This is a genomic window from Mesorhizobium oxytropidicola (assembly GCF_056174625.1).
Map to the genome: position 1 here is coordinate 1520992 of NZ_CM149692.1, position 54610 is coordinate 1575601.

Sequence of the window (54610 nt, forward strand, 5' to 3'; positions counted from 1 at the left end):
ATCGCCCGACTGGAACAGAGCCACCTGGGCGTTGCGGGTGCGCGGGGAGAGCGCGCCAAGCACGACGGCGGCGCCACCCTGCTGCCGACGGATCAGCTCGGCGATGGCGTAGACCTCGTCGGCAGAGAAGGCGACGATCGCGGTGCGGCGTGGCAGGCGGGTCAGCTTCTTCGAACCGGCATAGGCCAGATGCGACAGCCGCGGCCGGGTCACGACCGAGACGCCCTTCAGCAGGCGCTGCAGGATGCCGTGCATGGTGGCGGCACCCAGCAGCAGCGTTTCCTGGCGGCCGCGCAGATGCAGGATGCGGTCAGTGAAGATGTGGCCGCGCTCGAGGTCGCCGGCGAGTTGCACCTCGTCGATGGCGACGAAGGCAGCGTCGGTCTCGCGCGGCATGGCCTCGACGGTGCAGACTGAATATTTCGCGCCCGGCGGCTGGATCTTCTCCTCGCCGGTGATCAGCGCCACCTTGTGGGCGCCGACCTTTTCGCAGACGCGGGTGTAGACTTCCCGCGCCAGCAGCCTGAGCGGCAGGCCGATTACACCGGTTTCGTGCGCCACCATGCGCTCGATGGCGAGATGGGTCTTGCCGGTGTTGGTCGGCCCAAGCACGGCGGTCACGTCGCGGCCCGACAGGATCAGCGGCTCGGTGTGTTTGGGCTGGATGTTCATCGGCTCGGAAATATGGGCTTTCTGGCCTCTGGTTGTCGGGAGCGTGCCTCAACTGGCGCGTATGACAGGCGACACATAGGGATTTCGGGCGCGAAGCGAAAGCGGAATGTTCCGGTGGCGGCTCGAAGGCCTCTATGTCCAGCGCTAAATTGGCTGCTGCTTAACTGATGGAACGAGTCTGGAACGAATCAGCGACGAATCGGTGACTCGCCAAGATTCAGCTTTTGTTCACGGCTACATATGGGTTTTGTGACCATGAGTCTCACCACATGCTGAATCGTTGAACTGGCCCGTTTTATGCTAAGCGATCTCTGCCCTTAACCTTTGCCGGGAAACGAGGGCAGCGACCCGGTGTCCACCGCTCAAGATTATGAAATTGTTAATCTTTCTGAACTGGGCGTTAAGCGATTGCAGCGGATTCCGGGCCATTAACGTTAACTTCCGCTCAAAGCCGGAACGAATCGGCGACAAAGCAGCGCCATCGGTATTTTCCCGTTTTGTTCCCTCAATACCTTGTGTTGTGAACAGCTTATCCACCGACAATCCCCAGGCTTGCTCACAGGGTTCGCACAGGCGGCGCTGCCGCCATTAACCTTTGCGTGCCGGATTGGGGCATTGCGCCGCAGCGGCGTCGTTTTGGCTCCAGGGCATCAATTGAAAACGGACCGGTTTCCCGGCCCGTTTGTTACAAGATATGCGCCGCCGTTAGACGTCTCAGGCGAAGTATTGGCCACCATTGGCCGTGATGGTCGAGCCGGTGATGAAGCCGGCGTCTTCGGAAGCGAGGAAGACGACGCAGCGCGCGATCTCTTCCGGCTCGCCGAGGCGGCCGACCGGAATCTGCGGCAGGATGCGCTCGTTGAGCACCTTCTCGTCGATCGCCTTGACCATTTCGGTGGCGATGTAGCCGGGGCAGATGACGTTGACGGTGATGCCCGCGCGGGCACCTTCCTGCGCCAGCGCCTTCGAGAAGCCGATGTCGCCGGCCTTGGCGGCGGAATAATTGACCTGGCCGGCCTGGCCCTTCTGGCCGTTGATCGAGGAGATGGTGACGACGCGGCCGAACTTGCGCTCGCGCATGCCGTTCCACAGCGGATGCGTCATGTTGAAAACGCCGGACAGATTGGTGTCGATGACCTCTTTCCACTGGTCGCGCGTGATCTTGTGGAACATGGCATCGCGGGTGATGCCGGCATTGTTGACCAGCACCGAAACCGGGCCGAGATCGGCCTCGACCTGTTTGATGCCGGCGGCGCAAGCGTCATAGTCGGCGACCGACCATTTGTAGACCGGAATGCCGGTTTCGGCCTTGAACTTCGCCGCCGCCTCGTCGTTGCCGGCATAGTTCGCGGCAACCGAATAGCCGGCGTTCTTCAAAGCGATCGAGATCGCTGCGCCGATGCCGCGCGATCCGCCCGTGACGATTGCAACCTTGGTCATATGTCCTCCCTTTTTTGTCACTGAAGCGAACAGAGAGTAGCGAATAGCGAATAGGGATTTGATATCCCATTGCGCCGACGCTGTTCTTCCCTATTCGCCACTCCCTATTGGCTATTCGCTCAGAGCGCTTCCACGCAGAGCGCAACGCCCATGCCGCCGCCGATGCACAGGGTGGCGAGGCCCTTCTTGGCGCCGCGGCGGCGCATCTCGTAAACCAGCGTGTTGAAGACGCGGGCGCCCGAGGCGCCGATCGGGTGGCCGATGGCGATGGCGCCGCCATTGACGTTGACGATCGAAGGATCCCAGCCCATGCCCTTGTTGACGGCGCAGGCCTGCGCGGCGAAAGCCTCGTTGGCCTCGACCAGGTCGAGATCGCCAACCGACCAGCCGGCCTTTTCCAAAGCCTTGCGCGAGGCGGGAATGGGTCCGGTGCCCATGATCGCCGGATCGACGCCGGCGGTTGCCCAGGACGCGATGCGCGCCAGCGGGGTGATGCCGCGCCTTTTAGCTTCCGCTTCGCTCATCAGCAGTGCGCCGGCCGCACCGTCATTGATGCCGGAAGCGTTGGCGGCGGTCACGGTGCCGTCCTTGTCGAAGGCCGGCTTGAGCTTGGTCATGGCATCCAGCGTCGCGCCATGGCGGATGTATTCGTCCTGGTCGACAATGGTGTCGCCCTTCCTGCCCTTGATGGTGAAGGCGACGATCTCGTCCTTGAACTTGCCGGCCTTCTGCGCGGCCTCGGCCTTGTTCTGCGAGGCCAGCGCGAACTGGTCCTGATCGTCGCGGGTGATCTGGAACTGGCGGGCGACGTTCTCGGCTGTGTTGCCCATGTGGTAGCCATTGAAGGCGTCCCACAGGCCGTCCTTGATCATGGTGTCGATCATCTTGTAGTCGCCCATCTTGACGCCAGCGCGCAAATGTTCGGCGTGCGGCGACAGCGACATCGATTCCTGGCCGCCGGCGATAATCACCTTGGCGTCGCCGGTGGCGATCTGCTGCATGCCGAGTGCGATGGCGCGCAGGCCCGAGCCGCAAACCTGGTTGAGGCCCCAGGCGGTGGTTTCCTTGGGCAGGCCGGCAAGGATCGAGGCCTGGCGGGCGGGGTTCTGGCCTTGAGCGGCGGTCAGCACCTGGCCGAGGATGACCTCGTCGACCTCGGCGGCCTCGACACCGGCGCGCGACAAAAGTTCCTTGATGACGACGGCGCCGAGCTCGTGCGCTGGCGTGGCGGCAAAGGCGCCGTTGAAGGAGCCGACGGCGGTGCGCGCGGCGCTGGCAATGACGATGGCATCGGGCATTTTCTTCTCCAGACTTCAAGGTGTTGTTCTATCGTTGAGGACTTTTCTTGCCCTTTCCCAACCCCAAGTCAAACCGGAAATCGGCATGGCGCCCATGCGCGCCAAGCAGGTCACGCGCCGCAATGCCGGCGGGCTGGCCGCTGCTGCGCAGCATATTTTGCCTGCTATGCAGCATTATATGATCCCGCACTGCACAAACTGCTTGGAATTATGAGGCTTTTGCGCATATCCTCAAAAAGGGCGCAATCGTTACCGGCTGCTTACTCAGGCGTGCCGGTGTCCGGGGAGGATGCAGATGGCCGCAAAAGACGATCCGATCATTATCAAGAAATACGCCAATCGCCGCCTCTATAATACGGGGACGAGCACCTATGTGACGCTCGAGGATCTGGCCGAGATGGTCAAGAAAGGCGAGGAGTTCACCGTCCAGGACGCCAAGACCGGTGACGACATCACGCATCCGGTGCTGACCCAGATCATTTTCGAATTGGAGAACAAGGATGGGCAGAACATGCTGCCGATCCCGTTCCTGCGCCAGCTGATCGCCTTCTATGGCGACCAGATGCAGATGATCGTGCCGAGCTTCCTCGAACAGTCGATGATCGCTTTCTCCAAGGAGCAGGAGCGCTTTCGCGAGCAGATGAAGGGCGCCATCGGCAAGTCGCCGCTGGACGTCATGAAGATTGCGACGCCGATCAAGGCGCTGGAAGAGCAGACGCGCCGCAACATGGAAATGTTCCAGAACGCGATGCGGCTGTTCACGCCGTTCCCGCCAGTTGGCTCCGCGCCAGCCGCGGCTGCGACCGAGCCAGCCAAGAAGGAAGCGCCGGAAAAATCCGACGATCTTCAGGAGCTGAAGAGCCAGATCGCGGCCATGCAGCGCAAACTCGACACGATGTCGTAGGGGCGGCCAGAGCATATACTGACCACCTCGACTTGTTGATGCCTTGCCTTCATGGGTCGATCGGCATCTGCCACAATTCCCAGATATCATCGGCCCGCCCGTCAAGCGAGCGATAGAAAGCCTTGGCCGGCATGTTGGAGTGCAGCACCGTCCACTTGATGGCGGATGCACCAATGCCGACGGCATGGTCGCGGAGCCGTTCCACAAGGGCATGGCCGACCGACATGCCGCGCGCCGTCTCGGCCACGTAGAGTTCCTTCAGCCACACAACCGGCTTCAGGTCGTAGGTCCACGGGATGAGGTAGTGGACGGCGATGCCGACGACCACGCCCTCCAACTCCGCCACGAACACGCCGAACCGGGGCGATGGCCCCAACCCGTGTGTGACGAGGTCTGCCTCGGTGAGGTGGAACTTGTCATCATAGCCCTCGAAGACGGCCAGCGCCCGCATAAGCGCGAGCACCGCGGCGACATCGTGCTGCTCGAACTGCCGAACTGTAATTGCGGCCATCTGCATGCTTTCCCGTGTCTTCAATGTCGACCATATCGCGTAAACGCTTCCGCGCCAGCCAACGATCATGCGTGCAAAACGCCAGGCTCCGTGCCCGAAGCGAAAGGAAGCTCTTCGTCCTGCCAGCCAGTAATGCCACCGATCATGATCTTGACCGGCAGGCCGAGGCTGGCCAGCTTGAAGGCCGCCCGGTCCGCACCATTGCAATGCGGCCCGGCGCAATAGACCACGAACAGCGTGCCTGCCGGCCATTGCGCCATTCGCCCGGCCGAGATATCGCGGTGCGGCAGGTGCAGCGCGCCGGGGACATGGCGGCGTTCATAGGCTTGCGGCGAACCGACCACATGCAGAAGCACAAAGTCCGGCTCTCCGCCGCGCAGTGCTGCTGCAACGTCGGAACAGTCGGTCTCGACGGAAAGCCGGCGCAGGAAATGGTCTCGGGCGATTTCCGGCGCTGCCGCCGGAATGTCTGTCACGTAGCTCATCATGGGTCTCCATCACTGATGGAGCTGGTCTCCATCACTTTTGATGGAGTTGAGGTAGCGCACCGAGCCAGGCAATTGCAGCTGGCAGCTTTGCCATATATCGTCAAGATCATGCCAAATGTGCCTCTTGCCAATCGGCCCCTTGCCAATCCGCCCCTTACCAATCCACTGGTCGTTGCCATTGCCTATGACGGGCTGTGCACGTTCGAGTTCGGCGTGGCGGCGGAGATGTTCGCCTTGCCCAGGCCGGAGATGGGCGCGGATTGGTACCGTTTTGCCGTCGCCGGCATAGACGCCGGTGAAATGCGCGCGATGGGCGGCGTGCGTATCGTCGCCGATGGTGGGCCTGATCTGATCGGCGAGGCCGGCACGGTGATCGTGCCGGGATGGCGCGGTGTGGATTGTCCGGTGCCGCCCTTGCTGATCGAGGCGCTTCGCAAGGCCAATGAGCGGGGCGCGCGCATCCTGTCCATCTGCTCGGGCGTGTTCGTGCTTGCCGCGGCCGGCCTGCTGTCAGGCAAGAAGGCAACCACGCATTGGCGCTACAGCGAAAGACTGAGGGAGATGTATCCCGACATCACCGTGGTTCCTGACGTCTTGTACATCGATGAGGGAAATGTGCTGACATCGGCCGGCAGCGCGGCCGGCATCGATCTGTGCCTGCACTTGGTCCGGCGCGATTTCGGCACCAAGGCGGCCAACATGGTGGCGCGCCGCCTGGTCGTGCCGCCGCATCGGGATGGCGGCCAGGCGCAGTATGTCGAGAGTTCCGTTCCCGAGCCGCACGAACGCAGCCGGCTTGGACCGTTGATCGACAGAATGCGTGCTGACATTTCCTCGGACTATCCCGTCGCTACCCTGGCCAATCTGGCCGGGATGAGCGAGCGGACATTCCTGCGCCGGTTCGCGGCCGCTACCGGCGTCACGCCGGCGCGCTGGCTGCTTTCGGAACGGCTTTCGCGGGCACGCACGCTGCTGGAAGACACGAGCCTGCCGATTGAGCGGATTGCCGAGACCGCCGGGTTTGGCGCGGCAGGCACGTTGCGGCATCACTTCCGTCGGCAATTCGCCACGACGCCCGCCGCGTACCGGGCGCGGTTCGGGACCAATGCTCCGCCTGACGACATCACGCGCAGTCAGGGCAGCAATCCCTCATAGCGGCCGCGCGGCCGGATGATGCTGCCGCTGACGATCTGTTCGACCATATGCGCGGCCCAGCCGACGCTGCGTCCCAGCGCGAACAAATGGAACGGCGCATCGCGCGGCAGACCGAGGCCGCGCGTCAGCACGGCCAGGGCAAAATCGATGTTCGGCCGGGCGCCGGTCGCGGCAATGGCGGCGGTCTCCAGCGACCGCAAGGTCTCGTCCGGGTTGCCGATGGCCGCCAGAAGCGCCGTGGCTCGAGGATCGCCTTCGGGATAGAGCTGGTGACCGAAGCCCGGCAAAGGCCGGTCATGGCCGAGCCAGCGCCGGATCGTAGCATCGGCGCCGTGCTGCGCTGCATCCTCCGCGAGTTGCATCACCGCTTCGCCGGCGCCGCCGTGGCGCGGGCCGGAGAGTGTCGCCAGGCCGGCCAGCAGGCAAGCGGCGGGCGAGGCTCCAGTCGAGGCCGCGACGCGGACGGCGAAGGTCGATGCGTTGAGTTCGTGATCGGCGAGCAGCACGAGGGCGCGCCGGATCGCCTCCGCGCCGTCCTCATCGACCGACCAGCCCTGCGCCAATCGCCGATGGACGGGATCAGGCCCGGCCGAGGCACCAAGAGCGCCGGCCAGCACACCGATTGCGCGCGCGGCGTCGGCGCATAGCGAGGCGGCGCTGCGACCAAGCGAAGGCCGGCCCTGGCCGGCCAGCAAGGCAAGTTGCGCAAAGGCCGGGGCGCGGCCGAACTGGTGAGGCCGATCTGGCGACGCCGCTTCGAAACGGACCGGTTCAGGCAGGCCCCAAATCACGGCGGCGGTTTCTTCCAGCGTGGCATGGCCGGACAGCGCAGCGGCGTCCCGGCCGCGATAGATGAGTTGGCCGTGCCAAACGGTCGAGACCACCGTAACGATCGACGGCTCGCCCCAGGCGATGGCGCTTTCGGCGATGGCCGAAGGGCTGCGTCCGCGCGCCCTGCGCGTTGCCAGTGTGGCGATATCGTCGGCGCGATATTCGCTGCGGCGCGGATCGGCCCGGTCCGGCCGCATGCCGATGCGGCCGCGGCTGACATAGGCATAGAGCGTCTGCGGCCGCACCTTGAGCCTCTCCAGCGCCTCTTCCCGCGACAGCCATTCCGACATTTTCGGCTCTGATATTGATTCTATTGATCAAGATTGATGCTTGCCTTGCCCAGCCTTATCTCCGATCCGGAAAAGCTTCAAGGAGACAAGGCTATGGCGAATGGGCTCGATGATGTGGTGGCGGCGGAAACCGTGCTGTCCGACGTGGATGGTCTGGGCGGACGTCTGACGATCCGCGGTCATTCGTTGCCGGAACTGGCCGGCCGATGGAGTTATCCGCAAGTCGTCCGCCTGTTGCTCGACGGCTTCTTCGAGGATCTGCCTGGCGATGCCGAACTGGCGGCGCAACTGGGTGAGGCGCGTGTCGAGGTGTTCGAGCGGACCCTGCCTTCGCTGTCGCTGCTGGCGCCACTCGAAATCTACAGCGCCATGCGCGCCGGCATGGCCTTGCTGCCGGACGGCGAAACACTGGCCGACGCGCTGCGGCTGATCGCGGCGCCCGCCGTGCTGACGCCCGCCTTGCTGCGCCTGCAACGCGGCGAGCAGCCGATCGCGCCGGACGGCAAGGCCGGCCATGCCGCCGACATGCTGCGGATGCTCAGGGGTTCCGTCCCGTCATCGGCCTTGGCAAAGGCGCTCGACACCTATCTGGTGACCGTCTGCGATCACGGCCTCAACGCCTCGACCTTCGCCACCCGTGTTGTCGCCTCGACTTTGGCCGGGCTGGCCTCGTCGGTGCTGGCAGGCCTCGGTGCGCTCAAGGGGCCGCTGCATGGCGGCGCGCCCGGCCCGGTGATCGAGATGCTGGATGCCATCCAGGCGCATGGCGATGCGGCTGGCTGGCTGCGCGACGAGATCGCGCAAGGCAGGCGGATCATGGGGTTCGGCCATCGCATCTACCGTGTGCGCGATCCGCGCGCCGATGTGCTGAAAGCAGTCGTACGGCATCTCGGTAGTGAGGGCGAAACCGGCCGTCGGCTGGCCTTCGCCGAAAAGGTCGAGCAGACGGCGCTCGAGGTGCTGCGGATCGCCAAGCCACAGCGCGCGCTGCAGACCAATGTCGAGTTCTACACCGCGCTGGTGCTGGAAGCAGCGGGTTTTCCGCCGCGAGCTTTCAGCAATGTCTTCGCCGCCGGGCGCGTTTCCGGCTGGATCGCCCATGCGCGCGAGCAGCAGACGACCGGGCGGCTGATCCGCCCGCAATCGCGCTATGTCGGCCCGGTGCCGAACCTCGTCGCCTAGACACCAAGTCTGTTTTTCGAAAGACGAGAGCCTCTCCGCCTTGAAGCGGAGAGGCTTTCTGCATGACCGAAATTTCATGTGATCACGCGACCGTGTTCGTGTTCTTGCCTTGGTCCGTCCTTATATGCTGCACTGCAACATAGGCCGCCAACAGCTGCTTCCTTCGGTGACGTTGGGGCAGGTTGGCGCATCAGGATGACAGGAACGCCATGACGAAAAACGGCAAGGCGGAGGAAAAGAAGAAGATCAACATAGCACTTCAGGGCGGCGGCTCGCATGGCGCCTTTTCCTGGGGCGTGCTCGACCGGTTGCTGGAGGACGGCAGGCTTGAGATATCGGCGGTGTCCGGCACCAGCGCTGGCGCTATGAACGCCGTGGCACTGGCCGACGGATATGTGCGTGGCGGGGTCGAAGGCGCGCGCAAGAAGCTGGACGATTTCTGGCACGCCGTCGCGGCGAAAGGCCGGTTCAGCCCGGTGCAACGCATGCCGTGGGACGTTGCCTGGGGCAATTGGTCGATCGAGAACACGCCGGGCTATGTCTTCTTCGACACCATGTCGCGGGTGTTCTCGCCCTATGTCGCCAACCCGCTCGGCTTCAATCCGCTGCGCGACGTGGTGGCGCAGGAGATCGACTTCAGGAATGTGCGCGCCTGCAAGTCGATGGAGTTGTTTATCTCGGCCACCAATGTCGAGACCGGACAGTTGCGGGTGTTTTCCGATGGCGAGATCGACCTCGACACGGTGATGGCCTCGGCCTGCCTGCCGCAGCTGTTCCGCGCCGTCGAGATCAAGGGCGTGCCCTATTGGGATGGCGGCTATGGCGGCAATCCGGCACTGTTCCCGTTCTTCAAGACGGCGGCGACGGAAGATGTGCTTTTGGTGCAGATCAATCCGGTGGTGCGCGAAGGTACGCCAAAGAGCGCCAACGAGATCCAGAACCGCATCGACGAGATCACCTTCAACGCCGGGCTGTTGAACGAATTCCGCTCGATCGCCTTCGTCAAGGAACTGATCGCCGCCGGCCGTCTGCCACATGGCGAATACCGCGACATCCGCATGCACCGCATCGATGCCGACGAGGCGTTCAAGGACCTGTCGGCGTCATCGAAGGTCAATGCCGAATGGGCCTTCCTGAGCTATCTCAGAGATCTCGGCCGCACCGCCGCCAGCGATTGGCTGGAAGAAAACTACGACGCCGTCGGCAATCGGCCGACGCTCGATCTCTCCGGCGAACTCGACGACGGCTACAAGCCGCTACGCGGTCCCGCACCCGGCCGCCGGGTCAAGGAGTTTCTTGCTGCGCGCAAGAATCCGGAGGCGGAGCGCCGCCGGGCCTGAGCCGCCGGGTGCCGAAGGAGCGATAGCCGATCTGCGTCAGGCGCTGCCCGGCTATCCCCGGATCGATCAAGACCATCAGCGAGGTTTTTCGGAAATCGGAGTAGCAACCGGGGCGATCCTGCAAGGCGACAACCTTCGCGTGTGGAAGATGCTTCATCATGCTGACGCCTGCTGCCACCTACATGCCGACGATATCGCGCGCCGTCGCACGGTATTGTTGGAAAATGACGACCGGACTGAGCGACACCAGCTTTGCGAACAACACGGAAAATAGTCTGGGTTCCAGCACGCGCGCTGTGCTCTTGCCATGTCACGAACCAGGGGCCACGCCGATCCCAGGCATTCCAGTACCGCAGGTGCCGGCGCTCTCGACGCCCGGCTCTACATCAACGAACCGGCCTCAGGCAATCCCGTATTTACCTTGGTATTTCGCGAGCAATTCCAATAGCTTGGCCAAGCTCCCCGACGCCGGCGATTGATGTCTTGGCTGACCGAAAATGATCTGGCCTGGCGGTCAAAATCAGCATCCGGATCAGAAGTCTCGCGCATGATCGCGCCAGCATCTCCGGAAGTGCCACGCTGTCTATCAGCAATGACAGGCCGGCCGTTCGGGACTGATCATGATGGGGGAGATCGTGAGCCGGCTGTGAACCCGCACTGCTGGTATTTTAGCAAGTCGAGAACAGTTTCGCGGCGGCCACACCTTGCCCGGCTACGCAATGCTGCTGCAACTTTCGGACTATATTGCAGTGCAACTTTGATGTAGAAGCACGCTCGCCTATCACGGCAAATTGAACACGGTCAGGCGCGCACCCATATCGGCGACGCGCCCGCGTCATGAAGGCGCGGTGCTGGCCGAACCCGCAGTGGAAAAATGACGATGCCTAAAATCAGGTTTCACAAGCTTGCAGCCATTGTTGTGCTCATTGGTTTCGCGGCGTGGATGGGGACAGGCGAATTCTCGTCGGTCGGCAGCGTAGCGGCCAACAAGGCCAAGGCCGCCGAAGTCGAGCAGGGCAAGGCGCCGGATGCGAGCAAGCCGAAGGCGGCGGAAGCCGAGCCGAAGGCGCCGCTGCGCACCGTTGCCGTGGTGACGCCGCCGCGCAAGACCTATGCGCGCGCCATCCGCATTTCAGGCCTGACCGAGGCCGACAAGCGCGCGGTGCTCGCAACCCGCGTCGCCGGCGTCATCGACAAGCTGCCGGTCAAGCAAGGCGATCACGTCAAGACCGGCGACCTGGTGCTGATGCTGGCCGCCGAGGAAAAGATCTCGATGGTCGACAATGCCAAGCAGCTTGTCGCGCAGCGGCAGGCCGAGCTGGACGCGTCGCTGCGGCTGATGAAGACCGGCAATTTGCCCAAGCTGCAGCTCGACACCGCCCGCTCCAATCTGACCCTGGCGCAATCGCAGCTGGATACCGCGCAGGCCGAGCTTGACCGCAACGAGGTGAAAGCGCCGTTCGACGGCGTCATCGACCGGGTGCCAGTGGAACTCGGCAGCTCCGTCATGCAGGGCGGCGAGGTGGCAACCATCCTCAAGCTCGATCCGGTGATCGCGCGCGGTGAAATCAGCGAGCGCGACCTCGGCTATCTCAAGATCGGTGACAAGGCCAGCGTTCGGCTGGTCAGCGGCCAGACCGTCGAGGGCACGGTGCGCTATATCAGCCGCGACGCGTCGTCGGCGACCCGCACCTTCCGTATCGAGGTTGCCATCCCCAATGGCGATGGCTCGGTGCCGGCCGGCATGACGGCGGAGATCCAGCTCAGCGCATTGCCGACCGATGCGGTCCTGCTGCCCCGTTCGGTGGTGACGCTCGGCGACAAAGGCGATCTGGGCATCCGCGCCGTCAGCAAGGACAACAGAGTGGCGTTCTTCCCGATCGACCTCGTCGACGACACGCCGACCGGTCTCGTGCTTGGCGGCATCCCGGCCGATGCGCGCATCATCGTCGCCGGCCAGGAGCTGGTGAAGGAAGGCGATGAGGTCAAGCCGGTCGAGGCCGACCAGGCGACCATCAACAAGCTGATCGGCGAAGCCACCGCCGGCACGCAGTAGCGCAGGGGACGCCGGCGCCGGGCATTGGCCCGGCGACGTCAGTCCGTTCGCCACTCTCGAAAGCAACAGCAGGCATACGTCATGGATATCGTCAGACTCGCAATCAACAATGCCCGCCTGACCATCTCGGTCCTGGTCTTCCTGCTGATTGCAGGCTGGGTCGCCTATCAGTCGACGCCGAAGGAAGCGGAACCCGACGTTCCGATTCCGATGATGTATGTCAGCCTGATCTATCAGGGCATTTCGCCGGAGGATTCCGAGCGCCTTCTGCTGCGACCGATGGAAAGCAAGCTGAAGAGCCTGAAGGGCCTCAAGGAAATGCGTTCGGCGGCCTTCCAGGGCGGCGGTTACGTGCTGGTCGAGTTCCAGCCACAGACCAATCTGGCGACGGCGCTGCAGGATACGCGTTCCAAGGTGCAGGATGGCAAGGCCGACCTGCCGCAGGCGGCCGAGGAGCCTGTCGTCACCGAGGTCAACATTTCCGAATTCCCGGTGCTCGTCGTCACACTGTCGGGCGAATTGCCCGAACGCGTGCTGGCCGCCGCCGCGCGCGAACTGCGTGACCGCATCGAGGAGGTACCCGGCGTTCTCGAAGGCTCGCTGCAGGGCTCCCGCGACGATCTCGTCGAAGTTGTCATCGATCCGATGAAGCTATCGTCCTACGGTTTGCAGCTCGACCAGCTGATCGGCGCCGTTGGTGCTTCCAACAGCCTGGTCGCCGCCGGCAACATCGAGGGATCGGAGGGTAAATACGCCGTCAAGGTACCGTCGCTGATCGAGACTCCGGAGGATGTGGCGGCGCTGCCGGTGGTTGCCGGCCCCAACGCCGTGGTGCAGGCCAAGGACATCGCGACGATCCGCTCGACCTTCGCCGACGCCACGACGATCACGCGCCTGAACGGCAAGCCGGCCATCGCCATCGAAGTCAAGAAGCGCATCGGTGCCAATCTGATCGACACGCTGACGAAGGTCAGGGAGGTGTCCGATACCTTCGTCAAGACGATGCCCGAGGGCATGCACGTCACCTACACGCAGGACAAGTCGGTCTTCGTCAACCAGTTGCTGGGGGACCTGCAGAACCATGTGATGATCGCCGTCATCCTGGTGTTCATCGTCATCCTCTATGCGCTGTCGGGTCGGGCCTCGTTGCTCATTGGCCTCGCTATTCCGTCGTCCTTCCTGATCGGCATTCTGTTGCTGGCGATGATGGGCTACACGATCAACATGATCGTGCTGTTCAGCCTCATCCTGGCGGTCGGCATGCTGGTTGACGACGCCATCATCGTCACCGAATTCGCCGAGCGGCGGATGAGCGAAGGCATGCCGAAGCAGGAAGCCTTCGCGCTTGCCGCCAAGCGCATGGCCGGCCCGGTCATCGCGGCGACGATGACGCGTATTGCCGCCTTCTCGCCGCTGCTGTTCTGGCCCGGGATCATCGGCGATTTCATGAAGTACATGCCGATCACGCTGATCGTCACCCTGTCGGCCTCGATGCTCTATGCGCTGGTCTTTGCGCCGACGCTTGGCGCGATCTTCGCCAAGGCGCCGGAGCATCACGAGAATGGCAATCGCGACGGTTGGTACATGGCTGTTGTCAAGCAAGCGGTGCGCTTCCCCATCACCGTGATGGTGCTCACCGTCATGTTGCTGGCCGGCATCTTCGTTGGCTATTCGAAGTATGGCGCCGGCGTCGAGTTCTTCCCGAGCGTCGAACCCGACTACGGCCTGCTCTATGTGCATGCCCGCGGCAACCTTTCGCTGGCCGAGATGGACACGGCGACCAAGATTGCCGAAAACCGGCTGCTTGGCTGGCCGGGCCTGAAGTCGGTCTATACCCGCGTCGGCAAGTCCGACGGCGGCGGCCAGGATGTGCCCGAAGACGTCGTCGGCGTCATCCAGTACGAATTCATCGACTGGCGCGAGCGCAAATCGGCGAACGATATCCTGAACGATCTGCGCGGCGTCATGGCCGGCATTCCCGGCGTCGACGTCGAGGTGCGCGTGCCGGAAGCCGGCCCGCCGACCGGCAAGCCGATCCAGATCAGGCTTTCGGCCATCGACCCCAAGGGATTGGACGAGAAGGCGCGAGCCGTGGCGGCACGCATCGCCAAGGTGCCTGGTGTCATCGACATTTCCGACGGCTTGCCGCCGCCCGGCGTCGACTGGGCACTCGAGGTCGATCGCGCCAAGGCTGCCCAATACGGCATCAGCCCGACCTCGGTCGGAACGGTGGTGCAGCTCGTCACCAACGGTCTGAAGCTGAGCGAATACCGGCCTGCCGGCGCCGACAAGGCGGTCGACATCCGGCTGCGTCTGCCGGAGGACCGGCGGACGCTGTCGACGCTCGACGAGCTTAGGGTGCAGACCTCGCAAGGATCGGTGCCAATCTCGAACTTCGTCGTCCGTAAGGCGAAACCGAGCGTCGGCATCCTCAACCGCATCGACGGCGCCCGCACCGTGGTGGTGCAGGCCAACGTTACCTCCGGCGCGCAGGTCGCCGCCGTGCAGCAGGAGGTCACCCAGGCCGTCACCGACATGAATCTCGGCAGCGGCATCCGCTGGAAGCTGGCCGGCTCGAACGAGGACAGCGCGGAAGCCAGCGCCTTCCTCAGCAAGGCCTTCGGTGCCGCGATCTTCCTGATCTTCCTGGTGCTTTTGGCGCAGTTTAACAAGTTCACCAGCGTCTGGCTGGTGCTGTCCTGCGTGGTCATGGCGACGATCGGCGTGTTCCTCGGGCTGCTGATAACAGGCGAGACGTTCGGCATCGTCATGTCCGGCATCGGCGTGATCGCGCTGGCCGGCGTGGTGGTGAACAACAACATTGTGCTGATCGACACCTATGACCGGTTGCGTGAAGAAGGCTGGGACAAGATGGACGCCGTGCTGCAGACCTGCCGCGAGCGTGCGCGACCGGTGGTGCTGACGGCGGTGTCGGCCATCCTCGGCGTGCTGCCGATCGCCTTCGGTCTCGGGCTGGAAATCTTCCATCACGAGACGACGATCAACGCGCCGTCGACGCAATGGTGGATTTCGCTGTCTTCGGCCATCGTCTTCGGCCTGTCCTTCGCCACGGTGCTGACGCTGGTGGTGACACCGTCGATGCTGATGGTGTTCACCCGCGCCAAGGTCAAACCCGGTGCGCGGCGCGGCTTGTTCAGCCGGCTGTTCCGGCGTGGCAAGGGCGAGATCTCGTCGGACGCACCGGCGGTGGATGCAGGTGCGGAACCGGCGATCGCCTTCCCGAAGGCGGCCGAATAGACAGACCCCGATCTGAACGGCAAAGGCCGTCCGGAACAACCGGGCGGCCTATTGCATTGTCCCTGCACGAGCAATGCGAAGCATTGTCTCGGCAAAACGCGGGGAATGTCTCATGCCGATCAGCACTCTCGTCATCGTCGTCCTGATCCTTGTCCTCATCGGCGCGGTGCCGGCCTGGCCGCATTCGCGCTCCTGGGGATATGGACCTTCGGGCATTGTCGGCGTGGTGCTGGTTGGGATCGTGGTGTTGCTTTTGATGGGGCGGCTCTGAGCCGCCTTCTCGGTGCGTGGCGGGCATGGCCCGCCGGCTTGACTCAGGCGGCTTTCTTACCCTTCGCAATGGCGATGCCGATGTCCTCCAGGGCTTGGGCGACCGCACGATCGAGCGGCGTATGCCGGATTTCGCCGATGATTTCCTCCAGCCGCGTCGAGGCCAGCTGGTGCGGCTCGAAGCGTAGATAGGACATCGACACGATTTCGCGCCACATCGCCACGAACGGGCTGCCGGCGCGCAGCACCCACCAGGGCATCGAGGTCATCTTCAGTGGCCGGCCGAGCGCCTTTTCGGCGGCGGCCTTGATCTGCAGGTCGGTGACCGCATGGCCGGGAAAATTCAGCGCCTCATAGGAGCCAAGCTTGTCGAGATTCTTGGCGAGTGCAACGAAGCCCACGGCGAAGTCCGGCAGATAGGCCCATTCATGCACGAGATCGGCCGGACCGGGTGCGGTGTAGACGCCCTTGCTCATCTTGGCGGCGACGACCAGGTCGAACCAGGAGCCGCTGCCGGTGCCGCCGAAGAAGTCCCCGGCGCGCAGCAGAATGGTGCGGACGCGGCCAGCATCGGCCTCGCGGCGGAACAGCTCCTCCATGGCGCAGCGGATGCGGCCCTTTTCCGTCGTCGGGTGGAACGGCGTGTCTTCGGTGATCACCGCCGGCATCGGCGAGCCGTAATTGTAGACGGTGCCGGGAAAGAGATGCAGCGTGTTGTTGGCATGGCAGGCGGCCATGACATTCTCAGCCATCGGCAGGCACTTGCCCCAGTCGGTATAGATTGGGTTGAGGCCGTTGAAGATGATATCGACACCTTCCGTGGCGCGGATCAGCGATTGACGGTCCAGCGCATCGCCGGCAACCGCGGTGGCGCCCTTGAGTTCGGCCGGCACCTTACCCGTACGGGTGACGGCGCGGACATCGAAGCCGGCATCGATAAAGGCCTGGCCGACCACACGGCCGAGCCGGCCATTGGCGCCGAGAATTGCGATCTTGGTCATTGAGTCCTCCTGCTTGGTGCTGGCTGTTGTGTCGTTGTTTGCAGGTCCGAATATGACCACATCACTTACGAATAGAAATTGACTATGCCTGGAGTTTTGATATTCAAAAATGAATGGATGATGTCGACTGGAACCTGATCAAGAGCTTCGTCACGGTCGCGGAAACCGGCAGCCTGTCGGCCGCCGCGCGCAAGCTGTCGGCCAGCCAGCCGACGCTTGGCCGTCACATCTCGGAGTTGGAACAGGCGCTCGGTGTCACCCTGTTCCGGCGTGGGCGGAGCGGCTATGCGCTGACGGAAGCCGGTGCCACGCTGTTCGAACGCGGCAAGGCGGTCAGCGAGCAGGCGAGTGCTTTTTCACGGCTGGCGCTGGGCTCGGTCGAGGCCATCGAAGGCACGGTGCGCATCGCCGCCAGCGAAGTGGTGGCTGCCTATGTGTTGCCCGATATGATGGCGCGGCTCGGCCTCGAGGAACCCGGCATCGAGGTCGAGATCGTTGCCTCGAACCAGGTCGAGAACCTGTTGCGGCGGGACGCCGACATCGCCATCCGCATGGTCAAGCCGGCGCAGAACGAACTGGTGGCGCGCAAGGTCTGCGACATCCCGCTCTGCGCCTGCGCGGCAATTTCCTATCTTGATCGGCGCGGCCGCCCGCTCGGGCCGGCCGACCTCGCCGATCACCCGCTGATCGGCTTCGATCGCAGCGACGAGATGATCCGGGGCTTTACGCAATTCGGCCTCCCGGTCACCCGAAGCAGTTTCCGCTTCAGGGCCGACAACCAGATCGTCTTGTGGGAGGCGGTGCGGACGGGAAACGGCATTGGCCTTGGCCAGGAGCCGTTGGCCGACCGCGATCCGCTGGTAGAGAAGGTGCTGCCCGGCCTGCCGCTGCCAAGCCTGCCAGTGTGGCTAGCCATGCATCGCGACGTGCGCAGCAGCGTGCGCCTCCGCCGCGTGGCGGATTTTCTCCACGAGGAGCTGAAGCGCTATTCGGCGGGTACGGGGGCGAATTCGGCGCGGTGAGCGAGGCCTGCCATCAGCAAGACGACGATCAGCAGCACCGACATGGCGATGAAGATCGGCCCGAAGCTGGAATGCTGGGCGACGAAACCGATCGCCGACGGCGCCACCAGAATGCCGGAATAGCCCATGGTGGTGACGACGCTCATGCCGGTGCCGGACGACATGCCTTCCTGGTTGCCGCCGGCCGAAAAGATGATCGGCACCATGTTGGCGATGCCGAAGCCGCACAGCGCAAAGGCCGCGATGGCGATCCATGGCGAAGGTGACAGGCCGGCGACCAGCATGCCTGCGGCGGCGACAATGGCTGAGCCACGCAGCGTTGTCACCGCGCCGAAGCGGTTGCGCACGCCATCGCCGAAGAAGCGCATGATGGCCATGACGCCGGAGAAGGCGGCATAGGCAAGGCCGGCAACGGCAAGGTCGGCGCCAAGTTCCTGCCGCAGATATAGGGCTGCCCAATCGAGCACCGCGCCCTCGGAGATCATCGTCAGCAGCGCCATCAAGCCGACGAGGTAGACCAGCGGGTTCGCCGGCAGCGTGAACTTATGATGCTCGACCGCCTGCGGCCTGTCCTCTGCGACGAGATAGCCGACCGCCAGCGCGATGACCGCGAAGGCGAGCACGGTCACCACCGCGGCATGGGCGAGGTGACCGTAGTGCTGGATGGCAAAGCCGCCGAGCGCGCCGCCGGCGAAACCGCCAAGGCTCCAGAAGCCGTGCGAGGACGACATGATGGCGCGGGACAATTTTCGCTCGACCACCACGGCATTGGCGTTCATGGCGACATCCATACCGCCGATCGAGCCGCCGAAGATGAACATGGCGATGGCCGCCAGCGGCACGTTGGGCGCCAGCGCCACGACAAGCAGGCCGAGGCTGCCGCAGAGGCCGAACCAGCGCAGCACCGTGCGCGAGCCATGTTTCGAAATCAGGTGGCCGCACCAGGTCATGGCCGTGACCGCGCCGGCGCCGAACAAGAGGATCAGCAGGCCGAGCGTGAATTTCGAGATGTCGAGCCGGGTCAGGAACACCGGGATCTGCGGCGCCCAGCTGCCGGTCAGGAAGCCATTGGCGAGGAAAATGGCCGCCACGGCCCATCGCCCGCGAATGGCAGTCTGCATGGCGCTTGACGCGTTCATAAGGCGAATCCGGTCCGAAAATGGCTTTGCGCGGCAAATTAGATCGATTCAATTTGTAGTCAAGAACCGCGCTCGAGGAAGTGCTTGGACCAAACGGAGGCAAGCGATCGGGGGCGTGTCGACGGAGGACCTAATGATCCTTCGGCCACCTCGCCTCGAACTCGGCCTTCTTGGCATCCGACGCTTCCGTCTGGTTGAGCGCCTGCCACTCGGCATAAGGCATGCCGTAGACGATCTCGCGCGACTGGTCCTTGGAGAGATCGACGCCGTCGGCATTGGCCGCTTCGCGATACCAGTTCGACAGGCAGTTGCGGCAGAAGCCAGCGAGGTTCATCAGGTCGATATTCTGCACGTCGTTTCGTTCCCTGAGATGCTCGACCAGCCGGCGAAAGGCGGCCGCCTCGAAATCGCGCTTCTGCTCGTCGCTGAGTTCAGTCATCGAAACCTCCTTGCCCAGAGACTATTTGGAAATTCTACTCTGGCGGCCATCTGATGGCGTTTTCTGCGCTTCCGGTGCTCACGGACCAATGTCCGCTGCGCTCCGGTTCTCGAAACCACCATCATATGACTCGCCAGAGCGAATTTCGAAACAGTCTCTAGAGCGGCCCGGTGCGCGAGCCGAACATCTTCACGACATGTATATCGGGACGGCGGTCGATGGCGTCAACGATCGGCGCCAGACGCTCGGCCCAGGCGATCGCGCCCTTCTGGTCCGCTATCAGGTCTTGGCGGATCTCGATCAGCGCGTGGGCATAGCCGTTGACGATGGCATGCCTGAACATGGTGTCGCCGCGCAGTGCGCCGTCATAGGGCTCGTTATCGCCGACGACGAGGGTTTTGTCGGCGGCGAGCATATCGATCAGCGGCCGCGCCACCCGGTCGTCCCGATCCCAGAGGATGCCGACATGCCACGGGCGCTGTTTGCCCTGCATGGCCGGCGTGAAGGAATGCACCGAGAAGATGAAGGGCGCCTTGGCGGAAGCCTGCGCGACCGAGGCGATCATGGCGCCGACGGCGTCGTGGTAGGGACGGTAGAAGCGGTCGAGCCGCCTTTCGCGCTCTTCCGGCGCGATGGGATAGTTTCCCGGCACGACGGTGCCGTCATAGAGCTGGCGGATGAGCGTCGGATCGTCCTCGCCGCGATTGGGATCGATCAAGAGCCGCGAGAAATTGGCGATGACCGCCGGCACGTCGAGCAAGGCGGCGAGTTCACGCGTCACCGCTTCAACGCCGATATCGTAGGCGATGTGGCGCTCGAATTCCGCCGCGGGCAGGCCGAGGCTGCCATAGTCCTCGGGCAGGTCGCGGCGGGCATGATCGGCCAGAAGCACGATGCCCCGCTTGCGGTCGCCCTCGACAATGTCGAAAGGCGCGAAAACTGTGGATCGGGTCATTGGCGGGAAATGGTCTGTTCGCTGGCTTCCGGGGAGGGTGCTATCGTCATTCCACGAAGACGACGTGTGCGCAATGCCGTTGTTTGGCCAAGGTTTCCCGGGAAATCTGGCGAGGGGCGGCGGATCGTGCGCCGGGAGCCTTCCTAAATCGATTGGAATTGGTCAAAACGGCGCGTTGACATGCGCCCGGACTTTTCCGAAAAGGGGCGCAGAGAGATGCTGATGTGGTTCTTGAGGGGTATTGGGATGGGTTCCGCCGGCAGGCAGCGCATGCGCTCTGCCTTTGCCATGCCGTTCCTGATCCTGACCGTTGGCCTGTCGGCGACGGTCATGGCCTCGCCGGCGCGGGCCGATTTCCGCGTCTGCAACGCCACGCAGAACCTGGTCGGCGTCGGTATCGGCTATCGCGCCAAGGCCGGCTGGATCACCGAAGGCTGGTGGCACATTGAAGGATCGAGCTGCAAGACGTTGATTGAAGGGCCGCTGTCATCAAGGTTTTATTATCTTTATGCAGAAGACGCTGAGCGCGGTGGACGCTGGGACGGCCCGATCAACATGTGCGTGGCTGAAAAAGAGTTCAAGATCGCCGGCGTAAACGACTGCGTCGCCCGGGGCTTCCAGCGCGCCGGATTTCAGGAATATGACACGGGCGAACAGGCGAGCTGGATGGTCCAGCTGACCGATGAGCCCGCAACGGGAGGCGCACCAGCCACCCCGGGAACCAACAGTCAATGAGACGCAGCCGCAAGGTCAAGATCCTAGCCACAATCGGTCCGGCCTCCTCCTCCGAGGAGATGCTGAAGAAATTGTTCGAAGCGGGCGCCGATGTGTTCCGCATCAATATGAGCCATACCGACCATGAGTTGATGCGCACGCTGGTCGGCCGCATCCGCGCCGTCGAGGAAAAGGTCGGCCGGCCGATCGGCATTCTCGCCGACCTGCAAGGCCCCAAGCTGCGCGTCGGCAAGTTCGCCAACGGCAAGGAAGTGCTGACGCCAGGCCAGACCTTCACGCTCGACGACAATCCCGAGCCCGGCACATCGACCAGGGTCTATCTGCCGCACCCCGAAATCCTGAGCTCGGTCGAGGCTGGTCACCGTCTTTTGATCGATGACGGCAAGCTCGAGCTGAAGGCCGTGAAGAGCGACGGCAAGTCGATCGTCTGCACGGTCGTCGCCGGCACCACGATTTCCGACAAGAAGGGCGTCAGCCTGCCCGATACCGACCTGCCCGTCGGTGCGCTGACCGAGAAGGACCGCAAGGACCTCGACGCGGTGCTCGCCACGGGCGTCGACTGGGTCGCGCTGTCCTTCGTGCAACGCCCCGAAGATCTGGCCGAAGCGCGCAAGATCGCGCGCGGCCGGGCGCTGATCATGGCCAAGATCGAAAAGCCACAGGCCGTTGCCCGACTGGCCGAGATCATCGAACTGTCCGATGCGCTGATGGTCGCCCGCGGCGATCTCGGCGTCGAGATGCCGCTCGAAGCGGTGCCCGGCATCCAGAAGCAGATCACGCGCGCCGCGCGCCGTGCAGGCAAGCCGGTGGTGGTCGCCACGCAGATGCTGGAATCGATGATCACCGCGCCGGTGCCGACCCGCGCCGAAGTGTCCGATGTCTCGATCGCCGTTTTCGAGGGCGCCGATGCGATCATGCTGTCGGCGGAATCGGCGGCGGGCGCCTATCCGGTCGAAGCCGTGGCGATGATGGACCGGATCGCCACCAAGGTCGAAACCGACCCGACCTATGCCGGCATCATCAACGCCCAGCGCTCCGAGCCGGAAGCGACGGGCGCGGACGCCATTTCACTGGCCGCCCGCGAAATCGCCGAGACGCTGAAGCTGTCGGCGATCATCACCTACACGGCGTCCGGCACCACCGGGCTGCGCGCCGCGCGCGAACGGCCGCAGGTGCCGATCATCGCGCTGTCGCCGATCCTCAACACCGCGCGGCGGCTGTCGCTCTTGTGGGGCACGCATTGCGTCGTCTCGCCCGATGCCACCGATCTCGACGACATGGTCAACCGCGCCTGCCGTATTGCCCTTGAGGAAGAATTCGGCAAGCCGGGCGATCGCGTCATCATCACGGCCGGTGTGCCGCTGAGGACGCCCGGCTCGACCAACATGCTGCGCATCGCCTATGTCGGGTCGGACGCGCAGGGCAACCGTTAGAGCGGTTCATCCTTCACGGAAACATCGGCCGAGCGCTTTTCAGGGGTGCGGCCCGAATGGCTTCAAGCCGTCGCGATCCTGAGCGCTCTTGCCGCAGCTTCAGCGTGGTCTATGCGCTGAAGAAACCGGCGCGCACGAAGAACGGCGTCATACAGATACTGATCCGGCCCCAGCATCTTTCGCTGATTTAATTCGGCCGTGTCGAGCAAGTCGAAATCGACCTTCTCGATCGTGCAGTGCCAACCGGCACTGTGGGAGGTCCAGCCCCTTCGATGATGATCCAGGAGGCGCTCGCGGCCGGAGTAACCGTGGTAGTCGAAAGCGATGACGCCGTTCGTCACATAGATATGGTTTCCCGCAAAGCTCTCGGCCGGAATGATCCATTCTGCATGAAATCCCTCAAGAGGGCGATGCTTGAGGAAAACACCTGCAAGAATGTGGCATGCGCCGTAACCGAAGAAGATGCGATCCGGCAGCGCCCATCGTCTCTCCGGGTCTTTCTTTATGCCATGCTTGAGGACATACATGTCAGGTCGGCGCGAGCTCGGCCTGCGGTTCCTTGATGTCGGCGCACTTGCCCACACCATAGGCATCGCCAGCAATCCGCGCTTCCACCGTTCTGGCCATCGCCTCCAGATCGACATCCTTGCCGGCGACCTTCGCGATGGCGCCAGCAACGAGGTCGGGGGCGATCCAGTCCGGCTTGTGGCCGAGATTGTGCACCCAGACGAGCTCCGCGCCTCGAATATCGCGCACCAGGCCGACAGAATGGATATGTGCGTAGACGACCTTGTCGCGGTCGCCGGAGATGACCACGGTCGGCGCGGTGATCTCTTTGTAGTGCGGTGCGGCGCCAAGCGCGTAGCTGTAGAGCCCGGCAACGTCGGTGGCGTTGGCGCGAAAGGCTGCAGGCCGTAACACCAGGGGGATCGCGGCCGTGCCGAGATAATTATCCGGCACCTTGTTGGGCGAGAACACGCAGGTCGTGGCATCGGCCATCTGTAACGTGCCAGCAGGATAGGTCAGCGTTTCGGAAAACAGCCGGCCGATCACCGGAACGGTGGTCAGATCGTAGTACCAGGATGTCGCGCCGCCCGGCCAGGGATGGGTTGCCGGCGCCAGGAAGACGAGACCGAGCGTCTTGTCGGCATGCTCGCGGCCGAAAGCCGTCGTCACCACGCCGCCGAAGGAATGGCCAACGATGATCGCCTTCTTGATGCCGAGGCGGTCCATCAGGGCAGCGAGGGTGTTGGCCTGCGCCGACGGATCCTCATTGTTGCCAGGCCCACGCCCCGACCAGCCAAAGCCCGGCCGGTCGAAGAACAGCATTTCGGCGCGGCCTTCGAGCAACGGCGTCAGCGGCAGCATCTGATCCCTGAGATTGGCGCTGGCGCCGTGGATGAAGACGATCGGTGGCAGCTCCGCATTGGCGGGAGCCGGAATGTGGACATAGTGGATACGGGCGCCGCCGATGTCGGCGAATCCACCAATGGGCGGATTGCGGCGCTCGATCAGCCACGAGCCGACGCGGGTGACGCCGACCAGGACAAAGACGAGTGCGAGGAGAAAGGCGACGGCGGCGGAGATCAGGTTCATGCGGGGAGATACGGGGTGGGATGGGATTAGTTCTGGAGTAGGGCAGTAGGGCAGTAGGGCAGTAGGGCAGTAGGGCAGTAGGGCAGTAGGGCAGTAGGGCAGTAGGGCAGTAGGGCAGTAGGGCAGTAGGGCAGTAGGGCAGTAGGGCAGTAGGGTGAGTGTTCCGCGGTACCCCTACTGCCTTACTGCCCTATTCCCTTACTCCCTTCAGGGTATCAAATGCCTTCGCCGGCAAGCTCTTCGGAAAGTGTCGCGACCTGGTCCTGGGCGCTGCGCATCATCGGATAGATGGCCAGCACCTTCTGCCAGGCTTCGAGCGCCGACTGCTTGTGGCCGGTCAGCGCCATGATCTGCGCCAGACCCGAAAGCGCGCCGAAATGGCGCGGCTCGAGTTGCAGCGTGCGGTCGATGTCGGCCATCGACTTGCCGTAGTTCTTCATCATGAAATGCACCGTGGCGCGGCGGTTCCAGCCTTCGGCATAGGTCGGCTGCAGGGTCACCACCTGGTCGAGGAAATCGAGCGCGACGTCGAATTTCTGGTTGTCCATCGCTTTTTGCGACCACAGCATCATCAGATCGATCGAGGCGCTGCCGGACTGGAACCACTCGCTCCAGATGTTGCCGGCGATGCGTTCGGCGGCCTTTTCGTTGCGCTCGCGCTTGAGGTCGGAGAACAGCTTGTCGAGTCGGGCCTGTTTGGTCATCGGCGCGGCGGGCGCCTCCGGGGCAGCCGGCGCTGCGGGCTGATCGTCCGCGGCCAGACCGGCACGCTTATGGCGCCGGAAACAGGGAGAGTTATCAAAAATGCAAAAAGAATCCGCATCGCCCGATCCTAGTCCCGGGCGGCGGAACAGCAAAGTGATTTTAGCGTGAGAAGGTCGGCAGGCCGACACACATCAAGGGGCGGAGGCGAAAAGCCTCCGGCCGAAAGCTCAGCCCTGGCGCGCCTTGTAGCGGGGGGCGGTCTTGTTGATGATGTAAACGCGGCCCTTGCGGCGAACCAGCTGGTTGTCGCGGTGACGCGCCTTCAGCGCCTTGAGCGAATTCTTGATCTTCATGGTCTTGCCTGTCGGTGTGGACCCGGTCCCGGGTCGAAATTTTAAGGCGCGCCAGAAGACGCGCCTTTTCAACGGTGGGTGGCTCATAAACGAGGAGCCTTGTCCGTGTCAACCGCAAGCGTGCTCGACACCCCCATATCATCAAATATCCGCCAAGTCCGCGGCGCGGCATTGCACGGTTCCCGGCGGGCTGGGATGATGAGCCGTGTTTCAAGTGATTTGGGGACGATCATGCGCCGAATATTCCTGTCCGCCTGCCTGGTCGTCCTGGCGGCGACCGCTGCTGCCCGCGCTCAGGAATGCGACCGCTCCGACGACAGCCAGCAGATGATGAACATCTGTGCCGGCGAGGACTACCAGGCCGCCGACGCCAAGCTCAATGCGGCCTATCAGAACCTGATCAGCTCCGACGATGCCGATGCCAAGAGATTGCTGCAGGCGGCACAACGCGCCTGGATCGCCTTCCGCGACGCCGAATGCGCACACACCACCGCCGCCAGCGCCGGCGGCTCCATCCACGCGATGGAGGTTTCAGCATGTCTGACCAGGCTGACCAATGAGCGCATCAAGCAGCTTGCCGCCTCGGCCAATTGCGAGGAAGGCGATGCGAGTTGCGCCAGCTCCGACGAGAGCGACGAGGTGCAATAGGCGCGTTCGGGGTTAAGTACGGCGGCTGATGCGGGTGAAATGGCCCATCTTGCGGCCGGGCCGGGCCTCCGCCTTGCCATAGAGATGCAGCATCAGGTCGGGCTCGGAGAGCAGGGCCGGCACGCGCAGCACGTCGTCGCCGATCAGGTTCTCCATCACGCAATCGGAATGGCGGCCAGGGCTGCCCAGCGGCAGGCCGGCAACGGCGCGGATGTGCTGCTCGAACTGCGAAACGATGCAGGCGGCCTCGGTCCAATGGCCGGAATTGTGGACGCGCGGCGCGATCTCGTTGGCAAGCAGCGAGCCGTCGGAAAGCACGAAGAACTCGACACCGATGACGCCGACATAGTCGAGCGCCGACAGGATTCTTGATGCCGCTGCTCGCGCCGCGTTCGCCGTTTCAGGCTTGATGGCGGCCGGCAAGGTCGAGGTGTGGAGAATGCCGTTGCGGTGGACATTCTCGGCCGGATCGTAGGCGGCGACCGCGCCATCCAGCCCCCGCGCCGCAATCACCGAAATCTCGCGCTCGAACGGCACGAAGCTTTCCAGGATCAGCGGGACATTGCCCATCGCCTCGCAGGTGCCGGCAAAACCGCCCGTTTCCATGTTGCGGAAGACGCGCTGGCCCTTACCGTCATAGCCCATGCGCCGCGTCTTCAATATGCCGCTGCCGCTGAATGCTTTCAGCGCCGACGTCAGTTCCTCGTCAGTGTCGACAGGACGAAACTCGGCGGTGGCGATGCCGATGCCGTTGAGGAATGTCTTTTCGCTCACCCGGTCCTGCGCCACGTCAAGCGCGCGCGCCGGCGGGTAGACCGCAACCGTGGCGGCAAGCGCTTCTGCCGCCACGACCGGCACGTTCTCGAACTCGTAGGTGACGACGGCACTTGCCGCCGCCAGTTCGGCAAGGGCGGCCGGGTCGTCATAGGCGGCTGTTATCTGGCGGTTGGCGACCTGGGCGGCCGGGCAATCCGGGTGCGGCTCCAGGACGATGGTGCGATAGCCGAGGCGGGCGGCGGCCATTGCCAGCATGCGGCCAAGCTGGCCGCCGCCAATAATGCCGATGGTCGATCCGGTGGGCAGGCTCACGGCGTATCCGTCGGCTCAGTGGCGACCTTGGCGGTCTGCGAGGCGCGCCAGGCATCGAGGCGCTGGGCAAGCTTGTCGTCATAGAGCGCCAGCACGGCGGCGGCCAGCAAGGCGGCATTGGCCGCACCGGCCTTGCCGATGGCCAGTGTCCCGACCGGAATGCCGGCCGGCATCTGGACGATCGAGAGCAGCGAATCCTGTCCCGACAGCGCCTTCGATTCCACCGGCACGCCGAACACTGGCAGCGGCGTCATCGCCGCCGTCATGCCGGGCAGGTGGGCAGCGCCGCCAGCGCCGGCGATGATCACCTTGTAGCCGGCGGCCTTGGCGCCCTTGGCGAACTCATAGAGCCGGTCAGGTGTACGATGCGCGGAGATGATCAGCCGTTTGTGCGGAACGCCCAGCGCCTCCAGCGTTTCGGCCGCCTGGCGCATCGTTGCCCAGTCGGACTGGCTGCCCATGATGATGGCGACGTCGGCGCGTTGGTCGTTCAAGCTTCTGCTCCCCGGCGACAAAGGCGCGCCTTAGCGGAATTCGCGCGAGGCCGCAAGGACAGGCAGGCCTGCTTGCCGTCCGGGAAGGCGGAAGCCGGCCCGCTAGAGGCTTTGGCGCTCGGCCTCGGGCGTCGAGACCAGCAGGGCCGAAGCGGCGTTGGCGGCGGTGACGGCCGCTAGCATGCCCTCCCCACGGGCAAGTGCCGCGGCCAGCGCCCCCACGAATTCATCGCCCGCGCCATGGGTGCTGACAAGCCTGACCGGGATGGCCGGCAGCGCGAAGGCCTCGCCGGTCCGCTCGCAGCAGGCGACACCCTCACCGCCTGCCGTGACGATCGCCACGGGGCAGAGATCGACCAGAAGCCGCACCGCTTGCACGGCGCCGTCGAGCGTCTCCACTACCGACACGCCGGCCAAAAATTCTGCCTCGATGGCGTTGACGACGAGGATGTCGACCAGCGCGATCAACTCGTCGGAAAGCTTGCGCGCCGGGGCGGCGTTGAGGACGACGCGGCCGCCTTGTGCCTTCGCCGCACGCGCGGCGACAGATCTGGCTGCTTCGGGCACTTCGTTCTGCAACAGGAGCACCGCCGTTTGAGCGATCATTTCGGAAGCAGCCGCGACATCCTTTTCGCCGAGAGTCAGATTGCTGCCCGAGACGATCACCGCGCCATAGTCGCCGCCTTCATCGAAGATCGCCACGCTCATGCCGGAGCCGGCGCCGGCGGCCACCCGCACGAAGCGGCGGTCGACGCCGCCGCGATCGAGATTGGCCAGCAGCGCACGGCCGAAATCGTCGTCACCGACGGCGCCGATCATCGCGGATCTCGCGCCGGCCCGCGCCGCTGAAACCGCCTGGTTGCCACCCTTGCCGCCGCATTTCGGGTGCCAGGCATGGCCGGTCACCGTCTCGCCCTTGCGCGGGCGGTCGGGGGCGTCGACCATGATGTCGTAATGCAGGCTGCCGAAGACAGTGACCAGCGGGGTTGTCGACGGCGTCATGAGCCCCGGTCTTTTCGTTTCGAGGTGACCGCCGACATGGTGCGGCCAAGATTGCGCTCCGCCGCCTGGTAGTCGCGCTGCGCCACCGCCACGAACAGTGCGTCGAGGATGTTGAGCTGGGCAATGCGCGCCGCTGCGTTCTCGCCCATCAACGGCGAGCCCTGCGCGGTCGAGCACAGCACGATGTCGGCGATCTGGGCCAGCGGCGAGTTGTCGTAATTGGTGATGGCCAGCGTGCGCGCGCCATTCTTGCGAGCGAGCTGGATGGCATCGATGACGGCCGACGTATTGCCCGAATGCGAGAAGCCGACGGCGATGTCATCCGCGCCGAGCAGCGAGGCCGACATCAGCATCATGTGCGAATCGTCGTAGACCGATGCGCGGATGCCGATGCGCAGGAATTTGTGCGAGACGTCGCGGGCGATCTGCGCCGAACCACCTACGCCGTAAAAATCACGGTTCTTCGCCCGGAAGAGCAGCTCGGCGGCGCGGTCGAAATCCTCGATATCGAGGATGGCGAGCGTCTCCTCCAGCGCCTGGATCGAGGTGCGGAACACCTTCTGCACGATCTCGGCCGAACTGTCGTCGGACGACAGTTCCTGATGCATCTCGGCGGTAGGCAAGCGGCTGTATTCATAGACGGCCGAGCGGAAGTCGCGATAGCCGGAGAAGCCGAGCTTCTTGGCGATCTTGACCACCATCGCCTCGGACACGCCGGACTCTTCGGCGATCTGCTTCAACGGGATCGTCTCGTCGAAGCCGCGCCGTCCGAAGACGGTTTCCACCACCTTGGCTTCCAGTGGGGTGAGGTGCGGCATCATCATGCGGATGCGCGGTCCTACCGCTTTCAGGTCCAGCCCGCTCAAGGTCATCCACGCCCCCTCGTCACACGATCGATAAGCATCGCGGCGAGGATTATAAGACCAGTTGCCAAGAGCTGATAGAAGGACTGCACGTTCATCAGCGTCAAACCGTTGCGCATGGCACCGAGGATGACGGCGCCGAGGATGGTGCCGACGATGCTGCCCTTGCCGCCCATCAGCGACGCGCCGCCGATGGCCGCCGCCGCGATCGCGTCGAGCTCCCAGAGATTGCCGAGGATGGGTTCGGCCGCACCCAGCCGGCCGATCAGGATCTGCGCGGCAAGGGCGGCCAGCAGGCCGGAGATCATGTAGGCGGCGATCTTGGTGCGGGCAATCGGCACGCCGGCTATATAGGCCGCCTCTTCATTGCCGCCGACGGCCAGCAGATACTCGCCGAAGGGTGTCTTCTTCAGAACGATCCAGGCGATAACGGCGACGCAGGCGACGATGATCACCGCCAGCGGCAGGCTGAACAGCGAGCCGTTGAAGATGGCGCGGAAGCTTGCCGGCAGGCCGAGCACCGGATTGCCGCCGGTATAGATCAGCGCCAGTGCCCTGTAGGTGCTCAGCGTTCCCAATGTCACGATGAAGGGTTGCAACCCGACATAGGCGACCAGCACACCATTCACCAGGCCACACAGAAGGCCGATGGCGAAGCCGACGGCGATGGCCAGTGGAAACGGCACGCCGGCAACCAGCATCGAGGCTGAGATAACCGCCGAGAGCGCTGCGGTCGGCCCGACCGACAGGTCGATGCCGCCGGAGATGATGACCAGCGTCATGCCCAGCGCCAGGCAGGCATTGATGCTCGACTGCTGCAGGATGTTGATCAGGTTGCGCTCGGCAAAGAAGCCGGGCACCAGCGCGCCGAAGACGGCGAGGATCACCAGGAGGCCGATCAGCGTGCCGGCGTCGCGCATGGAAAAACGCTGCAGGATGGCGGCGCCCGGCCGTGCCGGCGCGGCTTGCGAGAGGTCAGACATGGGCAATCCTGTTCTTCTTTTTCAAGCGCCTGTTCCTTGCGTGCCTTGCCGGCCGGCCGCGCCTTGCGACTGGGGTATGGCGTGCGCTGCAATCGCCTGTTCGCTGAGGCTTGCCCGGTCGAGTTCGGCGGCGATCGCGCCCTCGCGCATAACCAGCACGCGGTCGGCGAGCCGGATCACCTCGGGAAGTTCGGAAGAGACGACGATGACGCAATGGCCTTCGGCGGCGAGTTCTTCGATCAGATGGTAGATTTCAGCCTTGGCGCCGACATCGATGCCGCGCGTCGGCTCGTCGAACAGCAGGATCCGCGTTCCCGCCGCCAGCCAGCGGCCGATGATCGCCTTCTGCTGGTTGCCGCCACTGAACAGGCGGATGGGACGGTCGAGCAGGAAGGGCCTGAGATTGACCCGCTTCATCTTCTCGGCAGCCACGCGCCTCAGCCTGGCGTGGTCGATGACGCCGTGCCTGGCGAAGACGCCCATCGAGGCGAGCGCCATGTTGGAGGTGATCGGACGCAGCGGCACGATGCCTTCGCGCTTGCGTTCCTCCGGCACCAGGCCGATGCCGGCGGCAATCGCATCGCGCGGGCTGGATAGCCGGATCGCCTTGCCGTCGATCTCGACGGTGCCTGACGAGGCACGGTCGGCGCCGGCGAGCAGTCGCAGCAGCTCGGTGCGGCCCGAGCCGACCAGGCCGGCAATGCCCAGCACCTCGCCGCGATAAAGGTCGAAGGAGATATCGCGAACCTTCGCCGACGACAGCCCGCGCACGCCGAGCCTGACATCCCTGGTGGCGTGGGAGCGGTGTTCTTCCTGAGCAAGCTCGCGGCCGACCATCATCGAAACCACGGCCTGTTCCGAGACCTCCGCCACATCGACGGAATCGATGACGGCGCCGTCGCGCATGATGGTGGCGCGGCGGCAGATGCCGAACACCTCGTCCAGCTTGTGCGAGACATAGACCACCGCGACACCGTCACGCGACAGCCCCGCAATGACTTCGGCCAGCCGCTCGAACTCGCTCGGGGTCAGGCTGGATGTCGGCTCGTCCATGGCGACGATCCGGGCACGGTCGAGCAGCGCGCGGGCGATCTCGACGATCTGCCGCTGCGCCACCTTCAGGCTGCCGAGTGGAGCCGCCGGATCGATCGTGGCGTCGAGCGCGGCAAGGGCCGATGCGGCTTGGCGCTCCTGCTCGCGTCTGGCGACGAAGAGGCCGCCGCGCGTCAGCGGATGGCCGAGGAACATGTTCTGGGCGACGCTGAGGCGCGGCACCTGCTGCAGTTCCTGGTGGATCATGGCGACACCGGCGGCGCGCGCCGCGACCGGGTTGTTGAGCGTCACCGGCACGCCGTCGATCAGCACGCGTCCGGCGCTCGGCCGGTAGACGCCCGACAGGATGCGCAGCAACGTCGACTTGCCGGCGCCGTTCTCGCCGAGCAGGCCATGGATTTGGCCGGCGCCGACGGAGAAGGACACGTCGCTCAGTGCCCGCACGCCCGGAAAGTCCTTTGAAATGCCCTCGAATTGCAACCGGGGTGACATGGGACCCTGTTCCGCGGGCAAGGGTGCCAGCCGGGAGCGAAATGTCCTGGCCAGCACCTGCCGCCCCGCCTCTGTCCTAGGGATAGGGTCGATGCCCTACTGGCCGGCGGCCGCGTCCTTGAGCAGCGCCTTTCGTGCATCGGGGCCGGAATAGCGGTCGGCATTGTCCTTGGTGATCAGCGCCTGTGGCGTGGCGACGACGCGCGGCAGCTTCTGCCCGGCCACCAGTCGCAGCGCCGCTTCGAGCGCCACCTCGCCGGTCAGCACCGGGAACGAGTCGACCGTGCCGGTCAGTTCGCCGGCGCGGATGGAGGCGTAGGCGTCGGAAATGCCATCGGTGCCGAACACGGCGACCTTGTCCTGCAGGCCGGCAGCCTTGACCGCCTCGACGATGCCCAGCGCCATGCCGTCATTGTTGGCGTAGAAGCCGATCAGGTCGGGGTGCTGCTGCAGGATGTTGGTGGCCGCGTCATAGGACGTCTGGCGGTCCCAGTTGCCGGGCACGCTGGCGACGACCTGGAATTTGCCACCCTCGGAGATGGTGGACTTGAAGCCGTCGGTGCGCTGGACGGCGGCATAGACGCCGGCCTGGCCCTCGACGATGGCGACCTTGCCGCCATTCGGCCGGTTCTTGATGAACCATTTGGCGACGCGCACGCCATTGTCGCGCTGGACATTGCCGACATAGTGCTCGGCCTGCGGGATGACGGCGTCGTTGACGTTGACGACCGGCACGTTGGCGGCCTTGGCCTGTTCCATGATCGGCTGCAGGTTCGAATCGGTCTGCGGCGAGACGAGCAGGACGTTGTAGCCCTGCGTCACCAGGCCCTCGGCGATGGTGAGCTGGCCGAGCTGGTCGCCCTCGTTCTGTGCCGCCTGGTAGACGACGGGCACGCTGACCTTGTCGCCGAAGGCCTTGTAGCCTTCGCCCAGCGAACGCCAATATTCATTGGTCAGCGTCTTGGATACGGCGCCCGCCTTGGTGCCTGCGGGCAGCTTGGGGAAAGCGCCGAACTTGGCTTCGAGCTGCGACCAGTCGATGCGATCCTTCTCGGTGTCGGAGTTGAGCGGCGCAAGATCGGCGCTATAGGCCGGCGCGATGGCGAGCGCCATCAGCGTGGCGGTGGCGGCGGCAAGCAGAAACTTCATGGTCTTCCTCCCTGGTTTGAAAACGGCGGTGTGGTTGAGCGGCTTCGGCGGTCAGGCCCCGAGCATGATCTCCTGGACGATGGCCTGCGTGGCGACTGCGTCCTGGCGGTCGATGGCGGATGACAGACGGTTGTCTCTGTCGAGCCGCTCGACGACACCGAGCATGCGCTTGACGGTGGCGATGTTGACCTCGCATTCGCGCACCGGATCGAGCCCGGTCATGTCGGGAAAGGTGTCGAAATAGATGGCGCCGGCGTAGCCGTCGTGGCGGATCTGGCGCAGTAATTCGATCGTCTGCAGCGTGTGCACGGCGCCGACCATCAGGCCGTCGTCGCGCTTGGCGTAGCCGTCATTGAGATGCACGCCGAGAAGCTTGCTGTGCCGGGCGACGAGTGCGGCGGCAAAGGCCGGCTGCTCGTCGGCGTAAAGCACATGGGCGAAGTCGAGGGTGACGCCGAGATTGGGCAGGCCGACCTCGCGGATCGCCAGCAAGGTGGTCGCGGCATCCGGCATCAGCGAGTAGGAACGCGGCTCGTTGGGCTTGTACTCCAGGCTGACCTGGCAGTCGGGATCATGCGCGGCCACTTCACGAATTCCATCGATTTCGTGTTTCCATAACGTCGCATAGTCTGCCTGGAAGGCGTAGTCGAAGCCATCCTGTCCCAGCCACAGCGTCATCAGGTTGGCGCCGGCTTCACGCGTGGCGTCGATGCCGGCCTTGGTCAGGTCGATGGCCTCGCGGCGCACCGCCGGATCGGGATTGGTGAAGGCGCCGAGCTTGAAGGCGGGGTTGGAGTAGTAGCGCATGGCAAAGCCATTGATGGAAAGCCCGAGATCGCTGAGCTTGCGGGCGATTTCCGACGGCCTTTCACCGACATGGTCAGGAAAGTTGAGGTCTAGATCGGTAAGCCCCTCGACCTTGGCGGCGCGCGCCGCCATCTGCATCAGCGACGGCTTGCCGGCAAGATCGGGCCATTCGGCCTGTGGCTGTGACGCAAAGGAATTGAGGCGCGTGGCGAAACGGTTGGCTGTCATGGACGATCCTTCAATCGTCATGACTTCACATAAATACAAAAGTTTGTAAAGTTATTGTTTTGAAGAGAACCGCGAGGCCGGTGATCCGGCTTGCAGCCGGGCTGAGTGCACACGGGCGCGCCGGCAGTCTCCCGGTCGGAGACTCCTTCAGAGCGTCAGGATCAAGAGCGGGGCTGTACTGCCTTCACACCGCCGCCTTGCGGAAGCGGGCGACGAAATCGTCGAGTTCGGGCCGTTCCATGTCGGAGATCGCCCAGTAGGAGAAGGCGCCGTCGCTCCAGTGCACCATCGAGAAGCCGCCGGACGAAAGGTCGTCCGGCTTGGTGGTCTTGCCGCCCTGCTGCGGCTCGGCGACCAGCGTGATCAGGTGCTCGCGGTGACGGTAGACTAGGGCCGGCACCGGCCGGCCGGAGATCACCTCTACCCGGCCGCCGATCAGCGCGAAGCCGTCCTGGGCAAGGTCGGGCGCCGGCGGCGAGACGCCGATGCGGGCGTCGAGCCACGGCTTGACCGTATGGCGGTCGGACGAGACGATGTCGATCGGGCTCGCGGCAAGCAGGCTGCGGCGATGGCCGCTGGCGACCGCCGCGGCAAAGCCGTCATCGACGCCGCTCTGCATCACCCATTGCGTCGCTCCACTGGCCAGCACCGCGCTGATCATGATCGACGCGGCCATGGCGCGCCAGTCGAACGAGCCGAAGCGGCGCGCTCTCGGCGATGGCCGCGCCTGGGAAGGACGTGTCCCGGCTTCCCGTCGCTGGCCGCCACCAGCGCCCGCAATCAATCCCGGCAGTGCCGACGGCGCACCCCGCGGCGGCTCGGTCGCCTCGGCTGGCGCCTGCTGTTCGGTGGTCGGCGTGCCGATCGCCGCGATGCGGGCCCGAAACGCATCGCTGACATCGGGGCGAGGCAAGCGGCTGACCGCGCCTTGCAAGGCGACAATGCGGGCATGCTCTGCAGCAAGCTTCGGGTCGGCGGCGATGCGGCGTTCCACGGCAAGTGCGGCCGCCGCATCAAGCTCGCCATCAACAAGGGCATGGATCATCAGTCTGATACCTTCGGGATCGTTGGGCAGTCCGTCGTCGTGCGTCATGACGCTCTCCCCAATTCAGACGCCAGCAGGCCACGAGCGCGGGCCAGCCTGGACATCACCGTGCCGATCGGCACGGCAAGCATGGCCGATATCTCGCGATAGCTGAGGCCGTTGATATCACGCAGCACCAGCGTTTCGCGAAACGGCGGCGGTAAGGCAGCGATCGCCGCCTCCAGTGCTGCCGTATCGGCTTTGGCGATCAGGCTCGCCTCCGGGCCGTCCTCGTCCGGCAGGCTGGTGCCGTGGGCCGCAGCCATGTCGTCGAGATCGCCGAGGTCGCCAACGGCCAGCATGCCGCGCGGCCGGTTGCGCGCCATCCAGGTGTAGGAGGTGTTGCGCACGATGGTCAGCAGCCAGGCGCGGGCATTGCCGCCGGCATAGCCCGCGATACCGGCGTGCGCCTTGATGCAGGCGTCCTGCACCACATCCTCGGCATCGGCGGCATTGCCGGTCAGCCAGCGGGCCAGCGCTAGCGCGTCGCCGAGATGCGGCAGCACCACTTCGTTGAAGCGTTCCGCCAGGGCCCTCTCGCTCAAAGCAGCACCATGATCCCATACTCCGGGCCGTGCCGCCTCAAGATGCGACGGCGATCTCGCCCTGCTCGCAGGGGCAAAGCCCCCGGAAACAGGCAGAGCCGCCTGCCTTGCTGAAACTGAATTCATCTGCGTCACCGGTGTCAAGCGCTACAAAGGAGAGCCTGACGACGCTCATGCTGCCCAGCGCATAGCCACGGCCGACGCCGCAGCCGTGTTCGCTGTCTTTGCAATGATGCGGCATGCCGGTCTCCTCAACGCCAGACGTGGCGTATGCCGAGGAGACCTGTGACGGAGCCGGTTTATTCCCACCGTCGACGAATCCGGCTGATCACAGTCGCGTGATCAGCTGCCGCTTTTGGTCGGTTTGACGCTTAATCCGGCCAGCGCAAGACGCCCGACGAATCCTTGCGTGCGGCTTTGATCGCATCGGCCGGGCGGTCCTTCGCGGTAAGTGTGGCCCGCAGCCGTTCGGCGACGATCTCCGCCTCGCCGGGGTGGAGGTTGCAGGGGTCGAGGAAGAAATGGCCGCGCTCGACCTCGTGGTTGCGCACGATGATCGGTGGCGAGCCCGCCGCCAGCGCCGAGGCGAGGCCGGCGGCGCTGAAGCGGCTCTCCGGCAATACGAAGATCTGCAGCCGGTCGAGCGGATTGGCGGTAGGGTCCGGAATGATCTTGGCAAAGATGCCCGGCAGTCCTTGCAAAGCGTCCTTCCAGAGATTGAGCGCCGCGTCCTCGCGCTGGCGGATGCCGGCGTGATCGCGCTTCTCCCAGGCTTCCAGTGCCGCCATGGTGCCGGCGATGCTTTCCTTGCCGACCTTCATGGCGCGCGCCACGCCGCGGTTCTGCAGATAGGCTGATCGCACCAGATCCTTGCGGCCGGTGACAATGCCGCTGGTCGGCCCGCTCAGGAATTTGTGTCCGCTGTAGATGACGACATCGGCACCGCGCGCCAGAAAACCGCGCAGATCATATTCGGACGCGGCATCGACGATCACCGGCACGCCCTTGGCGTGGCAGATTTCGCAGAACTCCTCCAGCGACAGCATGCCGTACTGCACCGTGTGGTGAGCGACGACATAGAGGCCGGCCGCCGTGCGGTCATTGATCGCTTCGCGCACATGATAGTCCTGCGTCACGCTGACCGTGCCGGCGGGCACCACCTTGGCGCCGGCGACGCGGATCGACTGATCGATCGGGGCGCCGTAATTGACGATGTGACCGAGCTGGATGACGACCTCCGACTTGAGGTCGCTGGTGTCATCAGGCAGACGCTCGATGGCGAGCAGGTTGGTTCCCGTCATCGCACCGGCGATCGCCATGGTGATGCCGCTGGCGCAGCAGGCGGTGATAAAGCCGGCCTCGCCGCCGGTCAGGCGTGCGACGACCGTGCTTGCGGCACGCTGCAGATCGTCCATCTCCACCCATTGCGACGCCATTTCCGCCATGGCGCTGATCGCTTCCGGGACGATGATCGATGCGCCGAGCGCGGTCATGGTGCCGGAGACATTGATGATCGGCCGCAAGCCCAGCCGTTCGCGGATGGTGGTGTTGGAGCCGGCGGAGGAAGTGGTTTTCATGTCAGCAAATCCCGTGAGTGGCAGGTCAGGCGGCGATCTCGACGACCGCCTCGATTTCGACGGTGATGTTCCCTGGCAAGGAGCCGACGCCGATGGCCGAGCGGGCATGGCCGCCAATATCAGCGAACACATCGGCGAACAGGTCCGAACAGCCATTGACCACTTTCGGGTGGTCGCTGAAGGTCGGCGTCGCGTTGACGAAGCCGAGCAGCTTGACGACGCGCACGATGCGGCTGAGATCGCCGGCGGCGGCATGCATGACGGCGAGCAGATTGAGCCCGGTCAGGCGCGCATGCTCATAGGCCTGCTCGACGCTCACATCCTCGCCGACCTTGCCGGTGCACAGCGTGCCGTCGGCGCGCAGCGGCCCCTGGCCGGACAGGAAGATCAGCCGTCCGCTCTCGGCATGGGTGACGAAGTTGGCGATGGGCGTCGGCGGCTCGGGCAGCGTCAGGCCGAGTTCGGCGAGCCGGATGTAAGGCGTCATGGAAGAGGGCTCCCCTTGGTTGGCTTCAGCCATCCGATATTCAAAAATCAGCGGTGTCGGCCGCCCGATGTCAGAAATGCGAGGCGCGGAAGCGCGCCAGGAAGGTGCGGAGGCGTTCGTTGCTGGTCTCCGCCGCGAGGATCTCCTTGGGCGGGCCGACGGCGCTGACACCGCCATCGGCCATGAAGACGATGCGGCTCGAAGCGTCGCGGGCGAAGGCCATTTCATGCGTCACCATCAGCATGGTCATGCCGTCCTCGGCAAGGCTTCGCACCACGGCCAGCACCTCGCCGACCAGTTCGGGGTCGAGGGCGGAGGTGATCTCGTCGAGCAGCAGGATTTTCGGCTCCATCGCCACGGCCCGCGCGATGCCGACGCGCTGCTGCTGGCCGCCGGAAAGCTCGGCCGGCAGGCTGTCGGCCTTGTGGGCGAGGCCGACGCGGCCAAGCCAGTGTTCGGCGGCCTGGCGCGCCTCGGCCTCGCTCTTCCCGCGCACCTTGGTCAAGCCCAGCATGATGTTGCCGGCTGCGGTGAGGTGCGGAAACAGGTTGAAGCTCTGGAATACCATGCCGGTCTCGGCGCGCATGGCGGCCAAGTCGCGCTCGCTGCGGCGTTGGCGCGTTCCGGCTGAGAGGTAGCCGACCTCCTTGCCGTCGATGCGGATCGAGCCTGAGTCATAGCTTTCGAGGAAGTTGACGCAGCGCAGCAGCGTGGTCTTGCCGCTGCCCGAGGGGCCGATGACGGTCACCACCTCGCCGCGTTTCATCTGCAGGCTGACGGAACGCAGCACATCGACGGCGCCGAAGGCCTTGGAGACATCGCGCACGTCGAGCAGCGCGGGACTGGCATTTGTGGCGTCGGACATCGTGCTATTCCCGAATGAAGGCAAAGCGCTGCTCGAGCCGCCGGGCGGCGAGCGAGAGCGCGTAGTTGACCGCGAAATAGATGAGCGCGCCCAGTATATAGAGCGGCATTGCCTCATAGGTGCGGCCGATGACCTGGTTGATGGCCTGCATCAAATCGGTGATGCCGAGTAGCGACACCAGCGCGCTGCCTTTGACCGCATCGGTGACGCCATTGATCCAGGGCGGCAGGAAGCGCCTGAAGGCCTGCGGAAAGATGACGTAGGTCAGACGCTGGCGGAAGGTCAGCCCGATCGCCATCGCGGCCTCGGACTGGCCTTTCGGGATCGAGGCGACCGCGCCCCTGAGATATTCGATGACCTGCGCCGTCTTGAACAGGGTCAGCGCCAGCACCGCGGCCAGAAGGACGGCAGATGCAGTCCGATCGCGGGCAGGCCGTAATAGACGAAGAACATCAGCACCAGGATCGGAATGCCGCGAATGGTGTCGGAGAAGATGCGCACGGCCCAGCGCAACGGGGCTGGGCCATAGACCAGGCCGACACCCAGCAGGACGCCGGCGATAAGCGACAGGCTGACGACAAGGAGCGATACCCAAAGGGTCACGGCGAAGCCTTTGGCGAGGAAGGGCAGGGCGTAGAGGATCTGGCTCAGCATGTCAGCGCGCCGCCCTGAACCGGCGCTCGACGAGCCTGAGCGCGAAAAGCAGGATGTAGCCGGTCAGCAGATACATCGCCGTCGTCACCAGATAGACCTCGACGATGCGGAAGGTGTTGAAGTTGATCCACTGGGCGCCGAAGGTGAGCTCAGGCACCGAGATGACCGAGGCGATCGAGGTGTCCTTGAACAGCGAGATGAAGGTGTTGGACAGCGCCGGCAACGTGATGCGCAGCATGGTCGGCAGGCGCACATGGATGAGCCTTTGCCAGGGCGTCAGGCCGATCGCCTTGCCGGCATCGAGCTGGCCGCGCGGGACGGCCTCGAGGCCCGAGCGAAACACCTCGACCAGATAGGCGCCGCTATAGACCGACAGCGTCAGGACGAACGAGGTCGGTGCGCTGTAGGCCAGGTCGACCACGGTCGGCAGGCCGTAGAAGACGAGATAGACGAGCAAGATCAGCGGCACGTTGCGGATGAATTCGACATAGGCGGCGATGATCGCCCGCACCGTACGTCCGGCCGAGACGTACCAGACCGCTAGCACCAGGCCGATGACGGTGCCGATGGCGATCGAGATGACGGCAAGCTCGAGGCTGAGCAGCAGTCCGCCCCAGAGCTTGTCGAAATGCCGCCAGATCAGGTTGAAATTAAGGGCATAGCCCATGCGTAAGCCTTAGCACCGCGGACCGTCGGGAGGCGAAAGGGCGCTGGATGTGCCCTTCCGCCCGATGCAGATCAGATGGCCGGGAAGCCGGGATGGCGCGCCGGCGGCTCCTGTCCGAAATAGTCCTTGAATGCTGCGTCGTAGAGGGCGTTTTCGTGGCCGAACATGGCGATGGTGAACGTCGCGTTGACGAAGGCCAGCCAGTCGAGGTCGCCTTGCCGGAGTGCTGCGCCATACAGCATGCTCAGCCAGCTCTTGCCGGCGTCGAATATTTGTCCGGGTTGCGCGAGGCAAGCCAGCGCACGGTGGACAGATCGACGGCGGCTGCGTCGACGCGCTTCGATTCCAGCGCCTGAAGCACGTTGGCCTGGGTGTCGATCTGCATGACCTGGCATTGCGGCAGGACCGAATGCACCTGTGCCTCGGCATCGACATTCTGCAGGATGGAGATGCGCGTCGCCGAACCGGCGGCAAGCAGCTTGTCGAACGTCCTGTTCTCGGCTGTCGGAAGGCTCAGCAGGGCAACGCCCTCGACATAGTAGGGCCGGGAAAAATTGACCAGCTGCGAACGCTGGGCGCTCATGGTCATGAACTGGATGGTGATGTCGACCTTGTTGGTGGTGACGTTGGGAATGCGCTGCGCCGGATCCTGCATGACGAACTCGACCTTGGTCGGATCGTCGAACAGGCCCTTGGCCAGGATGCGCCCCATAGTGATGTCCATGCCAACCAGCTCGCCGGCATCGTTCTCGAAATGCCAGGGCGCGTTGGTGCTGCCGGTGCCGACGATCAGCTTGCCGCGGTCGAGCACGGTGCGCAGCAGGCTGTCGGATGCGGCCTGGGCGGCGGCCTTCTGAGCATCGACGGTTGCCAGCACGCCGGCCGTCGCCAGTCCCGCCATTCCCAATTTCAGAAAATCACGTCTTCCGGATGTGTCGTTCACGGCGACCTCCTTTCGTGTTGTGTTCCCCATGCACAGGAAAGACACGTCGATGATTATCGAAAGATTGTCTCTTACAAGAGACGCATGTATCCTGTACAAGACAGATACTAACACCAGGAATCGACAATGCAAGATGGCAATGCCTTGGCCGTTTCGGCCGTCGAAAAGACGACGGCCTCCCGCGAGAAGGGCCTCAACCGGGTGCTCGAGATCCTGGACTTTTTGCACACGACGCAGCGGGCGATCGGCATTGGCGACCTTGCCAAGGGAGTTAACGCGCCACGTTCGACGACCTACACGCTGGTGCGCTCGCTGGTCGATGCCGGCCTGCTGGAAATGGCGGGCGACGGCAACCGCGTCTATTTCGGCAAGAAGCTCTATCTCTATGGAATGGATTATGTGCGCGGCAACGACCTGCTGCGGCGCGGGCGCCAGGAAGTCGACCATCTGTCGCGCGAGACCGGCGAGACCTCGGAATTGTGCATGCTGCAGAGCGGCCGTTACACCATCGTCCACTCCAGCCCCGGCACCAGGCCGTTCCGCATCAGCTCGGCCACCGGCCTGCAGATACCGCTGCCCTGGACCGCGTCTGGCCGGCTGCTCCTGGCGGGGCTGGAGCGGGCCGAGATCGAAGCCATGGTGTCGGAAGACGATCTCGTGCTGCCTGACGGCCGCAAGCTGCGGCTCGACGATTTCATCGCCGACATCGCCAAGGCTGGGGTGACCGGCTACTGCGTCACCTCGGGGCTGGTCGATGCCTACACGAAATGTCTTGCCGTGCCGGTCTTTTCAGCGCCGGGCAAGGTCGAGGCGACGATGTGCCTGGTGGTCCCCATCGATACGTCCGAGGAACGGACCGGCAGCCTCATCGGCCTGCTGCGCGATCGCGCCGGCAGGCTGTCGATCGGCGGATAGCCGAGAGACGGCTAAGCGATGATGTCTGGAATGATCTTGTCTTCCAGCGCCATCAGCCGGTCCTTGAGCACCAGCTTCTTCTTTTCATGCGCTGGATCTGCAGCGGGTCACAATTGGTGGCGATCATCGCGTTGATCGCGGCATCGAAATCGGCGTGTTCCTGCTTCAGCCGGGAAAATTCGAGGCGAATATCGGCCTGTTCCTGATCGGACATTCTCTACCGTCTGCACGTCTGCGGCGCCCAAAAGCTGGGCCTGATTGGGCGGGGGCGGCAATTTCTGCCACCGGCGCGCAGCCCATATCACATTTCACATTGTCGTGGAATGCTACCACGCAGCATTCGACATCGCATTCGGAAGGTGGCAAAGTGTCATTGTGCCGTCACAGAAGCGAGCCTGCGGTGGACGCGCCTTGACGGCTGCAATCGAGGAAACCATGAAAGGGAGAACCAATCATGTCTCTTGCTTCCCATCTTGATGAGTTGCAGCGGAAACACGGCGACATCGAACGTGAAATCGATGACGCGATGAACCACCCGTCGGTGGACGACCTCGAAATCGTGAATCTCAAGCGACGCAAGCTGGCACTCAAGGATGCGATTGAGAAATTGAAAGCGCAACCGACCACGCATTGATGCCCGACTGACATAGCCGCCACTATGCGGTCTTCTTGCCGGCGGCAATCGCCGCCGGTGTGTCGGGTTTTGATTTCCAGCGCCAAGTCATAAGCCGCAGCTAATATCCCTCAGATCCATTTTGCACCTCGGCCATCGCGCGGTCGTGCCCTGTTTCACGCCCCCGGCCCGGATCAATTGCTGCCAGTGGCGACCTGTCGCCATTGACAAGCCATGTTTGCTCCTCCACCTCATGCCCGGACTTCAGCGCATCGGCCCCGGGGAGTGCTTGCGCGTCCAAATGGACGCGCAAGGCCCCAGAGACAAAAGGCTGCCGGCATGACCGGATATTTTTCCTTTCCCTTCCCCCGCCGCACCTCGGTCGGCGTCGATGTCGGCGGCGTGGTCGTCGGCGGCGGCGCTCCGGTTGTCGTGCAGTCGATGACCAACACCGACACGGCCGACATCGACCAGACCGTCGCGCAGGTCGCAGCACTTCACCGCGCCGGCTCCGAGATCGTGCGCATCACCGTCGACCGCGACGAGAGCGCTGCCGCCGTGCCGCGCATTCATGAGCGGCTTCAGCGGCTTGGCATCAACGTGCCGCTGGTCGGCGACTTCCACTATATCGGCCACAAGCTGCTCGCCGACCATCCGGCCTGCGCCGAGGCGCTGGCCAAATACCGCATCAATCCCGGCAATGTCGGCTTCAAGGACAAGAAGGACCGGCAGTTCGCCGCGATCGTCGAAATGGCGATCAAACATGACAAGCCGGTGCGCATCGGCGTCAACTGGGGCTCGCTCGACCAAGAGCTTCTGACCCGGCTGATGGACGACAACCAGGATAAGGGTTTTCCGCTGACCGCGCAGGAGGTGACGCGCGAGGCGATCGTCCAGTCGGCGATCCTGTCGGCCGAGATGGCCGAAGAGATCGGCCTTGGCCGCGACAAGATCATCCTGTCGGCCAAGGTCAGCGGCGTGCAGGATTTGATCGCCGTCTACACCGAGCTTGCCACCCGCTCCGACCATGCGCTGCATCTGGGCCTCACCGAGGCCGGCATGGGTTCGAAAGGCATCGTCGCCTCGTCCGCCGCCATGGGCATCCTCTTGCAGCAGGGCATTGGCGACACCATCCGCATCTCGCTGACGCCGGAGCCGAACGGCGACCGCACACGCGAAGTGCAGGTGTCGCAGGAACTGCTGCAGACCATGGGTTTCCGGCAGTTCGTGCCGATCGTCGCCGCGTGCCCCGGCTGCGGCCGCACGACCTCCACCGTGTTTCAGGAGCTCGCCCAGAACATCCAGGCCGATCTGCGCAAGAACATGCCGGTGTGGCGCGAAAAATATCCTGGCGTCGAGAACCTCAAGGTCGCGGTGATGGGCTGCATCGTCAACGGTCCGGGCGAGTCCAAGCATGCCGATATCGGCATTTCGCTGCCCGGCACCGGCGAGACGCCGACGGCACCCGTCTTCGTCGACGGCAAGAAGGCGGCGACGCTGCGCGGACCGTCGATCGCGGCGGATTTCGAGAAAATGGTCGCCGACTATATCGAGCAACGGTTTGGTCGCGGCAAGGCCGCGGCAGAGTAGCTCAGATGCAGCGTTTCCTCTGGGCGGCGCTGATTGTCCTGTGCGGTATGGCTTGGTCGACACTCGTTCAGGCCGATCCGCCGCAATCGGCCAAGCAGCGGCTGATCGACAAGGTCTGCAACCTGATCCAGGCCCATGCCGACCAGAACGGCCTGCCCCGGGATTTCTTCGCCCGGCTGATCTGGAAGGAAAGCCGTTTCGATCCCAATGCCGTCAGCCCCGTCGGCGCCGAAGGCATCGCTCAGTTCATGCCGGGTACCGCCAAGATGCGGGGGCTCGAAAATTCCTTCGACATCAATCAGGCGATCCCGGCGTCGGCGAAATATCTCGCCGAAATGAAGACCAGCTACGGCAATCTTGGTCTGGCCGCGGCCGCCTACAATGCCGGCGAAAGCCGGGTGTCGCGCTGGCTGGGTTCGGGCGGCTTCCTGCCGATGGAGACCGAGAGCTATGTCTTCGATGTCATGGGCGAGCCAGTCGACAAATTCACCGACCCCGCCTATGCCGGAAAAATCGAGCCGCTCGACGCCAAGGCGGATTTTGCCGTCGCCTGCCGCAAGCTGCCGGTGATCATGTCGCAGACCGTGGCGATGGCCTCGATCAACGTCAAACCATGGGGCATCCAGGTGGCCGGCAATTTCCGCCGCAGTGCCGCAATCGGCCAGTGGCTGCGGGTGAGGAGCCGGTTTCCGACGCTGCTTGCCGGCCATGATCCGGTGGTGAGCCGGGTGCGCACGCCGATCGGCCGGCGCGGTATCTACGCGGTCCGGATCGGGGTCGACGACCGTGCCGCCGCCAACGTCATCTGCCAGAAACTGCAGAGCGTCGGTGGCGCCTGCGTGGTGGTGCGCAACCGGTAGGCCGATCCGGAGCCGGATGGTCTGAGGGCGTCTCGAAGTCGACACCGGCCATCTCACCGCGCTGGAATGTGCCCGTCGCATCCAGCAACAATTTCGACTATAGGCGGCGGTGGATTGGCCGGGGTTGCCCTGCCTGCGATGAACGACGAGGGCAGCGGGATGTTCGACGCCTACATTATCTGCGGCACGCCGAGAACCGGCAGCACTTTGCTGTGCAAGCTCCTGGCATCCACTGGAACATCAGGCGATCCTCACTCCTTCTATCGGCGGCAGGATGTGGCGGAGTGGGCGCAGGAGTGGAAACTGCCAGCTCGTGACACGATGGGCGAGCTTGAATTCAACACGGCCTATCTCAATGCGGCAATCACCGCCGGCAAGGGCGGGACAGGCATCTTCGGCCTGCGCTTGATGCACGAAAACCTGGATGAACTTTCGGCGATCCTCGACCGGATTTTCCCAGGGCTGGCGTCGGACACGGCGCGTTTCGCAAAGGCCTTTGGCCGCACCCTCTACATCCACCTGTCGCGCGAGAACAAGCTTGCGCAGGCGATCTCGCTGATCAAGGCACAGCAGACCGGTCTTTGGCACATCGCGCCTGACGGCACCGAGATCGAGAGGGTCGCACCGGCGCAAGAACCCCAGTATGATTTCGAGCTGATCAAAGGGGAGCTTGCCAGGCTCGAAGCCTATGACACGGCCTGGAACATCTGGTTCGCGGCGCAAGGTCTGACCCCGTTGCGCATTGGCTACGAGCAACTTTCCGCCGACCCGGCAGCGGCATTGGTGGCCATCTGCGAGGCCCTCGGCGTTCAGCCCCCGAATGCCGATGACATCCGGCCAGGCGTCGCGAAGCTCGCCGACGAGACAAGCCTCGACTGGATGCGCCGCTATCGTCTGGAGGCGGCCGGCTGAGTATGGGGGCCGAGCAAGGCCGCAACGTCATCGGCGGCGTGGATTGTGCCCGTCGGGCATGGCAAGCATTTGAGCTATAGGCGGCGACATGACCGATCTGATCTACAATGATCCCGACTTCGTTCAGTTCTGCGACATCGAGAATCAGGATGGCCGCGCCGATTTCGACTATTGCATCCGTCTTGCCCGGGATGGCGGCTCGGTCCTCGATCTTGGTTGCGGCACGGGTCAACTGGCTGCCGAAATGGCCGAAGGGTGCAACGTCACCGGTATCGATCCCGCATCGGCCATGCTCGACGTCGCGCGACGCAGGAGCGGCGGCGACAAGGTCGACTGGATTGTCGGCGACGCGCGAACGGTGCGGCTCGGAAGGCGGTTCGATCTGGTGCTGCTGACCGGTCACGCGTTCCAGGTTTTCCTGACCGAAGAGGATCAGCGGGCGGTGCTGCGTACCATCGCCGAACATCTCGCTCCCGGTGGGCGCTTCATCTTCGACACGCGAAATCCCGCCATGGAGGCGTGGCTGGAATGGACGCCGCAGCGCTCCGAAAGGATGGTGGAGCATCCCAGCCTTGGCACGGTCAGGGCATGGTATGATGCCGACTGGGATGCCGCCAGTGCGGTGGTCACCTATTCGACCTTCTATGAAATTCCGGGCGGCAGACCAGTTCTGGGCGCCGAATCGAAAATCGCGTTTCCGAACAGGGAAGATCTTGCCGGGATGCTGGATGACGCCGGCCTGCTGGTGGAGCAATGGTTCGGCGACTGGCAAGGCGAATCCTATGCGGACACCTCTCCGGAAATCATCCCGACAGGTCGGCTGCGCTGATCTGGCAGCCTAACGGGGCTATATCTCACGCCGTCTTGGCCACCACCGTTTCGCTGAGCCATGTGCCGATCTTGGCGCCGAGGCGATCGGGCGAGACCGGTTTCGGCAGATAGTCGTCCATACCGGCCTCGATGCATTTGTCGCGATCGCCCTTCAGCGCGTGCGCGGTGACGCCGATGATGGGGATGTGACCGCCCGACGAGGCCTCGATCGCCCGGATGGCGCGGGTCGCCTCGTAGCCGTTCATCTCGGGCATCGAGACATCCATCAGGATCAGTTTCGGATGCAGCGACCGGTACATCTCGACCGCCGTGCGACCGTTGCCGGCGATGCGGTAGCTGAGGCCCAGCCCGTTGAGGATCTGGCCGAACACCAGCTGGTTCACCTCATTGTCCTCGGCGATGAGGATGTCGATCGGACCGTTCGGTGTGACGGCCGGTTCCGGCGCGGTGGCGAGCGGGATGGCGGGGCCGCGGATGACGGTGAAGGCCGGCGGAGCCGGCTGCGGCATCGGCTGGACCGGCTCACGGATGAACTGCGCCTTGCCGACCTGCGAGCGGGCCTTCTGGATGACCGAAATGACCGTACCGAGCAGCACCGCCGAGCGTGCCGGCTTGGTCAGATGCGCGGCAATGCCGAAATCGATGATCATCTTGCCGAAATCGACCTGGTCGACCGAGGTCAGGATGACGATCGGGATGGCCGACAGCCGGCTGTCGGCGGCGATCGCCCGGGCGACATCGGCGCCGTTCATGCCGGGCATCTGGTAGTCGAGGATGATGCAGTCGACGCTGGCGCCCAGCTGGCAGGCGCGATCGAGGAAGGCGAGCCCCACGGCACCGCTTTCGGCGGCGGCGCAGTCGAAGCTCCAGCTTCTGAGCTGTTCGAGCAGGATCTCGCGGTTGACGGGATTGTCGTCGATGACCAGCACGCGGGCGCCGGTGACATCGACCGGCACGATCGCATCGCGCGCCTCGGCGTGGTGCACGGGCAGCGGCACCCCGAACCAGAAGACGGAGCCGCGCCCGATCTCGCTCTCGACGCCGATCTTGCCGGCCATCAGGTCGACCAGGCGGGCGGCGATGGCAAGGCCAAGGCCGGTGCCTTCATGGCGGCGGGTCGAGGATCCATCCACTTGCGCGAATTTCTCGAACACGTTCTGCAATTTCTCGGCCGGGATGCCGATGCCGGTGTCCTCGACGCGCAGCTTGAGCTGGACGACATCATCGACGGTGTCGCCGCCGACATCGATCAGCACATGGCCCTTCTCGGTGAACTTCACCGCATTGCCGACCAGATTGGTGACGATCTGCCGGAAGCGGCCGGCGTCGCCGACGACATGGGCCGGCAGGCGCGGATCGACACGCACGATCAGTTCGAGGTTCTTTTCGGCGACGCGCGCCGAGACCAGCGTCGCCACGTCCTCGACCGCTTCGGTGAGACGGAAAGGGGCAGGATCCAGGGTAAGCTGCCCGGCATTGATCTTGGAGAAATCGAGGATGTCGTTGATGATGGTGAGCAGCGCATTGCCGGATTTGACGATGACGTCGGTGAAGGTCTTCTGGCGTGGGGTCAATTCGGTCTTGGCAAGGAGTTCGGCCATGCCGAGCACGCCGTTCATCGGCGTGCGGATCTCGTGGCTCATATTGGCCAGGAATTCCGACTTGGCGCGGTCGGCGGCCTCCGCCTTGAACAGGGATTCGGCCGATTGGGCAAAGGCGCGGCGGATCGCCTGCTCCATCGGCCGGAAGATCCAGAAGGCGACGATGGCCAGGACGCCGAACAACAGGCCGCTCGCCCATAAGAGCAACCGGTCACTGGATGCGTCGGCCAGATGGCGCTCCTCGTCCATGGCGGTGCGGACGCGGACCAGCATCGGCTGCACAAACAGATCGTTCTGGTTGCGGATCTCGCGATAGCTCCATTCATCGGCCTTTTGCGCCACCGACATCAGGTTGAAATTGCGCACCATATCGTGCGCCGACCAGAACAGGTCGCCGTTGACCGAGGCGGTTTCGAGTTCGCTGATGGTCTTGGCCGACAGGCGCGAGCGCAGCGCGGCGAACTGGGCGGTCAGCGTGTCGATCTCGCTGGTCAGGCGTTCGGAATGGTCGCGCGCCGATGCGGTCAGCGCGTCGCGCGTTTCGTTGCGCCAGGCGGAGCCCGTCGTCTCGGCGAAGCTGGTCGCGTTGCGCAGGTCGCGGGTGAAGACGACGAGGTTGCTGCTCAGCGCATCGACCTCATGACGGAAGGAATTGACACGGTTGAGCGCAACCATGATGGCCGTGGAAGCCAGCGCGAAAATCAGCAATCCTGAAAGATAGCGAATCCGGACAAACCGGATGAAGGAAGAATATTCCGGCATGCGCAACCCCAACACATACGCATTATTTTAACGACCGGGATTACGCTTCATTTACATTAAGATTTCGTTGGCGCGCCTGTCCGATTGCTGACACGACCCCGCCAGGAAGCGAGCCGGGGCCGGAACCGCGGATGCCACTACGCTTTGGCCAGGGGGAACTCGTTGGCGATCGTGACGTGATGGTGGATGCGGCCCTCGAAATATCTGGCCAGGACCGCCTCGGTCGCGGCGCGCGATTCAGCGCGGACGGGGCTGGCAAGGGCCGCGTCGACGGCCGCCATGTCGCGGTAGTTGATCGCCAGGATTAGCGGGAATTCCGGTGCGCCGTCGTCACGCTTTTCGGCGAAACTGACGCGCACGTCGAGCGCGCCGGGAAACGCCTTCCACTTCGGCAGGACGGTCTCGAGGACAGCCTGGCGGAATGCCAGGGTCTGCCCGTCCTTCACCTTGCCTTCAAACAGCGCATAGCGCGTGATCATGTCCGGTTCTCCTGATCGTTGTTGCGTTGGAAGAATTCCATCAATGCGGCCTGATCCTCGCCGCCCAGTCCAGCAGCCGTCAGCAGCCTGTGCACTTCGGCGCAGACGGCCGTCAGCGGCATCGCCGTATGCGTGCGCCGCGCCAGATCCTGCGCGGCATTGAGATCCTTGACCATATTGTCGATGCGGCCCGTGCGCCGGTAGTCGCGGGTGGCGAAGCGCGGCAGGTATTCCTGCAGGATGGCGCTGTCGGCGCGGCCGCCCTTCAACGCCTGCGGGATCTTCAGCACGTCGACGCCGGCGTCCAGCGCCAGCCGCGTCGCTTCCGCCACGGCCATGAAGTTCAGCGCGCACAGCACCTGGTTGATCAGCTTGGTCGTCTGGCCGGTGCCGGCCGGGCCCATATGGGTGTAATTGGCCGCGACGTCGCGCAGTACATTGTGGGCATCCTCGACGTCATCCTCTTCGCCGCCGGCCATCAGTGTCAACTCGCCGATCAACGCCTTCGGCGCGCCGCCTGAGAGCGGGCTGTCGACCCAGCGCAAACCCTTCTCGCTTGCGTCGGCGGCGAGCTGGCGCGTCGCATCGGGGTCGATGGACGACATGTCGATGATCAGCGTGCCGGGCTTCGCTCCAGCCGCCACGCCGCCGTCACCGAACACCGCGCGGCGCACGATCGCCGCCGAATTGAGGCTGAGGATGACGTAGTCGGACGCGCCGGCGGCCGCGGCCGCACTCGCCATGGCGGTCGCGCCCTTGGCGACCAGCGCCTCGACCTTGACCTTGTCGAGATCGAACACGGCGAGGCGATTGCCGGTGGCGAGCAGGCGCTCGCCGATCGCCCCGCCCATGGCGCCGGCGCCGATCAATGCGACGTTGTTGGTCATGACGGCCGCTCCTCGAATTTCGTTGTTATGTCCGCGACAATCTCCTCGAGCGGCGCGTCGATCGCCACCCTGATCGCGTTCTCGTCCTTGCCTGGCATCTCCAGCGTCGCGAACTGGCTGTCGAGCAGGCTGGTCGGCATGAAGTGGCCGGTGCGTTCGCGCATGCGACGGGAAATCAGTTCGTGCGAACCGTCGAGATAGATGAACAGCACCGGCGCTCCGGCCTGTTCGGTGATGAAATCGCGATAGGCGCGCTTCAACGCCGAGCAGCCGACGATGACGGGCATCGTGCCTGGCCTCAGGGTTTCGCCGACCTTTGCCAGCCACGGCCACCTGTCGGCGTCGACAAGCGGAGTGCCGGCGCTCATCTTGGCAATGTTGGCCTCCGGATGCAGCTGGTCGCCATCGACATAGGTCGCCGAGATCGCGCGGGCGAGTGCCTCACCGATCGTTGTCTTGCCCGATCCCGCAACGCCCATGATGACCATGCGGCGCGGCGGATCAGATCGACGCTGTGATGCCGCCATCGACATAGAGGATATGTCCGTTGACAAAGGAGGACGCGTCGGAGGCGAGGAAGACGCAGGCCCCGACCAGTTCTTCGACCCTGCCCCAGCGGCCGGCCGGTGTGCGCTTTTCGAGCCATGAACTGAAGGCCGGGTCGGCGACAAGGGCAGCATTGAGCGGTGTGTCGAAATAGCCCGGTGCAATGGCGTTGCATTGCAAGCCATGCTTGGCCCAGTCGGTCGCCATGCCCTTGGTCAGGTTGCCGACCGCGCCTTTCGTCGCCGTGTAGGGTGCGATTCCCGGGCGGGCGAGTGCGGTCTGCACACTGGCGATGTTGATGATCTTGCCGCGGCCGCGGCCGATCATGTGGCGTCCGACCGCCTGGCCGACATGGAAGACGCTGGCGACGTTGGTCTGCAGCAGGCGCTCGAACGCATCGGCGGGAAAGTCCTCGAGCGGCGCGCGAAACTGCATGCCGGCATTGTTCACCAGTATATCGATCTGCCCGCCGGAGAGCTCGAAACCGTCAATGGCGGAGCGCACCGCTTCATGGTCGGTTGCGTCGAAGACGAGTGTTCGTGCCCCTGGTATCCGTGCCGCCGCCGCCGCGAGCTTTGTCGCGTCGCGGCCATTGAGGACCACGCTGGCGCCAGCCCCGGCCAGGCCCTCGGCCAACGCAAATCCGATGCCTTGAGAGGAGCCGGTAACGAGCGCCGTGCGCCGCGTGAGATCGAACAGAGTGGACGACATTTTCCCGATTGCCTCTCGTCGTTGAATGTTGTTATGTTATCGATAACATTGCTGTCAAGTCAATTGGAGCGAAAACCGATGCAGCGGCCTCACATCCTTCAGATTGGACCTTATCCAGCGTGGGACGAGGAGCCACTCAACCAGGCCTTTGTTGTCCACCGTTATTTCGACGCGCTCGACAAGCCGTCCTTCCTTGCAGAGGTTGGGCCGCGCATACGCGCCATCGCCACGCGCGGCGAACTCGGCGCCAGCCGGGCCATGATCGCGGCCTGTCCTTCGCTCGAGGTCGTGAGCGTCTATGGCGTCGGTTTCGACGCGGTGGACCTCGCGGCATGCCGGGAACGGGGCGTGCGTGTCACCAACACGCCCGATGTGTTGACCGGCGACGTCGCCGATCTCGGGATCGCCATGATGCTTGCCCTCTCGCGTGGCGTGGTGGGGGCGCAGCGTTGGGTGCACGACGGCAGTTGGGCGGCCAAGGGGCTGTACCCGCTGCAGCGCCGCGTCTGGGGCCGGCGGGCTGGCGTGCTTGGTCTTGGCCGCATCGGTCACGAGGTGGCCAAACGCCTCGCCGGCTTCGGCATGGACATTGCGTACAGCAGCCCCACACGCAAGGATTTCGCGTCGAACTGGGCGTTCGTCGCCGACCCGGTCAAGCTGGCCGAGCGCTCGGATTTCCTGTTCGTGACGCTTGCCGCGTCGCCCGCGACGCGCCACATCGTCAACAGCGATGTGATCGCGGCGCTTGGCGAGGACGGCATGCTGATCAACATTTCGCGCGCTTCCAACATCGATGAGGATGCGCTGCTCGACGCGCTCGAGAACAAGACACTCGGTTGCGCCGCGCTCGATGTGTTCGAAGGCGAGCCCAGGCTCAATCCGCGCTTCCTGGCGCTCGACAATGTGCTGCTGCAGCCGCACCATGCGTCGGGCACCGTCGAAACGCGCAAGGCCATGGGTAAGCTTGTGCGCGACAACCTCGCCGCCCATTTTGCCGGCCAGCCGCTGCTCACGCCGGTGCTTTAACTCTTAGATTTCAACTCCGAAGGGAATCGCTGCACAGCCTTCCTGGAATCGCCCGAGGAGCTCGCCTGCCATGAAGTCGATCGTCATCCATGCCGCCAAGGACCTGCGCATCGAGGACCGTCCGGTCGAAGAGCCGGGTCCGGGCCAGGTGCTGCTGCGTCTCGCCGCCGGCGGCATCTGCGGCAGCGACCTGCACTATTACAATCATGGCGGCTTCGGAACGGTGCGGCTGAAGGAGCCGATGATTCTCGGCCACGAGGTCTCCGGCGTCGTCGAAAAGCTTGGGCCCGGCGTCAGCGGGCTGCAGCCTAGCCAACTGGTCGCGGTCTCGCCGTCGCGGCCCTGCTACAGCTGCCGGTACTGCCGCGAAGGGATGCACAACCAGTGCCTCAACATGCGCTTCTACGGCAGCGCCATGCCATTCCCGCACATACAGGGCGCGTTCCGCGAAATGCTGGTGGCGGACGCGCTGCAATGCGTGCCGGCGGACGGGTTGAGCGCTGGCGAGGCGGCAATGGCCGAGCCGCTGGCGGTCTGTCTCCACGCGACGCGCCGGGCCGGCGAGATGCTGGGCAAGCGGGTGCTGGTGACCGGCTGCGGGCCGATCGGCCTGTTGTCGATCCTCAGCGCGCGGCGTGCGGGCGCCGCCGAGATCGTCGCCGTCGACATCGCCGATTTCACCTTGTCGATGGCGATGCGGGCCGGGGCTGACAAGACGATCAACACACGCACCGATCCGGATGGGCTGGCCCCCTATCTCGCCGACAAGGGGACGTTCGACATCCTCTATGAATGCTCGGGGGCCGCCGCGGCGCTGGCGCAGGGCATCGCGGCGCTGCGCCCGCGCGGCACCATCGTCCAGCTCGGCCTCGGCGGCGCCGAGATGGCCCTGCCGATGTCGGCGGTCACCACCAAGGAACTGTCGATCAACGGGTCGTTCCGCTTCCATCCGGAATTCGCCGTGGGCGTTGAGCTGATGCGCAAGGGACTGATCGACGTGAAGCCGCTGATCACCCACACCGTGGCCTGCGAGGAGGCCTTGTCCGGCTTCGAACTCGCCAACGACCGCAGCCAGGCGATGAAGGTTCAGATCGCCTTCTCGTGAGCCTTGGCGGCGCGTTGCATTCCGCAGTGATATCGATAACGTATGGCCATGCAGCCTTCGTCAAAACGCCCGACCATGGCCGATGTCGCGCATCGCGCCAACGTCTCGACAATGACCGTGTCGCGCGCCTTCAAACGCGATACCTCCATCAGCGCCGACACGCGCGACCGGATCATTAGGGCGGCGGACGAGCTCGGCTATGTCTTCGACAGCATCGCCGCCAACCTGTCGTCGCGCCGGTCCGGTTTCGTCGCGGTGACGATCCCGTCGATCAACAACGCCAATTTCGCCGACACGGTGCGCGGTATGACCGAGGGCCTGCGCGACAGCGGGCTGGAAATCCTGCTCGGCTTCACCGACTACAATGTCGAGGAGGAGGAGCGCCTGGTCGGCCAGTTGCTCCGGCGGCGGCCGGAAGCGATCATCGTCACCGGCGGCCGGCATACGCCGCGCTGCCGCAAGATGCTGGAGAATGCCGGCGTGCCGGTGGTGGAGACCTGGGATCTGCCGGACGATCCGATCGGCCATGTCGTCGGCTTCTCCAACGCCGAAGCCGGGCGGCTGATGGTCGACCATTTCGTCGCACGCGGCTATTCGAGGCTCGGCTTCATCGGCGGCGACACGTCGCGCGACACGCGCGGCCTCGATCGCCGGCGCGGCTTTGTCGCGGCGCTGCAGGATAGGGGCCTCGACGCCTCGCGCGTCATCGCGTCGGGCGTGCCGCCGATATCGATGCGCGAGGGCGCCATCGCCATGGTCGAGATGATCTCACGCTGGCCGGACACGCAGGCGGTGATGTGCGTGTCGGACCTTTCGGCTTTCGGCGCGCTGATGGAATGCGTGCGGCGCGGCATCCGCGTTCCCGACGATGTCGCAATCGCCGGCTTCGGCGCCTATGACCTCGCCGAGCAGTCGGTGCCTTCGATCACCACGATCGATGTCGGCGCGCATGAGATCGGTGTCAGGGTGGCCGAGCTGGTGCTCGACCTGCTCAACGATCGCCGCGCTGCCGATGACCGGGTGGTGGTCGGCATGACGCCCAAGGTGATCGTGCGTCACACGGCTTGAC

General features: G+C 64.4%; 59 protein-coding genes and 2 pseudogenes (1 of these 61 cut by a window edge). 21 read left to right on the forward strand and 40 right to left on the reverse strand.

Going from position 1 to position 54610, the window contains the following annotated elements:
* From AC0V8S_RS07590 to AC0V8S_RS07605, 4 genes are all read right to left on the reverse strand, one after another.
* Positions 1–672 carry the beginning of a helicase-related protein gene (locus AC0V8S_RS07590; RefSeq protein WP_475437315.1) on the reverse strand. Its footprint begins 2496 nt before the window's first position, so 672 of the gene's 3168 nt are visible here — the first part of the coding sequence; the start codon lies at positions 670–672; its stop codon lies beyond the left edge, outside the window.
* Positions 673–972: 300 nt separating this feature from the next.
* A complete protein-coding gene (locus tag AC0V8S_RS07595; RefSeq protein ID WP_475437316.1) occupies positions 973–1209 on the reverse strand; it encodes a hypothetical protein in 237 nt (78 codons plus the stop codon).
* Between the two features lie 177 nt (positions 1210–1386).
* Entirely contained in the window at positions 1387–2112 is a 726-nt protein-coding gene (phbB, locus tag AC0V8S_RS07600) for an acetoacetyl-CoA reductase (protein ID WP_475437317.1), read from the reverse strand.
* A gap of 119 nt (positions 2113–2231) precedes the next feature.
* Entirely contained in the window at positions 2232–3410 is a 1179-nt protein-coding gene (locus tag AC0V8S_RS07605; protein WP_475437318.1) for an acetyl-CoA C-acetyltransferase, read from the reverse strand.
* On the opposite strand from AC0V8S_RS07605, the gene AC0V8S_RS07610 reads away from it, so the two are divergent.
* Together AC0V8S_RS07610 and phaR are read left to right on the forward strand one after the other, a co-directional pair.
* Positions 3397–3624 (forward strand): hypothetical protein, encoded by a 228-nt coding sequence (locus AC0V8S_RS07610; RefSeq protein ID WP_475437319.1) that lies wholly within the window; start codon positions 3397–3399, stop codon positions 3622–3624. The two genes, AC0V8S_RS07605 and AC0V8S_RS07610, sit on opposite strands and share 14 nt — an antisense overlap.
* Before the next feature lie 81 nt (positions 3625–3705).
* On the forward strand, positions 3706–4314 hold the full coding sequence (phaR, locus tag AC0V8S_RS07615) for a polyhydroxyalkanoate synthesis repressor PhaR (protein WP_475437320.1): 609 nt from the start codon (positions 3706–3708) through the stop codon (positions 4312–4314).
* Positions 4315–4363: 49 nt separating this feature from the next.
* On the opposite strand, the gene AC0V8S_RS07620 is transcribed toward phaR, so the two are convergent.
* Together AC0V8S_RS07620 and AC0V8S_RS07625 are read right to left on the reverse strand one after the other, a co-directional pair.
* The gene (locus AC0V8S_RS07620; protein ID WP_475437321.1) at positions 4364–4825 is read right to left on the reverse strand and encodes an N-acetyltransferase family protein; all 462 of its coding nucleotides are present in this window, start codon (positions 4823–4825) and stop codon (positions 4364–4366) included.
* A 65-nt stretch (positions 4826–4890) separates the two neighbouring features.
* Positions 4891–5313, reverse strand: coding sequence for a rhodanese-like domain-containing protein (locus AC0V8S_RS07625; protein WP_475437322.1), 423 nt, complete (start codon positions 5311–5313; stop codon positions 4891–4893).
* Positions 5314–5421: 108 nt separating this feature from the next.
* Between AC0V8S_RS07625 and ftrA the strand changes: the two genes are divergently transcribed.
* Entirely contained in the window at positions 5422–6468 is a 1047-nt protein-coding gene (gene ftrA, locus AC0V8S_RS07630) for a transcriptional regulator FtrA (protein ID WP_475437323.1), read from the forward strand.
* Here ftrA and AC0V8S_RS07635 read toward each other — a convergent pair.
* The gene (locus AC0V8S_RS07635) at positions 6447–7589 is read right to left on the reverse strand and encodes a citrate/2-methylcitrate synthase (RefSeq protein ID WP_475437324.1); all 1143 of its coding nucleotides are present in this window, start codon (positions 7587–7589) and stop codon (positions 6447–6449) included. The two genes, ftrA and AC0V8S_RS07635, sit on opposite strands and share 22 nt — an antisense overlap.
* 93 nt (positions 7590–7682) lie before the next feature.
* On the opposite strand from AC0V8S_RS07635, the gene AC0V8S_RS07640 reads away from it, so the two are divergent.
* The 5 genes from AC0V8S_RS07640 to AC0V8S_RS07660 all read left to right on the forward strand — a co-directional run bounded on the left by AC0V8S_RS07640 (position 7683) and on the right by AC0V8S_RS07660 (position 15696).
* Complete coding sequence (locus AC0V8S_RS07640) at positions 7683–8771, forward strand: citrate synthase/methylcitrate synthase (RefSeq protein ID WP_475437325.1); 1089 nt, start codon at positions 7683–7685, stop codon at positions 8769–8771.
* A gap of 209 nt (positions 8772–8980) precedes the next feature.
* Positions 8981–10111 carry a patatin-like phospholipase family protein gene (locus tag AC0V8S_RS07645; RefSeq protein WP_475437326.1) on the forward strand — a complete coding sequence of 377 codons (1131 nt, stop codon included), beginning with the start codon at positions 8981–8983 and terminating at the stop codon, positions 10109–10111.
* A gap of 880 nt (positions 10112–10991) precedes the next feature.
* Positions 10992–12167 carry an efflux RND transporter periplasmic adaptor subunit gene (locus AC0V8S_RS07650; RefSeq protein WP_475437327.1) on the forward strand — a complete coding sequence of 392 codons (1176 nt, stop codon included), beginning with the start codon at positions 10992–10994 and terminating at the stop codon, positions 12165–12167.
* Positions 12168–12248: 81 nt separating this feature from the next.
* Complete coding sequence (locus tag AC0V8S_RS07655) at positions 12249–15425, forward strand: efflux RND transporter permease subunit (protein ID WP_475437328.1); 3177 nt, start codon at positions 12249–12251, stop codon at positions 15423–15425.
* 112 nt (positions 15426–15537) lie between these two features.
* The gene (locus tag AC0V8S_RS07660) at positions 15538–15696 is read left to right on the forward strand and encodes a DUF3309 domain-containing protein (protein WP_258588889.1); all 159 of its coding nucleotides are present in this window, start codon (positions 15538–15540) and stop codon (positions 15694–15696) included.
* A 43-nt stretch (positions 15697–15739) separates the two neighbouring features.
* Here AC0V8S_RS07660 and AC0V8S_RS07665 read toward each other — a convergent pair whose 3' ends face one another.
* Positions 15740–16696, reverse strand: a complete 957-nt coding sequence (locus tag AC0V8S_RS07665) for an SDR family oxidoreductase (protein WP_475437329.1) — start codon at positions 16694–16696, stop codon at positions 15740–15742.
* 113 nt (positions 16697–16809) lie between these two features.
* On the opposite strand from AC0V8S_RS07665, the gene AC0V8S_RS07670 reads away from it, so the two are divergent.
* Positions 16810–17718: a LysR family transcriptional regulator gene (locus tag AC0V8S_RS07670; RefSeq protein ID WP_475437330.1), complete on the forward strand. Its 909-nt coding sequence runs from the start codon at positions 16810–16812 to the stop codon at positions 17716–17718.
* On the opposite strand, the gene AC0V8S_RS07675 is transcribed toward AC0V8S_RS07670, so the two are convergent.
* The 3 genes from AC0V8S_RS07675 to AC0V8S_RS07685 form a co-directional block, all read right to left on the reverse strand.
* Positions 17682–18857 (reverse strand): MFS transporter, encoded by a 1176-nt coding sequence (locus AC0V8S_RS07675; RefSeq protein ID WP_475437331.1) that lies wholly within the window; start codon positions 18855–18857, stop codon positions 17682–17684. The genes AC0V8S_RS07670 and AC0V8S_RS07675 overlap by 37 nt on opposite strands.
* Before the next feature lie 130 nt (positions 18858–18987).
* On the reverse strand, positions 18988–19296 hold the full coding sequence (locus AC0V8S_RS07680; protein ID WP_475437332.1) for a DUF1244 domain-containing protein: 309 nt from the start codon (positions 19294–19296) through the stop codon (positions 18988–18990).
* Positions 19297–19453: 157 nt separating this feature from the next.
* Positions 19454–20251 (reverse strand): N-formylglutamate amidohydrolase, encoded by a 798-nt coding sequence (locus tag AC0V8S_RS07685; RefSeq protein WP_475437333.1) that lies wholly within the window; start codon positions 20249–20251, stop codon positions 19454–19456.
* A 288-nt stretch (positions 20252–20539) separates the two neighbouring features.
* On the opposite strand from AC0V8S_RS07685, the gene AC0V8S_RS07690 reads away from it, so the two are divergent.
* A complete protein-coding gene (locus AC0V8S_RS07690) occupies positions 20540–20986 on the forward strand; it encodes a DUF1036 domain-containing protein (protein WP_244661977.1) in 447 nt (148 codons plus the stop codon).
* Positions 20983–22419, forward strand: coding sequence for a pyruvate kinase (gene pyk, locus AC0V8S_RS07695; protein WP_095201200.1), 1437 nt, complete (start codon positions 20983–20985; stop codon positions 22417–22419). Before AC0V8S_RS07690 ends, pyk begins: the two co-directional genes overlap by 4 nt.
* Positions 22420–22481: 62 nt before the next feature.
* Here pyk and AC0V8S_RS07700 read toward each other — a convergent pair whose 3' ends face one another.
* The 4 genes and pseudogenes from AC0V8S_RS07700 to ykgO all read right to left on the reverse strand — a co-directional run bounded on the left by AC0V8S_RS07700 (position 22482) and on the right by ykgO (position 25073).
* Positions 22482–22946, reverse strand: coding sequence for a hypothetical protein (locus tag AC0V8S_RS07700; protein WP_475437334.1), 465 nt, complete (start codon positions 22944–22946; stop codon positions 22482–22484).
* A gap of 1 nt (position 22947) precedes the next feature.
* The gene (locus AC0V8S_RS07705) at positions 22948–24015 is read right to left on the reverse strand and encodes an alpha/beta fold hydrolase (protein ID WP_475437335.1); all 1068 of its coding nucleotides are present in this window, start codon (positions 24013–24015) and stop codon (positions 22948–22950) included.
* Positions 24016–24230: 215 nt separating this feature from the next.
* Positions 24231–24838, reverse strand: a pseudogene (locus AC0V8S_RS07710) (tetratricopeptide repeat protein).
* Between the two features lie 109 nt (positions 24839–24947).
* On the reverse strand, positions 24948–25073 hold the full coding sequence (gene ykgO / locus AC0V8S_RS07715; protein WP_006327841.1) for a type B 50S ribosomal protein L36: 126 nt from the start codon (positions 25071–25073) through the stop codon (positions 24948–24950).
* A gap of 231 nt (positions 25074–25304) precedes the next feature.
* Here ykgO and AC0V8S_RS07720 point away from each other — a divergent pair, with 231 nt between their 5' ends.
* A complete protein-coding gene (locus tag AC0V8S_RS07720) occupies positions 25305–25721 on the forward strand; it encodes a lysozyme inhibitor LprI family protein (RefSeq protein ID WP_475437336.1) in 417 nt (138 codons plus the stop codon).
* A 12-nt stretch (positions 25722–25733) separates the two neighbouring features.
* On the opposite strand, the gene AC0V8S_RS07725 is transcribed toward AC0V8S_RS07720, so the two are convergent.
* From AC0V8S_RS07725 to AC0V8S_RS07815, 19 genes are all read right to left on the reverse strand, one after another.
* A complete protein-coding gene (locus AC0V8S_RS07725; protein WP_475437337.1) occupies positions 25734–26810 on the reverse strand; it encodes a 5-(carboxyamino)imidazole ribonucleotide synthase in 1077 nt (358 codons plus the stop codon).
* Positions 26807–27304, reverse strand: a complete 498-nt coding sequence (gene purE, locus AC0V8S_RS07730; protein ID WP_096451108.1) for a 5-(carboxyamino)imidazole ribonucleotide mutase — start codon at positions 27302–27304, stop codon at positions 26807–26809. The genes AC0V8S_RS07725 and purE overlap by 4 nt, the downstream gene beginning before the upstream one ends.
* 102 nt (positions 27305–27406) lie before the next feature.
* Positions 27407–28306, reverse strand: coding sequence for a PfkB family carbohydrate kinase (locus tag AC0V8S_RS07735; protein WP_475437338.1), 900 nt, complete (start codon positions 28304–28306; stop codon positions 27407–27409).
* The gene (locus AC0V8S_RS07740) at positions 28303–29178 is read right to left on the reverse strand and encodes a MurR/RpiR family transcriptional regulator (protein ID WP_475437339.1); all 876 of its coding nucleotides are present in this window, start codon (positions 29176–29178) and stop codon (positions 28303–28305) included. Before AC0V8S_RS07740 ends, AC0V8S_RS07735 begins: the two co-directional genes overlap by 4 nt.
* Entirely contained in the window at positions 29175–30152 is a 978-nt protein-coding gene (locus tag AC0V8S_RS07745) for an ABC transporter permease (RefSeq protein ID WP_475437340.1), read from the reverse strand. Before AC0V8S_RS07745 ends, AC0V8S_RS07740 begins: the two co-directional genes overlap by 4 nt.
* A gap of 21 nt (positions 30153–30173) precedes the next feature.
* Positions 30174–31697, reverse strand: a complete 1524-nt coding sequence (locus AC0V8S_RS07750; protein WP_475437341.1) for a sugar ABC transporter ATP-binding protein — start codon at positions 31695–31697, stop codon at positions 30174–30176.
* A gap of 96 nt (positions 31698–31793) precedes the next feature.
* Positions 31794–32846 carry a sugar ABC transporter substrate-binding protein gene (locus tag AC0V8S_RS07755; RefSeq protein ID WP_183463839.1) on the reverse strand — a complete coding sequence of 351 codons (1053 nt, stop codon included), beginning with the start codon at positions 32844–32846 and terminating at the stop codon, positions 31794–31796.
* Between the two features lie 51 nt (positions 32847–32897).
* Entirely contained in the window at positions 32898–33881 is a 984-nt protein-coding gene (locus AC0V8S_RS07760; RefSeq protein ID WP_183463837.1) for a sugar phosphate isomerase/epimerase family protein, read from the reverse strand.
* A gap of 184 nt (positions 33882–34065) precedes the next feature.
* Positions 34066–34974 carry an anti-sigma factor family protein gene (locus tag AC0V8S_RS07765; RefSeq protein ID WP_475437342.1) on the reverse strand — a complete coding sequence of 303 codons (909 nt, stop codon included), beginning with the start codon at positions 34972–34974 and terminating at the stop codon, positions 34066–34068.
* Complete coding sequence (locus tag AC0V8S_RS07770) at positions 34971–35510, reverse strand: sigma-70 family RNA polymerase sigma factor (RefSeq protein ID WP_183463833.1); 540 nt, start codon at positions 35508–35510, stop codon at positions 34971–34973. The genes AC0V8S_RS07765 and AC0V8S_RS07770 overlap by 4 nt, the downstream gene beginning before the upstream one ends.
* Before the next feature lie 37 nt (positions 35511–35547).
* Complete coding sequence (locus tag AC0V8S_RS07775; RefSeq protein WP_475437343.1) at positions 35548–35751, reverse strand: hypothetical protein; 204 nt, start codon at positions 35749–35751, stop codon at positions 35548–35550.
* A 130-nt stretch (positions 35752–35881) separates the two neighbouring features.
* Positions 35882–37087, reverse strand: a complete 1206-nt coding sequence (locus AC0V8S_RS07780; protein WP_475437344.1) for an aminotransferase class V-fold PLP-dependent enzyme — start codon at positions 37085–37087, stop codon at positions 35882–35884.
* Between the two features lie 25 nt (positions 37088–37112).
* A complete protein-coding gene (locus tag AC0V8S_RS07785; protein WP_475437345.1) occupies positions 37113–37574 on the reverse strand; it encodes a RidA family protein in 462 nt (153 codons plus the stop codon).
* 70 nt (positions 37575–37644) lie between these two features.
* Complete coding sequence (locus tag AC0V8S_RS07790) at positions 37645–38439, reverse strand: amino acid ABC transporter ATP-binding protein (protein WP_475437346.1); 795 nt, start codon at positions 38437–38439, stop codon at positions 37645–37647.
* A gap of 4 nt (positions 38440–38443) precedes the next feature.
* On the reverse strand, positions 38444–38830 hold the full coding sequence (locus AC0V8S_RS07795; RefSeq protein ID WP_475437347.1) for an ABC transporter permease subunit: 387 nt from the start codon (positions 38828–38830) through the stop codon (positions 38444–38446).
* A complete protein-coding gene (locus AC0V8S_RS07800) occupies positions 38818–39093 on the reverse strand; it encodes an ABC transporter permease subunit (RefSeq protein WP_475437348.1) in 276 nt (91 codons plus the stop codon). The genes AC0V8S_RS07795 and AC0V8S_RS07800 overlap by 13 nt, the downstream gene beginning before the upstream one ends.
* A gap of 1 nt (position 39094) precedes the next feature.
* Entirely contained in the window at positions 39095–39760 is a 666-nt protein-coding gene (locus tag AC0V8S_RS07805) for an amino acid ABC transporter permease (protein WP_183463821.1), read from the reverse strand.
* Positions 39761–39831: 71 nt separating this feature from the next.
* Positions 39832–40002: a hypothetical protein gene (locus AC0V8S_RS07810; protein WP_475437349.1), complete on the reverse strand. Its 171-nt coding sequence runs from the start codon at positions 40000–40002 to the stop codon at positions 39832–39834.
* Between the two features lie 2 nt (positions 40003–40004).
* Complete coding sequence (locus AC0V8S_RS07815; RefSeq protein WP_475437350.1) at positions 40005–40703, reverse strand: transporter substrate-binding domain-containing protein; 699 nt, start codon at positions 40701–40703, stop codon at positions 40005–40007.
* 126 nt (positions 40704–40829) lie between these two features.
* Between AC0V8S_RS07815 and AC0V8S_RS07820 the strand changes: the two genes are divergently transcribed.
* On the forward strand, positions 40830–41618 hold the full coding sequence (locus tag AC0V8S_RS07820) for an IclR family transcriptional regulator (RefSeq protein ID WP_475437351.1): 789 nt from the start codon (positions 40830–40832) through the stop codon (positions 41616–41618).
* Positions 41619–41629: 11 nt separating this feature from the next.
* Here the strand turns inward: AC0V8S_RS07820 and AC0V8S_RS07825 are convergent.
* Positions 41630–41832 (reverse strand): annotated as a pseudogene (locus AC0V8S_RS07825) (YdcH family protein).
* A 240-nt stretch (positions 41833–42072) separates the two neighbouring features.
* On the opposite strand from AC0V8S_RS07825, the gene AC0V8S_RS07830 reads away from it, so the two are divergent.
* From AC0V8S_RS07830 to AC0V8S_RS07850, 5 genes are all read left to right on the forward strand, one after another.
* Complete coding sequence (locus AC0V8S_RS07830) at positions 42073–42252, forward strand: YdcH family protein (RefSeq protein ID WP_010911953.1); 180 nt, start codon at positions 42073–42075, stop codon at positions 42250–42252.
* A 318-nt stretch (positions 42253–42570) separates the two neighbouring features.
* A complete protein-coding gene (gene ispG, locus AC0V8S_RS07835; RefSeq protein WP_095201223.1) occupies positions 42571–43821 on the forward strand; it encodes a flavodoxin-dependent (E)-4-hydroxy-3-methylbut-2-enyl-diphosphate synthase in 1251 nt (416 codons plus the stop codon).
* A gap of 5 nt (positions 43822–43826) precedes the next feature.
* Positions 43827–44681, forward strand: a complete 855-nt coding sequence (locus AC0V8S_RS07840) for a transglycosylase SLT domain-containing protein (RefSeq protein ID WP_475437352.1) — start codon at positions 43827–43829, stop codon at positions 44679–44681.
* A gap of 114 nt (positions 44682–44795) precedes the next feature.
* On the forward strand, positions 44796–45593 hold the full coding sequence (locus AC0V8S_RS07845; protein ID WP_475437353.1) for a Stf0 family sulfotransferase: 798 nt from the start codon (positions 44796–44798) through the stop codon (positions 45591–45593).
* A gap of 88 nt (positions 45594–45681) precedes the next feature.
* Positions 45682–46422, forward strand: coding sequence for a class I SAM-dependent methyltransferase (locus tag AC0V8S_RS07850; RefSeq protein ID WP_475437354.1), 741 nt, complete (start codon positions 45682–45684; stop codon positions 46420–46422).
* Between the two features lie 25 nt (positions 46423–46447).
* Here the strand turns inward: AC0V8S_RS07850 and AC0V8S_RS07855 are convergent, their stop codons facing one another.
* The 5 genes from AC0V8S_RS07855 to AC0V8S_RS07875 form a co-directional block, all read right to left on the reverse strand.
* Entirely contained in the window at positions 46448–48787 is a 2340-nt protein-coding gene (locus AC0V8S_RS07855; RefSeq protein ID WP_475437355.1) for a response regulator, read from the reverse strand.
* Between the two features lie 137 nt (positions 48788–48924).
* A complete protein-coding gene (locus tag AC0V8S_RS07860; RefSeq protein WP_183463809.1) occupies positions 48925–49266 on the reverse strand; it encodes a hypothetical protein in 342 nt (113 codons plus the stop codon).
* The gene (locus tag AC0V8S_RS07865; protein WP_475437356.1) at positions 49263–50153 is read right to left on the reverse strand and encodes an NAD(P)-dependent oxidoreductase; all 891 of its coding nucleotides are present in this window, start codon (positions 50151–50153) and stop codon (positions 49263–49265) included. Before AC0V8S_RS07865 ends, AC0V8S_RS07860 begins: the two co-directional genes overlap by 4 nt.
* On the reverse strand, positions 50150–50686 hold the full coding sequence (locus AC0V8S_RS07870; RefSeq protein WP_475437357.1) for a gluconokinase: 537 nt from the start codon (positions 50684–50686) through the stop codon (positions 50150–50152). The genes AC0V8S_RS07865 and AC0V8S_RS07870 overlap by 4 nt, the downstream gene beginning before the upstream one ends.
* Positions 50655–51410, reverse strand: a complete 756-nt coding sequence (locus tag AC0V8S_RS07875) for an SDR family oxidoreductase (protein ID WP_475437358.1) — start codon at positions 51408–51410, stop codon at positions 50655–50657. The genes AC0V8S_RS07870 and AC0V8S_RS07875 overlap by 32 nt, the downstream gene beginning before the upstream one ends.
* A 78-nt stretch (positions 51411–51488) precedes the next feature.
* Between AC0V8S_RS07875 and AC0V8S_RS07880 the strand changes: the two genes are divergently transcribed.
* The 3 genes from AC0V8S_RS07880 to AC0V8S_RS07890 all read left to right on the forward strand — a co-directional run bounded on the left by AC0V8S_RS07880 (position 51489) and on the right by AC0V8S_RS07890 (position 54609).
* Complete coding sequence (locus tag AC0V8S_RS07880; RefSeq protein ID WP_475437359.1) at positions 51489–52436, forward strand: 2-hydroxyacid dehydrogenase; 948 nt, start codon at positions 51489–51491, stop codon at positions 52434–52436.
* 70 nt (positions 52437–52506) lie between these two features.
* Complete coding sequence (locus AC0V8S_RS07885; RefSeq protein ID WP_475437360.1) at positions 52507–53541, forward strand: L-idonate 5-dehydrogenase; 1035 nt, start codon at positions 52507–52509, stop codon at positions 53539–53541.
* Between the two features lie 48 nt (positions 53542–53589).
* Positions 53590–54609 carry a LacI family DNA-binding transcriptional regulator gene (locus AC0V8S_RS07890; RefSeq protein WP_244661976.1) on the forward strand — a complete coding sequence of 340 codons (1020 nt, stop codon included), beginning with the start codon at positions 53590–53592 and terminating at the stop codon, positions 54607–54609.
* Position 54610 lies beyond the last annotated feature (1 nt).

Coding starts and splice junctions, on each gene's coding strand:
- phbB (WP_475437317.1), bottom strand. CDS start 2,112: ATGACCAAGGTTGCAATCGTCACGGGCGGATCGCGCGGCATCGGCGCA.
- AC0V8S_RS07610 (WP_475437319.1), top strand. CDS start 3,397: ATGGCATCGGGCATTTTCTTCTCCAGACTTCAAGGTGTTGTTCTATCG.
- AC0V8S_RS07605 (WP_475437318.1), bottom strand. CDS start 3,410: ATGCCCGATGCCATCGTCATTGCCAGCGCCGCGCGCACCGCCGTCGGC.
- phaR (WP_475437320.1), top strand. CDS start 3,706: ATGGCCGCAAAAGACGATCCGATCATTATCAAGAAATACGCCAATCGC.
- AC0V8S_RS07620 (WP_475437321.1), bottom strand. CDS start 4,825: ATGGCCGCAATTACAGTTCGGCAGTTCGAGCAGCACGATGTCGCCGCG.
- AC0V8S_RS07625 (WP_475437322.1), bottom strand. CDS start 5,313: ATGATGAGCTACGTGACAGACATTCCGGCGGCAGCGCCGGAAATCGCC.
- ftrA (WP_475437323.1), top strand. CDS start 5,422: ATGCCAAATGTGCCTCTTGCCAATCGGCCCCTTGCCAATCCGCCCCTT.
- AC0V8S_RS07635 (WP_475437324.1), bottom strand. CDS start 7,589: ATGTCGGAATGGCTGTCGCGGGAAGAGGCGCTGGAGAGGCTCAAGGTG.
- AC0V8S_RS07640 (WP_475437325.1), top strand. CDS start 7,683: ATGGCGAATGGGCTCGATGATGTGGTGGCGGCGGAAACCGTGCTGTCC.
- AC0V8S_RS07645 (WP_475437326.1), top strand. CDS start 8,981: ATGACGAAAAACGGCAAGGCGGAGGAAAAGAAGAAGATCAACATAGCA.
- AC0V8S_RS07650 (WP_475437327.1), top strand. CDS start 10,992: ATGCCTAAAATCAGGTTTCACAAGCTTGCAGCCATTGTTGTGCTCATT.
- AC0V8S_RS07655 (WP_475437328.1), top strand. CDS start 12,249: ATGGATATCGTCAGACTCGCAATCAACAATGCCCGCCTGACCATCTCG.
- AC0V8S_RS07660 (WP_258588889.1), top strand. CDS start 15,538: ATGCCGATCAGCACTCTCGTCATCGTCGTCCTGATCCTTGTCCTCATC.
- AC0V8S_RS07665 (WP_475437329.1), bottom strand. CDS start 16,696: ATGACCAAGATCGCAATTCTCGGCGCCAATGGCCGGCTCGGCCGTGTG.
- AC0V8S_RS07670 (WP_475437330.1), top strand. CDS start 16,810: ATGGATGATGTCGACTGGAACCTGATCAAGAGCTTCGTCACGGTCGCG.
- AC0V8S_RS07675 (WP_475437331.1), bottom strand. CDS start 18,857: ATGAACGCGTCAAGCGCCATGCAGACTGCCATTCGCGGGCGATGGGCC.
- AC0V8S_RS07680 (WP_475437332.1), bottom strand. CDS start 19,296: ATGACTGAACTCAGCGACGAGCAGAAGCGCGATTTCGAGGCGGCCGCC.
- AC0V8S_RS07685 (WP_475437333.1), bottom strand. CDS start 20,251: ATGACCCGATCCACAGTTTTCGCGCCTTTCGACATTGTCGAGGGCGAC.
- AC0V8S_RS07690 (WP_244661977.1), top strand. CDS start 20,540: ATGCCGTTCCTGATCCTGACCGTTGGCCTGTCGGCGACGGTCATGGCC.
- pyk (WP_095201200.1), top strand. CDS start 20,983: ATGAGACGCAGCCGCAAGGTCAAGATCCTAGCCACAATCGGTCCGGCC.
- AC0V8S_RS07700 (WP_475437334.1), bottom strand. CDS start 22,946: ATGTATGTCCTCAAGCATGGCATAAAGAAAGACCCGGAGAGACGATGG.
- AC0V8S_RS07705 (WP_475437335.1), bottom strand. CDS start 24,015: ATGAACCTGATCTCCGCCGCCGTCGCCTTTCTCCTCGCACTCGTCTTT.
- ykgO (WP_006327841.1), bottom strand. CDS start 25,073: ATGAAGATCAAGAATTCGCTCAAGGCGCTGAAGGCGCGTCACCGCGAC.
- AC0V8S_RS07720 (WP_475437336.1), top strand. CDS start 25,305: ATGCGCCGAATATTCCTGTCCGCCTGCCTGGTCGTCCTGGCGGCGACC.
- AC0V8S_RS07735 (WP_475437338.1), bottom strand. CDS start 28,306: ATGACGCCGTCGACAACCCCGCTGGTCACTGTCTTCGGCAGCCTGCAT.
- AC0V8S_RS07740 (WP_475437339.1), bottom strand. CDS start 29,178: ATGACCTTGAGCGGGCTGGACCTGAAAGCGGTAGGACCGCGCATCCGC.
- AC0V8S_RS07745 (WP_475437340.1), bottom strand. CDS start 30,152: ATGTCTGACCTCTCGCAAGCCGCGCCGGCACGGCCGGGCGCCGCCATC.
- AC0V8S_RS07750 (WP_475437341.1), bottom strand. CDS start 31,697: ATGTCACCCCGGTTGCAATTCGAGGGCATTTCAAAGGACTTTCCGGGC.
- AC0V8S_RS07755 (WP_183463839.1), bottom strand. CDS start 32,846: ATGAAGTTTCTGCTTGCCGCCGCCACCGCCACGCTGATGGCGCTCGCC.
- AC0V8S_RS07760 (WP_183463837.1), bottom strand. CDS start 33,881: ATGACAGCCAACCGTTTCGCCACGCGCCTCAATTCCTTTGCGTCACAG.
- AC0V8S_RS07765 (WP_475437342.1), bottom strand. CDS start 34,974: ATGACGCACGACGACGGACTGCCCAACGATCCCGAAGGTATCAGACTG.
- AC0V8S_RS07775 (WP_475437343.1), bottom strand. CDS start 35,751: ATGCCGCATCATTGCAAAGACAGCGAACACGGCTGCGGCGTCGGCCGT.
- AC0V8S_RS07780 (WP_475437344.1), bottom strand. CDS start 37,087: ATGAAAACCACTTCCTCCGCCGGCTCCAACACCACCATCCGCGAACGG.
- AC0V8S_RS07785 (WP_475437345.1), bottom strand. CDS start 37,574: ATGACGCCTTACATCCGGCTCGCCGAACTCGGCCTGACGCTGCCCGAG.
- AC0V8S_RS07790 (WP_475437346.1), bottom strand. CDS start 38,439: ATGTCCGACGCCACAAATGCCAGTCCCGCGCTGCTCGACGTGCGCGAT.
- AC0V8S_RS07800 (WP_475437348.1), bottom strand. CDS start 39,093: ATGCTGAGCCAGATCCTCTACGCCCTGCCCTTCCTCGCCAAAGGCTTC.
- AC0V8S_RS07805 (WP_183463821.1), bottom strand. CDS start 39,760: ATGGGCTATGCCCTTAATTTCAACCTGATCTGGCGGCATTTCGACAAG.
- AC0V8S_RS07810 (WP_475437349.1), bottom strand. CDS start 40,002: ATGCTGTATGGCGCAGCACTCCGGCAAGGCGACCTCGACTGGCTGGCC.
- AC0V8S_RS07820 (WP_475437351.1), top strand. CDS start 40,830: ATGCAAGATGGCAATGCCTTGGCCGTTTCGGCCGTCGAAAAGACGACG.
- AC0V8S_RS07830 (WP_010911953.1), top strand. CDS start 42,073: ATGTCTCTTGCTTCCCATCTTGATGAGTTGCAGCGGAAACACGGCGAC.
- ispG (WP_095201223.1), top strand. CDS start 42,571: ATGACCGGATATTTTTCCTTTCCCTTCCCCCGCCGCACCTCGGTCGGC.
- AC0V8S_RS07840 (WP_475437352.1), top strand. CDS start 43,827: ATGCAGCGTTTCCTCTGGGCGGCGCTGATTGTCCTGTGCGGTATGGCT.
- AC0V8S_RS07850 (WP_475437354.1), top strand. CDS start 45,682: ATGACCGATCTGATCTACAATGATCCCGACTTCGTTCAGTTCTGCGAC.
- AC0V8S_RS07855 (WP_475437355.1), bottom strand. CDS start 48,787: ATGCCGGAATATTCTTCCTTCATCCGGTTTGTCCGGATTCGCTATCTT.
- AC0V8S_RS07860 (WP_183463809.1), bottom strand. CDS start 49,266: ATGATCACGCGCTATGCGCTGTTTGAAGGCAAGGTGAAGGACGGGCAG.
- AC0V8S_RS07865 (WP_475437356.1), bottom strand. CDS start 50,153: ATGACCAACAACGTCGCATTGATCGGCGCCGGCGCCATGGGCGGGGCG.
- AC0V8S_RS07870 (WP_475437357.1), bottom strand. CDS start 50,686: ATGTCGATGGCGGCATCACAGCGTCGATCTGATCCGCCGCGCCGCATG.
- AC0V8S_RS07875 (WP_475437358.1), bottom strand. CDS start 51,410: ATGTCGTCCACTCTGTTCGATCTCACGCGGCGCACGGCGCTCGTTACC.
- AC0V8S_RS07880 (WP_475437359.1), top strand. CDS start 51,489: ATGCAGCGGCCTCACATCCTTCAGATTGGACCTTATCCAGCGTGGGAC.
- AC0V8S_RS07885 (WP_475437360.1), top strand. CDS start 52,507: ATGAAGTCGATCGTCATCCATGCCGCCAAGGACCTGCGCATCGAGGAC.
- AC0V8S_RS07890 (WP_244661976.1), top strand. CDS start 53,590: ATGCAGCCTTCGTCAAAACGCCCGACCATGGCCGATGTCGCGCATCGC.